At 45.2% G+C, this 57,671-nt stretch carries 56 protein-coding genes, 1 tRNA gene and 1 pseudogene (2 of these 58 running past the window's edge); 33 read left to right on the top strand and 25 right to left on the bottom strand.

The window, feature by feature from the left end:
- The 4 genes from QUD86_RS07345 to QUD86_RS07330 all read left to right on the top strand — a co-directional run.
- Nucleotides 1-1,283, top strand: partial view of a sensor histidine kinase gene (locus QUD86_RS07345; protein ID WP_286296304.1) — the 3' portion only. Its footprint begins 163 nt before the window's first position; the window shows 1,283 of its 1,446 coding nt (coding positions 164-1,446); its start codon lies off the left edge, out of view; it ends in the stop codon at nucleotides 1,281-1,283.
- Nucleotides 1,284-1,489: 206 nt separating this feature from the next.
- Nucleotides 1,490-2,601 (top strand): IS3 family transposase gene (locus QUD86_RS07340; protein WP_286296203.1). Its coding sequence is split into 2 segments (ribosomal slippage): nucleotides 1,490-1,739 and nucleotides 1,739-2,601, totalling 1,113 coding nucleotides; the frame shifts between segments, so codons are not numbered across the junction.
- A gap of 174 nt (nucleotides 2,602-2,775) precedes the next feature.
- Complete coding sequence (locus tag QUD86_RS07335; RefSeq protein ID WP_286296303.1) at nucleotides 2,776-8,838, top strand: beta strand repeat-containing protein; 6,063 nt, start codon at nucleotides 2,776-2,778, stop codon at nucleotides 8,836-8,838.
- Nucleotides 8,839-8,961: 123 nt separating this feature from the next.
- The gene (locus tag QUD86_RS07330) at nucleotides 8,962-10,749 is read left to right on the top strand and encodes an ABC transporter transmembrane domain-containing protein (RefSeq protein ID WP_286296302.1); all 1,788 of its coding nucleotides are present in this window, start codon (nucleotides 8,962-8,964) and stop codon (nucleotides 10,747-10,749) included.
- Between the two features lie 12 nt (nucleotides 10,750-10,761).
- On the opposite strand, the gene htpX is transcribed toward QUD86_RS07330, so the two are convergent.
- The 5 genes from htpX to mdoH form a co-directional block, all read right to left on the bottom strand.
- Nucleotides 10,762-11,646, bottom strand: a complete 885-nt coding sequence (gene htpX / locus QUD86_RS07325; RefSeq protein ID WP_286296301.1) for a protease HtpX — start codon at nucleotides 11,644-11,646, stop codon at nucleotides 10,762-10,764.
- A 130-nt stretch (nucleotides 11,647-11,776) separates the two neighbouring features.
- Nucleotides 11,777-12,790 (bottom strand): alpha/beta hydrolase family protein, encoded by a 1,014-nt coding sequence (locus tag QUD86_RS07320; RefSeq protein ID WP_286296300.1) that lies wholly within the window; start codon nucleotides 12,788-12,790, stop codon nucleotides 11,777-11,779.
- Nucleotides 12,791-12,889: 99 nt separating this feature from the next.
- Complete coding sequence (locus QUD86_RS07315) at nucleotides 12,890-13,774, bottom strand: class I SAM-dependent methyltransferase (RefSeq protein ID WP_286296299.1); 885 nt, start codon at nucleotides 13,772-13,774, stop codon at nucleotides 12,890-12,892.
- A gap of 65 nt (nucleotides 13,775-13,839) precedes the next feature.
- Nucleotides 13,840-15,603, bottom strand: a complete 1,764-nt coding sequence (locus QUD86_RS07310) for a glucan ABC transporter ATP-binding protein/ permease (RefSeq protein WP_286296298.1) — start codon at nucleotides 15,601-15,603, stop codon at nucleotides 13,840-13,842.
- A 33-nt stretch (nucleotides 15,604-15,636) separates the two neighbouring features.
- Nucleotides 15,637-17,421: a glucans biosynthesis glucosyltransferase MdoH gene (mdoH, locus tag QUD86_RS07305; RefSeq protein WP_286296297.1), complete on the bottom strand. Its 1,785-nt coding sequence runs from the start codon at nucleotides 17,419-17,421 to the stop codon at nucleotides 15,637-15,639.
- Nucleotides 17,422-17,576: 155 nt separating this feature from the next.
- Here mdoH and QUD86_RS07300 point away from each other — a divergent pair, with 155 nt between their 5' ends.
- Genes QUD86_RS07300 through QUD86_RS07290 form a run of 3 tightly spaced genes read left to right on the top strand, consistent with a single transcriptional unit; the run spans nucleotide 17,577 to nucleotide 20,083 of the window.
- A complete protein-coding gene (locus tag QUD86_RS07300; protein ID WP_286296296.1) occupies nucleotides 17,577-18,578 on the top strand; it encodes a zinc-dependent alcohol dehydrogenase in 1,002 nt (333 codons plus the stop codon).
- 9 nt (nucleotides 18,579-18,587) lie between these two features.
- A complete protein-coding gene (locus tag QUD86_RS07295; protein ID WP_286296295.1) occupies nucleotides 18,588-18,989 on the top strand; it encodes a 6-pyruvoyl trahydropterin synthase family protein in 402 nt (133 codons plus the stop codon).
- 2 nt (nucleotides 18,990-18,991) lie between these two features.
- Entirely contained in the window at nucleotides 18,992-20,083 is a 1,092-nt protein-coding gene (locus tag QUD86_RS07290; RefSeq protein WP_286296293.1) for a glycosyltransferase family 4 protein, read from the top strand.
- 3 nt (nucleotides 20,084-20,086) lie between these two features.
- Here QUD86_RS07290 and QUD86_RS07285 read toward each other — a convergent pair whose 3' ends face one another.
- Entirely contained in the window at nucleotides 20,087-20,899 is an 813-nt protein-coding gene (locus tag QUD86_RS07285) for a RibD family protein (protein WP_286296290.1), read from the bottom strand.
- Between the two features lie 128 nt (nucleotides 20,900-21,027).
- Between QUD86_RS07285 and ribA the strand changes: the two genes are divergently transcribed.
- The gene (ribA, locus tag QUD86_RS07280) at nucleotides 21,028-22,104 is read left to right on the top strand and encodes a GTP cyclohydrolase II (RefSeq protein WP_286296288.1); all 1,077 of its coding nucleotides are present in this window, start codon (nucleotides 21,028-21,030) and stop codon (nucleotides 22,102-22,104) included.
- Between the two features lie 22 nt (nucleotides 22,105-22,126).
- On the opposite strand, the gene QUD86_RS07275 is transcribed toward ribA, so the two are convergent.
- The 3 genes from QUD86_RS07275 to QUD86_RS07265 form a co-directional block, all read right to left on the bottom strand.
- The gene (locus tag QUD86_RS07275) at nucleotides 22,127-22,672 is read right to left on the bottom strand and encodes a cytochrome b (RefSeq protein WP_286296286.1); all 546 of its coding nucleotides are present in this window, start codon (nucleotides 22,670-22,672) and stop codon (nucleotides 22,127-22,129) included.
- Nucleotides 22,673-22,734: 62 nt separating this feature from the next.
- The gene (gene gorA / locus QUD86_RS07270) at nucleotides 22,735-24,099 is read right to left on the bottom strand and encodes a glutathione-disulfide reductase (RefSeq protein WP_286296285.1); all 1,365 of its coding nucleotides are present in this window, start codon (nucleotides 24,097-24,099) and stop codon (nucleotides 22,735-22,737) included.
- 39 nt (nucleotides 24,100-24,138) lie between these two features.
- Nucleotides 24,139-24,777, bottom strand: a complete 639-nt coding sequence (locus QUD86_RS07265) for a class II aldolase/adducin family protein (protein WP_286296284.1) — start codon at nucleotides 24,775-24,777, stop codon at nucleotides 24,139-24,141.
- A 270-nt stretch (nucleotides 24,778-25,047) separates the two neighbouring features.
- Between QUD86_RS07265 and QUD86_RS07260 the strand changes: the two genes are divergently transcribed.
- The 3 genes from QUD86_RS07260 (at nucleotide 25,048) to QUD86_RS07250 (ending at nucleotide 26,357) form a co-directional block, all read left to right on the top strand.
- Nucleotides 25,048-25,689 carry a hypothetical protein gene (locus QUD86_RS07260; protein WP_286296282.1) on the top strand — a complete coding sequence of 214 codons (642 nt, stop codon included), beginning with the start codon at nucleotides 25,048-25,050 and terminating at the stop codon, nucleotides 25,687-25,689.
- A 32-nt stretch (nucleotides 25,690-25,721) separates the two neighbouring features.
- Nucleotides 25,722-25,910, top strand: a complete 189-nt coding sequence (locus tag QUD86_RS07255) for a hypothetical protein (RefSeq protein ID WP_286296280.1) — start codon at nucleotides 25,722-25,724, stop codon at nucleotides 25,908-25,910.
- 66 nt (nucleotides 25,911-25,976) lie between these two features.
- Nucleotides 25,977-26,357, top strand: coding sequence for a VOC family protein (locus QUD86_RS07250; RefSeq protein WP_286296279.1), 381 nt, complete (start codon nucleotides 25,977-25,979; stop codon nucleotides 26,355-26,357).
- A 95-nt stretch (nucleotides 26,358-26,452) separates the two neighbouring features.
- Here the strand turns inward: QUD86_RS07250 and QUD86_RS07245 are convergent, their stop codons facing one another.
- Nucleotides 26,453-26,848 carry a dihydroneopterin aldolase gene (locus tag QUD86_RS07245; RefSeq protein WP_286296278.1) on the bottom strand — a complete coding sequence of 132 codons (396 nt, stop codon included), beginning with the start codon at nucleotides 26,846-26,848 and terminating at the stop codon, nucleotides 26,453-26,455.
- Nucleotides 26,849-26,934: 86 nt separating this feature from the next.
- On the opposite strand from QUD86_RS07245, the gene QUD86_RS07240 reads away from it, so the two are divergent.
- A tRNA-Cys gene (locus QUD86_RS07240) sits at nucleotides 26,935-27,009 on the top strand.
- Nucleotides 27,010-27,153: 144 nt separating this feature from the next.
- Here the strand turns inward: QUD86_RS07240 and QUD86_RS07235 are convergent.
- Nucleotides 27,154-27,774, bottom strand: coding sequence for a DsbA family oxidoreductase (locus QUD86_RS07235; RefSeq protein WP_286296277.1), 621 nt, complete (start codon nucleotides 27,772-27,774; stop codon nucleotides 27,154-27,156).
- Nucleotides 27,775-27,896: 122 nt separating this feature from the next.
- Here QUD86_RS07235 and QUD86_RS07230 point away from each other — a divergent pair, with 122 nt between their 5' ends.
- Complete coding sequence (locus QUD86_RS07230) at nucleotides 27,897-28,241, top strand: HNH endonuclease (protein ID WP_286296276.1); 345 nt, start codon at nucleotides 27,897-27,899, stop codon at nucleotides 28,239-28,241.
- Nucleotides 28,242-28,285: 44 nt separating this feature from the next.
- Nucleotides 28,286-28,867, top strand: coding sequence for a pyridoxamine 5'-phosphate oxidase family protein (locus tag QUD86_RS07225; RefSeq protein WP_286296275.1), 582 nt, complete (start codon nucleotides 28,286-28,288; stop codon nucleotides 28,865-28,867).
- Between the two features lie 9 nt (nucleotides 28,868-28,876).
- On the opposite strand, the gene QUD86_RS07220 is transcribed toward QUD86_RS07225, so the two are convergent.
- From QUD86_RS07220 to QUD86_RS07210, 3 genes are read right to left on the bottom strand one after another with little or no spacing between them, the layout of a single operon-like run.
- Nucleotides 28,877-29,293 carry a Rap1a/Tai family immunity protein gene (locus QUD86_RS07220; protein WP_286296274.1) on the bottom strand — a complete coding sequence of 139 codons (417 nt, stop codon included), beginning with the start codon at nucleotides 29,291-29,293 and terminating at the stop codon, nucleotides 28,877-28,879.
- A gap of 11 nt (nucleotides 29,294-29,304) precedes the next feature.
- Nucleotides 29,305-30,861: an ABC transporter permease/substrate-binding protein gene (locus tag QUD86_RS07215; RefSeq protein ID WP_286296272.1), complete on the bottom strand. Its 1,557-nt coding sequence runs from the start codon at nucleotides 30,859-30,861 to the stop codon at nucleotides 29,305-29,307.
- On the bottom strand, nucleotides 30,854-31,624 hold the full coding sequence (locus QUD86_RS07210) for an ATP-binding cassette domain-containing protein (RefSeq protein ID WP_286296269.1): 771 nt from the start codon (nucleotides 31,622-31,624) through the stop codon (nucleotides 30,854-30,856). Before QUD86_RS07210 ends, QUD86_RS07215 begins: the two co-directional genes overlap by 8 nt.
- Nucleotides 31,625-31,876: 252 nt before the next feature.
- Between QUD86_RS07210 and QUD86_RS07205 the strand changes: the two genes are divergently transcribed.
- From QUD86_RS07205 to QUD86_RS07165, 9 genes are all read left to right on the top strand, one after another.
- Entirely contained in the window at nucleotides 31,877-32,479 is a 603-nt protein-coding gene (locus QUD86_RS07205) for an alternative oxidase (RefSeq protein WP_286296268.1), read from the top strand.
- Between the two features lie 26 nt (nucleotides 32,480-32,505).
- Complete coding sequence (locus QUD86_RS07200; protein ID WP_286296267.1) at nucleotides 32,506-34,032, top strand: cryptochrome/deoxyribodipyrimidine photo-lyase family protein; 1,527 nt, start codon at nucleotides 32,506-32,508, stop codon at nucleotides 34,030-34,032.
- 222 nt (nucleotides 34,033-34,254) lie between these two features.
- Nucleotides 34,255-34,485 carry a hypothetical protein gene (locus QUD86_RS07195; protein WP_286296266.1) on the top strand — a complete coding sequence of 77 codons (231 nt, stop codon included), beginning with the start codon at nucleotides 34,255-34,257 and terminating at the stop codon, nucleotides 34,483-34,485.
- Between the two features lie 9 nt (nucleotides 34,486-34,494).
- Nucleotides 34,495-34,677: a hypothetical protein gene (locus QUD86_RS07190; protein WP_100379071.1), complete on the top strand. Its 183-nt coding sequence runs from the start codon at nucleotides 34,495-34,497 to the stop codon at nucleotides 34,675-34,677.
- 177 nt (nucleotides 34,678-34,854) lie between these two features.
- Entirely contained in the window at nucleotides 34,855-35,193 is a 339-nt protein-coding gene (locus QUD86_RS07185) for a hypothetical protein (RefSeq protein ID WP_286296263.1), read from the top strand.
- A 68-nt stretch (nucleotides 35,194-35,261) separates the two neighbouring features.
- Nucleotides 35,262-35,543: a copper-binding protein gene (locus QUD86_RS07180; protein ID WP_286296261.1), complete on the top strand. Its 282-nt coding sequence runs from the start codon at nucleotides 35,262-35,264 to the stop codon at nucleotides 35,541-35,543.
- Nucleotides 35,540-36,178 (top strand): hypothetical protein, encoded by a 639-nt coding sequence (locus QUD86_RS07175; RefSeq protein ID WP_286296260.1) that lies wholly within the window; start codon nucleotides 35,540-35,542, stop codon nucleotides 36,176-36,178. The genes QUD86_RS07180 and QUD86_RS07175 overlap by 4 nt, the downstream gene beginning before the upstream one ends.
- A 19-nt stretch (nucleotides 36,179-36,197) precedes the next feature.
- Entirely contained in the window at nucleotides 36,198-36,506 is a 309-nt protein-coding gene (locus tag QUD86_RS07170) for a heavy-metal-associated domain-containing protein (protein ID WP_286296257.1), read from the top strand.
- Between the two features lie 20 nt (nucleotides 36,507-36,526).
- Complete coding sequence (locus QUD86_RS07165; RefSeq protein WP_286296253.1) at nucleotides 36,527-36,868, top strand: hypothetical protein; 342 nt, start codon at nucleotides 36,527-36,529, stop codon at nucleotides 36,866-36,868.
- Between the two features lie 81 nt (nucleotides 36,869-36,949).
- Here QUD86_RS07165 and yghU read toward each other — a convergent pair whose 3' ends face one another.
- A complete protein-coding gene (gene yghU / locus QUD86_RS07160) occupies nucleotides 36,950-37,804 on the bottom strand; it encodes a glutathione-dependent disulfide-bond oxidoreductase (protein ID WP_286296251.1) in 855 nt (284 codons plus the stop codon).
- 177 nt (nucleotides 37,805-37,981) lie between these two features.
- Here yghU and QUD86_RS07155 point away from each other — a divergent pair, with 177 nt between their 5' ends.
- A complete protein-coding gene (locus QUD86_RS07155; RefSeq protein WP_286296248.1) occupies nucleotides 37,982-38,668 on the top strand; it encodes a glutathione S-transferase family protein in 687 nt (228 codons plus the stop codon).
- 51 nt (nucleotides 38,669-38,719) lie between these two features.
- Here the strand turns inward: QUD86_RS07155 and QUD86_RS07150 are convergent, their stop codons facing one another.
- Nucleotides 38,720-40,204 (bottom strand): RNB domain-containing ribonuclease, encoded by a 1,485-nt coding sequence (locus tag QUD86_RS07150; protein WP_286296247.1) that lies wholly within the window; start codon nucleotides 40,202-40,204, stop codon nucleotides 38,720-38,722.
- A gap of 204 nt (nucleotides 40,205-40,408) precedes the next feature.
- Between QUD86_RS07150 and QUD86_RS07145 the strand changes: the two genes are divergently transcribed.
- Nucleotides 40,409-40,837 (top strand): BLUF domain-containing protein, encoded by a 429-nt coding sequence (locus QUD86_RS07145; protein ID WP_286296245.1) that lies wholly within the window; start codon nucleotides 40,409-40,411, stop codon nucleotides 40,835-40,837.
- Between the two features lie 61 nt (nucleotides 40,838-40,898).
- Here the strand turns inward: QUD86_RS07145 and QUD86_RS07140 are convergent, their stop codons facing one another.
- Nucleotides 40,899-42,251, bottom strand: a complete 1,353-nt coding sequence (locus QUD86_RS07140; RefSeq protein WP_286296244.1) for a peroxidase family protein — start codon at nucleotides 42,249-42,251, stop codon at nucleotides 40,899-40,901.
- Nucleotides 42,252-42,257: 6 nt separating this feature from the next.
- On the opposite strand from QUD86_RS07140, the gene QUD86_RS07135 reads away from it, so the two are divergent.
- A complete protein-coding gene (locus QUD86_RS07135; protein WP_286295794.1) occupies nucleotides 42,258-43,541 on the top strand; it encodes a DDE-type integrase/transposase/recombinase in 1,284 nt (427 codons plus the stop codon).
- Between the two features lie 217 nt (nucleotides 43,542-43,758).
- Here QUD86_RS07135 and QUD86_RS07130 read toward each other — a convergent pair.
- From QUD86_RS07130 to QUD86_RS07105, 6 genes and pseudogenes are all read right to left on the bottom strand, one after another.
- A pseudogene (locus QUD86_RS07130) lies at nucleotides 43,759-44,598 on the bottom strand (peroxidase family protein); the annotation flags it as partial.
- Between the two features lie 17 nt (nucleotides 44,599-44,615).
- A protein-coding gene (locus QUD86_RS07125; protein WP_286296203.1) for an IS3 family transposase occupies nucleotides 44,616-45,727 on the bottom strand; the annotation gives its coding sequence in 2 pieces (ribosomal slippage) (nucleotides 44,616-45,478 and nucleotides 45,478-45,727; 1,113 coding nt in all).
- A 352-nt stretch (nucleotides 45,728-46,079) separates the two neighbouring features.
- Nucleotides 46,080-46,616 (bottom strand): TIGR00645 family protein, encoded by a 537-nt coding sequence (locus QUD86_RS07120; protein WP_286296242.1) that lies wholly within the window; start codon nucleotides 46,614-46,616, stop codon nucleotides 46,080-46,082.
- Nucleotides 46,617-46,840: 224 nt separating this feature from the next.
- Nucleotides 46,841-47,500 (bottom strand): peroxiredoxin, encoded by a 660-nt coding sequence (locus tag QUD86_RS07115; RefSeq protein WP_286296240.1) that lies wholly within the window; start codon nucleotides 47,498-47,500, stop codon nucleotides 46,841-46,843.
- 202 nt (nucleotides 47,501-47,702) lie between these two features.
- A complete protein-coding gene (locus QUD86_RS07110; RefSeq protein WP_286296239.1) occupies nucleotides 47,703-47,981 on the bottom strand; it encodes a SemiSWEET transporter in 279 nt (92 codons plus the stop codon).
- The gene (locus QUD86_RS07105) at nucleotides 47,981-48,625 is read right to left on the bottom strand and encodes an LON peptidase substrate-binding domain-containing protein (protein WP_286296237.1); all 645 of its coding nucleotides are present in this window, start codon (nucleotides 48,623-48,625) and stop codon (nucleotides 47,981-47,983) included. Before QUD86_RS07105 ends, QUD86_RS07110 begins: the two co-directional genes overlap by 1 nt.
- Before the next feature lie 56 nt (nucleotides 48,626-48,681).
- Between QUD86_RS07105 and QUD86_RS07100 the strand changes: the two genes are divergently transcribed.
- The 7 genes from QUD86_RS07100 to egtD are packed head-to-tail and all read left to right on the top strand — an operon-like array spanning nucleotide 48,682 to nucleotide 55,297.
- Nucleotides 48,682-49,851 carry an SUMF1/EgtB/PvdO family nonheme iron enzyme gene (locus QUD86_RS07100; protein ID WP_286296236.1) on the top strand — a complete coding sequence of 390 codons (1,170 nt, stop codon included), beginning with the start codon at nucleotides 48,682-48,684 and terminating at the stop codon, nucleotides 49,849-49,851.
- A gap of 48 nt (nucleotides 49,852-49,899) precedes the next feature.
- Nucleotides 49,900-50,940 carry a selenide, water dikinase SelD gene (selD, locus tag QUD86_RS07095; RefSeq protein WP_286296235.1) on the top strand — a complete coding sequence of 347 codons (1,041 nt, stop codon included), beginning with the start codon at nucleotides 49,900-49,902 and terminating at the stop codon, nucleotides 50,938-50,940.
- A 50-nt stretch (nucleotides 50,941-50,990) separates the two neighbouring features.
- Complete coding sequence (locus QUD86_RS07090) at nucleotides 50,991-51,848, top strand: putative selenate ABC transporter substrate-binding protein (RefSeq protein WP_286296234.1); 858 nt, start codon at nucleotides 50,991-50,993, stop codon at nucleotides 51,846-51,848.
- Nucleotides 51,849-51,893: 45 nt separating this feature from the next.
- Nucleotides 51,894-52,673, top strand: coding sequence for a phosphonate ABC transporter ATP-binding protein (locus tag QUD86_RS07085; RefSeq protein ID WP_286296233.1), 780 nt, complete (start codon nucleotides 51,894-51,896; stop codon nucleotides 52,671-52,673).
- Between the two features lie 12 nt (nucleotides 52,674-52,685).
- Entirely contained in the window at nucleotides 52,686-53,528 is an 843-nt protein-coding gene (locus QUD86_RS07080; protein WP_286296232.1) for a PhnE/PtxC family ABC transporter permease, read from the top strand.
- A 23-nt stretch (nucleotides 53,529-53,551) separates the two neighbouring features.
- Entirely contained in the window at nucleotides 53,552-54,367 is an 816-nt protein-coding gene (gene phnE, locus QUD86_RS07075) for a phosphonate ABC transporter, permease protein PhnE (RefSeq protein ID WP_286296231.1), read from the top strand.
- A gap of 6 nt (nucleotides 54,368-54,373) precedes the next feature.
- Nucleotides 54,374-55,297 (top strand): L-histidine N(alpha)-methyltransferase, encoded by a 924-nt coding sequence (gene egtD / locus QUD86_RS07070; protein WP_286296229.1) that lies wholly within the window; start codon nucleotides 54,374-54,376, stop codon nucleotides 55,295-55,297.
- Here egtD and senB read toward each other — a convergent pair.
- Both senB and QUD86_RS07060 read right to left on the bottom strand, forming a co-directional pair.
- The gene (gene senB, locus QUD86_RS07065) at nucleotides 55,262-56,290 is read right to left on the bottom strand and encodes a selenoneine biosynthesis selenosugar synthase SenB (RefSeq protein ID WP_286296227.1); all 1,029 of its coding nucleotides are present in this window, start codon (nucleotides 56,288-56,290) and stop codon (nucleotides 55,262-55,264) included. The two genes, egtD and senB, sit on opposite strands and share 36 nt — an antisense overlap.
- A 20-nt stretch (nucleotides 56,291-56,310) precedes the next feature.
- Nucleotides 56,311-57,671, bottom strand: the 3' portion of a protein-coding gene (locus tag QUD86_RS07060) for an exonuclease domain-containing protein (protein WP_286296224.1). The gene runs 61 nt beyond the window's last position; 1,361 of the gene's 1,422 nt are visible here — the last part of the coding sequence; its start codon lies beyond the right edge, outside the window — the gene reads right to left on this strand; its stop codon occupies nucleotides 56,311-56,313.

The following is a 57,671-nucleotide window of genomic DNA, read 5'->3' as shown; positions in this document are numbered from 1 at the left end:
TCGGCATATTAGCCAATCAATCGGGTGCAGTTAAACCGGAATTTAACTTTACTATCGCAAACAGCCTTTTTTATATTAGCGGAACCCTGCAGTTGCTTTTTTGCTGGTCGCTGAATACGCCTATTTCAAGAAACATCAAAACTACCGCTATCTCGTCGACTGTGGTTTTCATCATCATCTTTGAGTGGATGCGCATCAGCAGTAGTTTTGAATTGCGCACTACTTTCCTGTGCGTCATAGCGGCATTGTTTTATGCATTGCAAATTTTTCAGTTAAAACTAAAGAGAAATTCAGCGCCTTATCTACAGCTTACTTATTTGCAATATGTGACTGGTGCGGAGTTATTTTTTTCAATCGGGCGAATCGTAATACTCTCCATGAACTCATATTCAATTCAGACTATAGGTGAGGTGCCGCAGATATTAGTATTTTTTACGATCGCACAATTGGTCATGAATACCCTAGCGTATATTGCTATAGGAGCCTACTGGACTGAGCTTATGGTTTTATCAAATGTAAAAATTTTGGATGAAAACCAAGAAATCAAAGCACTTTTATTAGAGCGTGAATGCCTTATTCGGTCACTTCTAAAATTGAATAAAACGGCATCTACTGGAGCTTTGTCTGCCTCTATTGCCCATGAGCTCAATCAACCTTTAGGGGCCTCTCAGCTCAATATTCAATTTTTGCAAAAGAAATTAATGGAGAGGTCTTTAACGCCAGAGCAGAATCAAGAAATACTTGCTGCGCTTTTAGCAGACAATCAGCGTGCTGCCAATATTATTCAATCACTTAAATCGATCTTTTCTGAGAGCAAAATCAGAGTTGAAAAAAGTGATATTAATGAGTTAATCGAATCGGTCTTAAGGATTACCAGACCAGAAATGCAGGAAAAAAATATACAAGTGATTTTGAAGCTGGATTCAAGCAATAGAGTGAATATAAATCGCAGTGAAGTCTTACAAGTACTTTTAAACCTCATTAATAATGCGATACAGGGTCTTTCAGGATCGACTAGCTCGTCTAAGACGATCCAAATTCAAAGCCTTAACGTAAACAACGGGGTGGAGTTACTGGTTGCTGATAATGGTCCGGGGATTGATGCTCAAAAAAGCTCGCAGCTATTCGAGTTATTGGGTGAAAGTAATAAGCCAAGCGGTATGGGTCTAGGTCTGTGGCTTTGTAGGTACATAGTGTCTCGCCATGGCGGACATATTAACTATGCGGAGGCGCCTGGCGGTGGCGCTCTATTTCGACTCACTCTACCTTTTGTCCAAGATTGATTGATTAGCCCTAGGGCTAGTTTCCCAAAGAGCTGACATTCTTTACATTATTAGCATTACTTTTAATAAATTAACTACCTCACTACAGACTGATGATGACAGCTAAATCGACTTTAATTTCCCTAACAATTGCTTTGGTAATCATCCCCTAGCTTAACTTGATTTAAAAGTAGAATTTCTATGTAGTTTGATTTAAAGGAAATTCTATGAAGACCTCCCGATTTACCGATAGCCAAATCATGGCCATCCTCAAACAAGCCGAATCTGGCGTGCCAGCCCCAGAACTGTGCCGTGAGCACAATATTAGCGTTGCTAGCTTCTATAAGTGGCGCTCTAAATACGGCGGTATGGATGCTTCTATGATGTCCCGCGTTAAAGAGTTAGAGCTTGAAAATGCCCGCCTAAAGAAGATGTACGCCGAAGTCCAACTCCAGGCGGATGTCTTAAAGGAAGTTCTGCAAAAAAAGTAACTCGGCCATCTCGCCGCCGCGAGATGGCCAGCCAAGAAGTAAAAAAGGGTCGTATGAGCATCCGCTTAGCGTGCGACACCTTTGTCATTAGCCAGACCTGCTATCACTATAGCCCCAAGCTGTCGACTGACAATGCCCTCATTGCCGATTGGCTGGTTCGTCTTACTCACAATCAACGTAACTGGGGCTTTGGTCTTTGCTACCTGTTCTTGCGTAACGTGAAGGGATTTAAATGGAATCACAAACGGGTTTATCGGATCTATAAGGAACTAGAGCTCAATTTACGCATCAAACCCCATAAACGCTTGGTTCGGGAAAAGCCTTTACCACTAGCTGTACCCCAAGGCATTAATGACACTTGGTCGATTGATTTTATGCATGATCAGTTGCACGACGGCAGAACCATCCGCCTTTTTAATGTGATCGATGACTTTAATCGAGAGGCCTTGGCCATTGATATTGATTTTTCCATGCCCGCAGTACGAGTGATCCGGTCACTCGATCAAATCATTGAATGGCGTGGCAAGCCCTTAAAAATACGTTGTGACAATGGCCCCGAACTCGTAGGAAACATCCTGACTGTATGGGCTGCTAAACATCAGATAGAGATGAGTTACATCCAACCAGGTAAGCCACAACAAAATGCCTATATTGAACGCTATAACCGTACGGTGAGATATGACTGGCTTAATCAATACCTCTTTGAATCGATTGATGAAGTACAAGATTTTGCAACCCACTGGATGTGGACCTACAATCACGAAAGACCCAATATGGGTTTAGGAGGAATTACTCCTAAACAAAAACTAGCAATTGCAGTACCAGCCTCTACTTTTAGCTTAGGTTAAAAAGGGGATGATTACCCTGGCACAAGCGGTTCTTTAAGTGGCCCTAACGTAGGCTCTGCTACCTTAGTTGGTCTTAATGCCGCTACCCTGGCAAATGGCAATGGCATAGCATCGAACTACACCATAGCTAATCCGAGCTTTGGTGTAGTCACTATTACGCCTGCAGCAATTACGGTGAGTTCTACTGCTATTAGTAAGGTTTACGATACAACGACTTCTACCGCTTCTGCATTAACAGCACCGACTTTAACTAAAACTAGTGGTAGCTTGTTTACTAACTCAGCAACTGGACTACAAGATAGCTTGTCTGGTGGTGCATTTGTTTATAGCGACGCTAACTTTGGTATCAATAACAGAGTAGTAACCGTATCTAATGCAAGTGTAATTAGTGGTACAGCAACAGTAACTGGTAATTACGCTATTACTTACCTAGCCAACACAAGTAGCACTATTACTGCAGCACCAATTACTATCAGTGGCTTAGTAGCTAGCAATAAGGTTTATGACGCAACTCATGGTGCAGTGATTAGTGGAACACCTGTAATTGCCTCCGGTGTATTGGGTGGTGAATCCGTGAATTTATCCGGTACCGCTACATCGGGAAGCTTTGCAAGCGTCAATGTCTTTAATGGCATTGCAGTCATACCAACACTGAGTGGCTTGGCGCTAGATAGTGTCAACTACTATGTCGCTGGTGTCGCTAATGCACTGACAGCGGATATTAATCCACGTCCTGTAACCGTCACAGCTACTAGTGGTCAAACGAAGATCTACGGCAACGTAGACCCAACTACCTTTACTTCCACTGTTCAAGCTCAGGGTACTAATGTTGGGCTACTAACAGGAGCCACCTTAAGTGGTAGCTTGGCCCGTGATGCTGGTGAGAACGTCAATAGCTATGCCATTAACGCTGGCACATTAGCCAGTGCTAATCCGAACTACAGCATTACCTTTACCGGCGCTGATTTTGCAATCACACCACGTCCGATTACGCTGAGCGCTAATGCAGTAAGTAAGGTTTACGGCAACGTAGATCCTACTTTAGGAGTTGCGGTTACAGCAGGAACTCTAGCCACGTTCAATACTGTGTCGGACACCTTAGCTTCAGTAGCGGGCACTTTGAGTCGCTCAGCAGGTGAGAACGTTGGCACTTACAACGTACTGTTGGGATCAGGTTCTGCTGTAGGTACTAAGGCCTCTAATTACAGTATTACTTATGTAACGGCCAATCAAGCTTTTGCTATTACTCCTGCGCAGCTAGTAGTGACAGCAGAGAACAGCGTCATGGTTTACGGCTCTACTGTTCCGAGCTTAAGTTATACCTATACCGGCTTAGTCAGCGGTGATACTTCTGCAACATTTACCGGAGCGATAACTTCTACTGCTTCTTCTATTGCATCCATTGGTAGTTATTCCATTACTCAAGGTAATTTGTTGGCAGCTGGAAACTATCAGATGGGTACATTTAATAATGCTACTGTCACCATTAATCCACGTCCTGTAACCGTCACAGCTACTAGTGGGCAAACGAAGATCTATGGCAACGTAGACCCAACTATCTTTACTTCCACTGTTCAAGCTCAGGGTACTAATGTTGGTCTGCTAACGGGAACCACCTTAAGTGGTAGCTTGGCCCGTGATGCTGGTGAGAACGTCAATAGCTACGCGATTAACGCTGGCACATTAGCCAGTGCTAATCCGAACTACAGCATTACCTTTATTGGAGCTGATTTTGCGATTACACCACGTCCTGTAACGGTCACAGCTACCAGCGGTCAAACGAAGATCTATGGCAACGTAGACCCAACTATCTTTACTTCCACTGTTCAAGCTCAGGGTACTAATGTTGGTCTGCTAACGGGAACCACCTTAAGTGGTAGCTTGGCCCGTGATGCTGGTGAGAACGTCAATAGCTACGCGATTAACGCTGGCACATTAGCCAGTGCTAATCCAAACTACAGCATTACCTTTACCGGTGCTGACTTTGCAATCACACCACGTCCGATTACGCTGAGCGCTAATGCGGTAAGTAAGGTTTACGGTAACGTTGATCCTACTTTAGGTATGACAGTTGCAGTAGGAACTTTAGCAACATTTAATACTGTGTCGGATACCTTAGCTTCAGTAACGGGTACTTTGAGTCGCTCAGTAGGTGAGAACGTTGGTAGTTACAACGTACTGTTGGGTTCAGGTTCTGCTGTAGGTACTAAGGCTTCTAATTACAGTATTACATTTAATAGCACGAATGCTGCATTGAGTATTACCAAAAGAAATGTGACTTTGCAAGTCCCTGAAATCAATAAAACCTATGATGGTGGCTATACCTATGACCTGAAGCCAGATGAGCTTGCTGCGTTGAAAAGTCAGCTAATCCGCTCTGATGAAGTCATCGCAGCAAAAGCAGTTTTCGCTGGTAACGATCCAAGCGTTGGTAATAACAAGGTAGTGACGATTGACTCAGGCTCGGTAGTTATTAGTGATGGAAACTCTGGCGGTAATTACACAGTTATTGCCATCAACTCAACCGGAAGAATTACACCAGCCAATCTAACTATTACCGCTGCTAATGATGCTAGGTTCTTCAATCAGAATGATGAGCCTAGGTATGCCGGAGCCCTTTATAACGGATTTGTGAATGGTGAAAGTGTTGTTAACTTACCTCAGCCAAACCGAGCATTAGTAATTACTCGAAGTGATACAAGCAATAATGTCGGCACCTATAGCCTGACTGCAAGTGGTCATGGGGATGCGGGCACAGTTATAGGCAATTACCTAATTAACTATACCGCTGGTAGTTATAGAATTTTGGCCGCCAAAGACCTTTTGATTAGAGTGACCGCAGTATCGACCTATGGAGAAAAGTCTACCTCTGGTGCAACGCCTACTTATAGTTATACAGCCCAGTATTTAGCTGCTGATGGCACGACTTTGTCTTATATTGGCAACAATAGTTTAAGTGTCAATTCTGTAGCCCTCTCAGCACCTGGTTCCACTTTATCTAGTTCATTACTGGCCGATTCAACACCATTCTCAGTGGGTTATGTTGCTAATTCTGTAACTCATTCTGTAACTGCTGGATTCGTACCAACTGACTTCACTAGAAGTGCTTCGAGCAATATTAATGTCGGTCAATATAACGTCTCGGCAATGGATAACCTTACAAAGACTGGTACTAGCTTTGAGAATTTAGTTGTTGTCGGAAAGTTAACTGTTTTACCTAAACTTATTACTACCCCGGCACTAACTAGTAATTCAATTTCTAAGGTGTACGACGGCTCAGCTGTAGTTAGCTCTGGGGTAAGCAACGTTGCCACCGGTACATCGCAAATCGTTTCCAATGACAGTGCGACTTTATCCGCCATTGGTTTTTATAATAATAAGAACGTCGGAACAGCGAAGTCGGTTACTGTGAATTTTGCGATTAGTGGTGTTGATGCCGCTAACTACAGACTATCCTCTAACCAGATATCAGGAAACTACGGCACCATTACCCAACTAGAGTCAGTAACTTATGTAGGACCTGTTGGCGGCGACTGGTCAGTAGCTAATAACTGGGCAGGTGGGGCAATACCTGACTTATCAAACGTAGCGAATGTCATTATTCCGGTTGGATCATCGGTTTCTTATGGTCCGGGCATAGCTGGGCCGGTAACTAGTCAAGTAGTTGCTAATGGCGCACTCACTTTGGCAAATGCTGGTGGTCCAGTATCTCTAGGCGGAATTTCTGGAGCCGGATCGCTTGCCTTAGGCGCTAACTCACTTTCACTAAATGCTACGGGTGGCAATTTTTCAGGCGCCATTAGTGGGGCAGGAGGGCTTTCAGTTGTCACTGGAACTCAAACTCTATCGGGTGCTAACACCTATACCGGTAACACGGCCATTAATTCTGGGGCAAGTCTGATTATTGCTGGATCAGGTGTCTTAGGTGGCGGCAATTACGCTGGAACAATTACCAATAACGGCGCATTTACCTACGAATCAACTGCTACGCAAACCATCAGCGGCACCATCTCTGGCGCTGGCACTCTGACTAAAACAGGCACCGGCACCTTAGTCCTGACAACAGCCAATACCTACACTGGCGCGACCACCGTTAATGGCGGAACGCTAGCGATTACCAATGCAGCTGCTTTAGGCGCCTCTAGCGCCGGTACTACTGTTAATACTGGTGCTACCTTAGATCTACAAAATATTGCAGCACTTGCAGAACCGATTACCTTAAATGGCGGCACACTGTCTGCAAGTACTGGCACTAGTAGCGTAGCAGCGCCCGTTGCCATTACCGGTAACAGCACCATGGCAGTAGCAGGTACTTCCTTGACTGTTGATGGCACCATCTCTGGCGCTGGCACTCTGACTAAAACAGGCACCGGCACCTTAGTCCTCACAACAGCCAATACCTACACTGGCGCGACCACCGTTAATGGCGGAACGCTTAAATTAGGCACCAACGCATCTATTGCTCAATCTGATAAGGTCACAGTTAATGGCAATCTAGATCTCACTGACATTACGGGCAATGTGTTTATTCAGAGCTTGGCAGGCTCAAGCTCTGGTTCTGTTGTTTTGGGATCGATTGCGCCTAATGGACTGGTGATTACAGATGGACAAGCAGCAGACAGCTTTGCTGGTGTTATCAGTGGAACCGGTGGCCTAACGATTGCCAGCGGTACCCAGACTCTGACCGGCATTAATACCTATACCGGACCGACGATTGTTAATCCAGGGGCAAACTTAATCGCTGGCGTTCAGTCTATTCCGGGTGACATTGTTAATAATGGCAGCTTTGGGTTTAACCAAGCAAACCCTGGTACCTTCAGTCACGATATGACAGGAACTGGCACGATGATTATTGCTGGTAGCGGAGTGATTACGCTGACTGGAGATAACACTCAGGCTGGCGGTACAACCATTCAGTCTGGAGCATCACTCATCATCGCCTCTACGACTGCACTCAGCGGTAATCAACTGGTTTCTAATAACGGTTCATTTGGTATTGCTGATGGAATCACCCTATCTAGCCTAGCCATTACCGGCACTGTGACGTTAACGAGCGATATCTACACTACTGGTGCCCAGTCTTATGACAATGTCAGATTAGCGCCATCCTCAGATAACGTCACTACCTTGCAGACAGTCAATAGTGATATTTTAATTAAAGGGACTCTGGATGCTACGGTAGGCAAGATTCAGTCGATATACATTGATGCAGGTCTTGGAAGAGTCACCTTTGGCGACAGTATCGGTTCGATTGCAAGACCTAATAGGCTCACAGCGATTGGTGCTCGCATCTTTATTCTGGCGGACATTTTGACCGGTGATACCCAGGAGTACAGAGGGGCAACATCGATTGGTGATGGCACTTATATCGGTAAGGCACTGGTCAAAGGATTCTTATACGACTCGCATTATCAGTATTTTGAATATGATAAGAATGGCACTACCAGCAAGATCAGTGCATTACAAAACAACCCAGTTTATGTCAGAACCTTAGTATCGAAGGATCCGACGATTACTTTTAATGGCACAGTCGATGACGTTGCGGACTATACCCACACCTTGCTAGTAGCAGCCATTGCTGAGAATTCCACTACGGGAAGAGCAACTTCAACAATGCCGATTATTAATTTCAATGATTCAGTGAGTCAGTCTATTCCGCTGTATAGCTTAAATGCCCAAACAGTAGCAGCAGTTAATCTGACTAATGTGCCTGACCCAAGTGCTTATGTTGGACAAATTAATATTGTCGGAAACGTCACAACCTATTCAGATCAAGTATTCCACTCTTATAGCATTCCTGCATTTAGTGGTGATGGACCTCATATTTTCTCAGTAGTGGATCCAAACGCATCAATCTCATTCTTGTTGCCGCCGCCTTCAGGAAGCCTCCCATCCAATGTAAACCTAATATTTAATGGTCAGACTAATGCAAGTAGCTTCGTTTCAGGAATCACCCAAAATGCTGCGCTGGGTTATGTCCCACCAACATCGGCAGGCCTGAGCAATGCTAGTAGTAGATCTAGTATTGATGGTGGCGCCCTTAAAAATACACTGGCTTTCCAAGCAAATGAATCGCAAATGAGCATTACTCCTGAGTCTGTTTCTGGAGTGACAGTAAGCTCCCCAGAAAGTGTAGAGATCATTTCTGGCAAAGAGAAGAAGTCAAAATCACAGTCACAAACTACTGATAGTTGTGTAACAGATAAAGATGGAAATACGAAGTGTGAAGATATTTAATTCAATTACGCAATATCATATTAAAAGACTCTAGGCTCCGATTAGGAGTTCCTATAAGGTAGCTTGGGCTCACAAAAAACGGCATAACCAATCCCTACGGCAAGCTTCACGTACACTCCAGGCATGACATCTAAACTCAATAGCCTCACCGGCTGGCTTCGCGATTACCACGTCCTTGCACGCTACAGAACGCAGTGGATCTTAGCGGCGGTATTTTTATTATTAGCAGCAGCAGCGACTTTAGCGGTGCCTCTAGCATTTCGGGGGATAGTTGATACTGGCCTCACCAGTGCTGCCATTGATCGCCAGTTTATCTATTTACTGCTATTGGCAGTCGTATTAGCCCTAATGACGGCTAGTCGCTTTTACATGATGTCCTGGTTAGGCGAACGTGTGGTGGCTGATATTCGTCAACGCGTATTTGAAAACGTGTTGCGTCAGAGCCCAAGCTACTTTGAGACTCTACAAACAGGGGAGGTATTGTCGCGTTTGACTAGTGACACGACCGTAGTACAAACTTTAGTAGGGTCTAGCATCTCTATTGCACTACGCAGTTTAGTGATGCTAGTAGGTGGGATGACCATGATGCTAGTTACCAGTGCATGGTTGGCTGGAGTGATGATTGTTCTGCTGGCATTGATCGTTCTGCCACTTTGGGCATTAGGTCGCCGTGTACGAAAAATGTCGCGTGCAAGCCAAGATAAAGTAGCCGATACCAGCGCGATGGCTGGGGAAGTCTTAAATGCGATCACAACAGTACAAGCATTTGCCCGTGAACCCCATGAGCAACAGCGCTTTAATACCGCTGTAGAAGTAGCCTTTCGTGAAGCAAGAAAACGCATTACTATGCGATCCATACTGACCGCAATGGCGATCGTCATGTCGTTTGGAGTGATCGTTTTTGTATTGTGGATTGGGGCACAGCAAGTAAGCGCGGGAATAATAACCTTAGGCGAGCTTACCCAATTTGTACTCTATGCCGTGTTAATTGCCGGATCCATTGGTGCGCTTTCTGAAACTTGGGGCGACTTACAAAGGGCCGCCGGAGCGATGGAACGTTTGGTGGAATTAATGCAAGCAACGCCTGCCTTGCTCGGTGTTGATCTCGACCAGAATACTAGTCAATCGATGAGCTCAAACCTAAACCTAAACCTAAACTCAGGCACGACAAATACTCAAGTCAATGCAATTGAACTGAATGACGTATCGTTTCATTATTCATCACGTCCAGATGCTCTGGCGATCAATCATCTATCCTTTGCCGTTCCAAAGGGCACTCGATATGCCGTGGTTGGTCCCTCAGGCGCGGGTAAAAGTACTTTGTTTGCGATGCTATTACGGTTTTACGAGCCAAGCTCAGGCCAAATACGAATCTTTGGTCAAGATATTACGCAATGGCCCGTAAATGAATTACGTAATCTGATTGGGATCGTTCCGCAAGAGCCGACTATTTTTGCATCTACTGCTATGGAAAATATTCGCTATGGCAAATTAGATGCAAGCGATGAGGAGGTGATTGCAGCTGCGAAGACCGCCCATGCCCACGAATTTATTATGGCCTTACCGCAAGGTTACGGTAGTTTTTTGGGTGAGCGAGGCGTGCGCTTGTCGGGTGGCCAAAAGCAAAGAATTTCGATTGCTCGTGCGATCATTAAGAATCCACCCATCTTGTTACTAGATGAAGCTACTAGTGCTCTGGATGCAGAATCCGAGCGTGAGGTGCAATTGGCACTAGATGCGGTCTTACCAGGAAAAACATCCTTAACGATTGCCCATCGTTTGGCTACGGTGCTTCGAGCAGACTGTATTCTTGTTCTCGAAGACGGTCAGATTGTGGAGCAGGGCAATCATGCTGATTTAATCAAGCAGGGCGGCCTATATGCACGTTTAGCCCAACTACAGTTTGCTTAAATGCAGTGTGTTTTAAGCTGCACGGCGTAAAGCTTCAATACGATCACTCAGTGGTGGATGGCTCATGAATAAATGCTTCAGTCCGCTAGCCATGCCACCAGAGATACCGAATGCTTCTAACTGTTCTGGCAAATGTGCTTGATTGGATGATTTCTGTAAACGCTCTAGTGCGCTAATCATTTTTTGCTTACCTTCTAGAGAAGCAGCTCCGGCATCAGCCCGGTATTCTCGTTGGCGACTGAACCACATGACGATGGCGCTTGCCAAAATGCCAAGTACTAATTGTGCAATGATCGTAGTTACCCAATAAGCTGGGCCATGTCCACGCTCTGTTTTAAAGACAGTGCGATCGATAATGTGGCCAATGACTCTGGATAAGAAGAATACGAAGGTATTAATAACGCCCTGTATTAAGGCTAAAGTCACCATGTCACCATTGGCAACGTGACTGACTTCATGCGCTAACACCGCCTCTACTTCCTCTTTTGTCATTCCGTTTAGCAAGCCTGTACTAACAGCAACCAAAGCATGATTGCGGAACATACCTGTTGCGAATGCATTAATGTCCGGCGCGTCATAAATGGCGACCTCTGGCGTGCCGATACCGGCAGCCGCCGCCTGTCTTTGAACTGCGCCAACCAGCCATTGTTCTAGCTCATTACGCGGTTGTTCAATGACGCGTGCTCCCGTACTGTGTTTGGCCATGGTTTTCGACATTGCCAAAGAAATAAAAGATCCCGTCATACCTACTACTGCGGAAAGCATTAACAATGCAGGCAAATCAATACCAATGCCCTCTTGATCCAGAATGCGGCCAAGACCAAAGACGCTAATGATGACCGTGATGACCAACATAATGGCAATGTTCGTCACTAGAAATAGAAAAATGCGCTTCATACCAACGGGCTCCTAAGCTTGTAATGTAAGCTGATACTTCATCCTACGCTATTCATAAAGCCCCCATTATTTCTAGGTATATAGCCTAATAATGGTAAGCGAAATGACTGTATCAGTAATGTGGGGTGTGTTATCTCACTACTTTAAATAAGATTGACTGATGACGTTCAGACCAGGCCTGTATTTGAGATGGATGCTGACCAGTCAGCTGCCTTAAGAAATCAATGCTGAGCTCTTGGGTCGCCTCTTTAATTTGTTGATTCAGAATAGCGCCACCTGTATTGGTGCGGTCAGTAAAAATACTATGGGTTCCACCCTCGTACACGACTAAAGACTTATTCTTGCTGCCAATAGCGTTAAAAATATCCAGACGATCTTCATATCCACTGTAATACCCAGGAATACGAATCGTGTCTTCAGTAGCAGTGATATGCAATGTTGGGATCTCAATTGGCCCCAGAATATCTTGTAATGCTGTTTGCCCATAAAAAGGAGGGGTAGAAATCAGAATGGCAGCAGTGATGCGTGGGTCACGGAAATTCATGGGGATGCCGTTACGACTGACGCGGGCACCGGAGGCTAGTAAGGCAGTATTAGATCCATACGAGTGCCCAGCAACAATAATATTTTTTGTATCAATCTTAGCGCCCGACGGACTTTCCAGTAAGCGTGTGAGAGCAAATTGAAGGTCGCCCGTTCGTGCAATTGCTTCCTGATCTTGGGCTGCCTCTTGTAGTCTGGAGATTAGGCTAAATGGGTTGCCAAACCAAATAGAGCGATCACTACCAGTATGTTGAACATGCATGCTGGCAAAACCACGACTGGCCCAGTATTGGCCTAAATAGGTATACCCAAAGCGAGAGCCACCAATACCATGCGAAAAAATCACTAAAGGCACGAGCCCATTTGCTTGAATAGTTTGTGGCATATATAGCCGAATAGGGACCAGGCGATCTCGCGCAGTATCGACCCAGTCTTGATCGTCAATATTGAATAGCTCGCTTGATTTAGAGTCATCAGTAGAGTTATCACTAAAGCTATTACCAAGGCTATCACTTGGTTGCAGCGCAAGTGTAGGGAGAGCGAGGCAGAGTGAAGCAGATGTTGCCCGCCTTAAGAACTGTCTTCTACTATCGCTGATCATCGTTGTATTTTATCTTTAGAGGCCCGAATATACTTGGAGTGACTATTTGAAGTAATTGCTTCAAATAACTGCTTCAAGTAATCACTTAAAGTAGCTGCTTCAAGATACTTCTGGCATAGCCAAAAAATCCGTATGACCAATTTGGCACTCAGTAGCGAGAGCGCGACTGATTCCCCACTGATTGACGGTAGACTGATTAACAAGCTTGGTTTCTAGTGCTGCTGCTGCGCTGCCACTGGCTAAGCTTTGGATTAAAGATCGATCCTGCTCTGTCAGTAACCAAGGGCTCGAGGCAGTGTGTGTTTTAAATTCTCTTTGCTGCAGTAACGACTCCATGATGGCGATTGCATGCGGGCCCGCAGCAGCGCCAAAGCCTTTATCCGTTTGTTGGTGGTGATGAAAAGCTTTTAAGACTTGGGCATCACTAGCCTCTGGTGGGCTCCAGCTTTCGAGGCCGTTATAGGTCAAGACGGTATACAGCGGTTTTAATAATGTATTGCAAAAGCGGTGCAACCATTGTTCTGCAACGAGATCAAAAAAAGCGGCAGCAGTAATCACGTCAGCTGGTAGGGCTAATACAGATTCGATATTCTTGGCTAAATCATCACAACGAAATTCAACTGTGATGTGCTGATCTTGCTTTACGATCGTGAGCGGTTCTACTGCGTTAATAGAGGCCTTGCCTTGATCGGCGTTTTTTTCTAGTGATTCATCGGCCCAATCCATCAAGACGCTACGTGCCTTTTGAAGTAATGCTGGATCGTTATCTACCAGGGTCCAGTGTTGATCCTGAGGTAAAAAAGGAGCTAATGCCCGTAAGTTAGAGCCTGTTCCAGAACCCAGATCAATCAGGCGTATTGCTCCCATGCGGGTTGATGCAATATTTTCCAAGTAGTGGACTAACGTTGCTTGTAGTGCTTGGTCACGTGCCCGGTGATCGGCAGGCTCTCGTAAGGCCAGCCATTGTGAAGAAAATTCAGTCATAGTAGTTTGCGATATTGGGTTTAATTCGGTTTGGTTTTATTCGGCTTAGTTTAATTTTGCTTAGTTCAATTTGGCTTAGAGGTCAGCTGGTATTGCTGGTTTACGATCTCTGTAAACCGCCCCCCTTTTTCATAGAGGATTTCAAAGGTACCAGATTCAAGAACCTTACCAGCATCCATGACTAAAATCTGATCTGCTTGACGGATCGTACTCAGGCGGTGAGCAATGACGAGTGTGGTACGGGTTTGAATGAGTTCATGCAATGCCTTGAGTACACTATTTTCTGTTGTGCTATCTAGTGCACTCGTCGCCTCATCCAGTATTAAGATGGGGGGATCTTTTAATAGTACACGTGCGATCGCCAGTCGTTGCCGCTCTCCACCAGAGAGATTGCGACCTCGCTCTCCAATGATCGTATCGAAGCCTTCGGCTTGACGCTCAATAAAATCCAGTGCTTGTGCACGTAAACAGGCCGCTCGCGTTTCATCTTCAGTGGCCTGGGGTGAACCAATGCGAAGGTTTTCTGCAATAGATCGATTAAACAAGAGCGGTTCCTGAAAAACCACCCCAATATTACGGCGTAATGCCGTTAGTTGAAGGTTCCGAATATGACCCCCATCAATCGTAATCTGACCGGACTGTGGATCAAAAGCTCGGTAGAGCAGACTCAGTGCAGTTGATTTTCCGGCGCCCGACGTTCCCACCAGGGCTAGCATTTGTCCAGGCTTGACCGTAAAACTGACATTGTTCACGGCTTGATGTTGCTTGTTATAAGAAAAGTGAACGTGGTGAAATTCAATAAGCCCGGTGCATCGCCCTGGATCGATCGCCCCTGGCAGATCTTGAATTTCTGGATCGGTATCTAGTACTGAAAAAAACTCTTGTAGGCGAGGGGTGTCCATAGCCAATTTATTCGCAAAGGTCACCACCTGCTCTAGTCGTCCAATCACAATTCCAGCAAACGCAATAAAGGTCACAATTTCACCAACAGTAATCAGCGATTGGGTATACAGCCATACACCTAAAATGATGATGCATAAAATGCTTAGTGTGGTTGCCGAACGTGTGAGTACTGTCACAATCGCCCACCAAGAGAGGACTGGCAGTTGCGCCCCTAGTACCCGCTGGCTGATGTGATGCAAAGCTTTTACTTCTGTCTGTATTCGGGCAAAGCTTTGCACCAAGGCGATATTACTTAAGGTATCTGATGCCAGTTCCGCTAAATCAGAATGGTGACTTTCAATTTGCTGTTGTAGCTTTTGTGTTTTACGCAAAATGAAATGGGTCAAAATTCCGAACAACATACACAAGACGATTAATACAATCGCTAGGCGCCAATTAATGTACAGCGCCAAGGGAATAAGCACCGTAAGGGATACTATCGCGGCTAAATGTTCCCGGAAAAAACTCAGCCAAAGCCACCAAAGGGTATCGGTTCCGGCCAGCATGATTTTCATAAGGCGTCCGGAGTGCAGGCGCGATTGTTGGGCTAGCGGCAAATGTAATACGTGCTCAAAGTATTCACTAAATACGGCATGACGACGGCGATGAGCCAGTCTATCTGCAAATAAAGCGACTAGGGTTGAACAAATAATGGTGAATAAGCCAAAACCAATCCACAGAAGCAGTAGTGGCCAAACACCGTTCCAAATAACATCTCCTGCCGTTCTTGGTGCGTTGGAAAGCTGATCAATCACATGTCCAAATAGCACTGGCTCTGCAAATAGAGCGATTGCTAAGACAACATTTGCCAATGCCAAAATCCAGCCTAGTCGACGATCCGATCCTAGCTTTTCGAGTACGCGTAGATATAGGTGTAAAAAGTTCATGGATTGTTGTATGAGTTCGCTAATATGAGTTCACTATACCGTTTTGAGTACTGGTAGATCTAAGGCAAGCAATGCCGTAGGTGGCATGATTTCTTCAGGTAGAGAGAGCAAATGGCGACGGAGCATAAAACGACCAAGCCATGGTTGAGAGCTCAGAACCGCTAATGGAATAGCCAGAATCAGGCCACTAAAAAAGAGCATGCCGTAAGCCAATGTTTGCGGGTGCGTAAGATAAAGCATGGCTGAGAGAGTGACACCTAATAATGTATGTGGCCAAAATTGCCTGATTGCTTCTGTTAATTGGACGCTGTGATCATCTCGTGACTGAGACATCCATCCCTGTTTTTTACCAAAAATAAGCCCTGTCATAAAAATACTATGATTAAGCCAAGTAATTGGGGTCATGAGTAAGGCAAATAGCACTTCAAGGGTAAGGCTCAAACTAAAGTGAACCCCTCCACCAAAACGCTGCCGCTCTTGTTTGCGCAACAAGACATCCAATGCTCCCGCTATTTTGGGTAAGTACCACATCACTAAGGCGATGCTTAGTAGGGCTGAGAGTGGGCCAGCATTAATAAAAGTCGATGGTGTGGTGCTGATACTCATTGCAATAGTGCAGATGACCATTAAGGCAATCCAAGCTGGTGAGCCCAAAAACATAAATATGGCAAGCAGCAGTTGTAAGCGACTCAATAATTTAAGCTTAGGCAAGGTGAGTAAGTGGACATACTGTAAATTGCCTTCGCACCAACGTAAATCACGACGAATGTACTCGCTTAATGTGGGCGGATTTTCTTCCCAGCTTTCATCTTCTTGCGGATAGATTCGCACTTCAAAGCCTGCTCTGCGCATCAGTACGGCTTCGATTAAATCATGACTCAAGATGGGGCGGCCAGTGCCAGCGCCAGAGCCAGAGCGTGACGGTAGTTGAGGTAAATCACAGTGCGCTATAAACGGGGCTAGTCGTATCAAGGCGTTATGCCCCCAATAGGGTCCGCAGTCCGCTTGCCACCATGCTGAGCCCATAGTGTATGAGCGCATGCCTAGGCGCATGCCAAACTGGAAGAGGCGGGTAAAGGCGCTAGTTGAAGGAAGGCCCACCACTAAGCCTTGCAAAATTCCTAAGCGAGGGTTCGATTGCATCATGCGAACTAGACGCACAATTGCGCTAGCGGTCATAAAGCTATCGGCATCTAAGGTGAGGGCAAATTCGTGTTGATCGCCCCAGCGTTTACAGAAATCGGCAATATTGCCAGCTTTATATGCAGTGTTATCTGTGCGACAGCGATAGATTACCGAAAATTGTTTTTCCCAGCGTTGCGCTATAGCTAAAAAGCATGCTCTTTCTTGCGCTGCAATACTAGGATCATCCGTATCACTCAGAATATAAATATGGAAATGCTTGCCCACGGCATTTTCTGTATTGAATTCTGAGGCAGAAAGCCCTTGCAGCATGGTATCGAGATTGCGTACTAGTCGCTCGGGTGTCTCGTTGCGGATGCAGAGCAAAATAGCGGTTGATGCTGTGACTACCTGATCATTTTGCTTAAGCATCTCTGCTGGCAAAATGTGGGCGACAGGATCGGATGACAGCTGGCATAGCAGCAGACCAATAATGGCATTCCAAAAACCGATCACCATCCAAGGCAAGGTAAGGCCAAATAGGACGAGAAGCGCAATATGCAATATCAATGGAGTTTGGGGTGTTAGCGCCTGATAAATGAGCCAAAGCATCAAAATGCAAGTGCATAAGGTCAGCCCCGCAAAAATAGAGCGGCGTATTCTGACATTATGTTTAGTGGGGATGTTTATCGACATATTCAATAGGGTATTTAAGGCAACTTTGAGGCGCAATTCAAATGGCAGGCGCTTGCTCACTTATACTGTAAAAATTGCATATGCAGTATAGGTTAGTGCCCGTCATTGCGCCTGAAGCACACGCTATATTTGATTAAAACATCTGGGATTCATTCGTGGCATCTACTTCAAATCATTCTCCTGCTGCGCTGGTCAGTCGATCACTTTGGTACACAGGCCCCGAGCGTGCTGAGATTCGTACAGAAGAGCTCAAACCATTGCCCGCTGGTGCGGTACAAGTGCGGTCGCTGTTTGGGGCGCTCAGTCGTGGTACTGAGTCCTTGGTTTATAGGGGATTGGTTCCAGAGGGAGAGTTTGAACGTATGCGAGCTCCCTTTATGGAGGGCATTTTTCCATACCCAGTCAAATATGGTTATTCCACCGTAGGCCGCGTGGAAGAGGGTCCGTCTTCTTTGTTGGGTAAATTCGTTTTTAGCCTAACTCCGCATCAAACGCTTTATCAGATGGATAGCAACGATGTAGTGTTTATTCCCGGCGAGATCAAGCCGGAGAGAGCGGTATTGGCTGCCAATATGGAAACGGCGCTTAATGCAGTTTGGGATGCAGCGCCTGGGCCAGGCGACAAAATAGCCATCATTGGCGCAGGAGTAGTAGGGTGCTTAGTTGCCTATTTATGTGCGCATTTACCAGGTACTGAAGTAACGCTAGTGGATATCAAATCTGAACGTGCAGCAATTGCACAAGCTCTTGGTGTGCGGTTTTCTTTACCGGAATGTGCTCCGGTCGATTGCGATATTGTTATTCATTGCAGTGCCAGTGCGTCTGGCTTGGCAACAGCGCTGGCATGTGCGGGAGACGAAGCGACTGTGCTTGAGCTTAGTTGGTACGGCGCGACTTCCATTAGCGCTCCGCTAGGGGGTGCGTTTCATAGCCGTCAGATTCGCCTACAGTCGAGTCAGGTAGGGCATATTTCTACATCAAGACGTCCACGCTGGACGTATCGCCGTCGGCTGAGTGCGGCGATTGGGATGCTCAACGATGTGCGCCTAGATGTACTGCTGACACCCGCGGTAGAATTCGATGAGCTACCAGCACGCTTACCAGAAATTCTTGGACAACAGAGTGATGCACTTTGTTGTCTCATTCGCTACCCTTAAGGAGTTACCGTGTTTACAGTTGAAGTACGAGACCACATCATGATCGCCCATTCTTTTCGTGGAGCGCTTTTTGGACCTGCCCAGGCTTTGCACGGAGCAACCTTTGTTGTTGATGCCGCTTTTATCTCAAAAGAATTAGACGCCAATGGCGTTGTAGTAGATATTGGTCGGGCACTAGATGTACTGAAGGCGACCCTCAAGCCTCTAAATTACTCAAATTTAGATGAGCGTCCAGAGTTTAAGAATACCAACACCACTACCGAATTTCTAACGAAATATATCTTTGACCACTTAGCCAATGCAGCGCGTAGTGGGGGTTTAGGTCGTGATGGTAGTCAATTGCATGCCATTCGAGTCACCATCTCTGAATCTCATGTGGCGCGCGCTTGGTACGAAGCGGCTATTCATTAAGATTGGATTCAGGCGTTAAAACACAACAGCTAATCTTTGTATATCCAGGGGACTTAGCCACACCCACTGGTGGCTATGCCTATGATCGACGCATCATTGATGGACTAACGCAATTAGGTTGGCAAGTAGAGCTTCTGAGTTTAGGGAGCAACTTCCCTTATCCTGGCCAAGAGACTATTGCTTCAGCTCGCCAACTATTGCTCCATCTCAAACCTGGCATCCCGATCGTAATGGACGGCCTAGCTTTGGGAGTCTTGCCTGAGATCGTTGCTGAGCTTGCGATGTCACACGATGTCATTGCACTCATCCACCATCCCTTAGCTTTTGAGACGGGTATCAGCGCTGATCAAGCGGCAGTATTTAAAGCGAGTGAGGCGCTAGCCCTAAGCTATGTCAAACGGGTAGTTGTCAATAGTCCCAGCACTGCGAAACAGGTATCGCAATTCTTAGGTGTGCAGTCTGACAAAATTGAGGTGATTCTTCCGGGCACAGATCGCCAGGCAATAGAAAAACGCAGCAAAGAAGCATCCAAGCAATCCAATGGGAAGCTCCAGCTACTATCGGTTGGCTCCGTCATCCATCGCAAAGGCTTTGATATTTTATTAGAGGCTTTATACCCATTAATAGCGCTACCCTGGACGCTGTCTATTGCGGGGGATATAACCCGCGATGATGTGGCTTACAAACAGCTTCAGAAAGATATTGTCCGCTTTGGTTTCCAAGATCGCATACACGTATTAGGAGCTGTGACTGAAGAGCATCTCGAGAATCTATACCGCCAAGCAGATATCTTTGTTCTTGCTTCCCGCTTTGAGGGTTTTGGCATGGCCTATGCAGAGGCTATTGCCCGTGGCATACCTGTGATTGGTACTAACGCTGGGGCAATTGCGGATACGGTACCGGCTACAGCGGGCCTATTAGTTCCTCCAGATGATGTGCAGAGTTTGACGATCGCGTTACGAAAAATGATTCAAGACGAGGAATACCGCTTAACCTTGTCGCAGGGAGCGTCTGAAGTGGCGGCCCTGCAAACTACTTGGGAAGATTCATCAAAGCGTTTCTCTGAAGTGCTGTCATGCTGTGTGGGGTGTTGATTACTAAGTTAAGCGCTGATCGCTCAAGTCACAATCTAAGAGGATGTCGTTGCCCAGCAGATGCGTTTGTACTTTGAGGCGTGTAGCTTGATCCATGTGTTCAATAGCAGGAAGCTGAAAGCTGGGTCGTCCTGATCCCATAATGATCGGGGCAGTGATGATATGAAGACGATCTAAGCAACCGGCCTGCATAAAATGCGATAAGGTCAGAGCGCCTCCTTCAATTAGGGTTCGGTGAAGACCTTGCTGACTTAAGCTATTCAAAATAGTCTTTGCCTGAATACGTCCCTCAATCATTGGCAGGGTCAGCACTTCAACTCCAAGAGGAGGGGTAACTTTGGTGCCTTGTGCAACGATCCATATTCTTCTGGCCCCATCTGAGCACCACACTCGAGATTGCGTACCTAGCCTGCCTTGAGGATCGATAACTACGCGTGCTGGACTTCTGCCTTGTACTAATCTGACATTTAACTGTGGGTCATCCGCGATTGCTGTACCTACCCCAATAACAACAGCATCTACTAAGGCGCGTAGTCGATGTAGATGAAGGAGGCCAGAAGGGCCGTTGACATACTTAGATTGACCTGTGACTGTAGCGATACGACCATCCATCGTTTGTCCAATTTGCCCAACCACCATCATAGAGTCGACTGTCGCTGTTCTGATGGGCTCAAAAAGCACCTGGAATTCTGAGGAAGGTAATGTATCGGCGCTAAAAAAGAGGGATAAAAATTCTTCCCAGCGATCATCTATCCCTTGAGATTCAGGGGTTTGAGGGCTAATTGTCTGTGAAGGGTAAGGTTTGGATGAGGCCAAAGTGTAAAGCTCTCATAGAAGGTTATGAAGCAAATGTCTCTTCTGAATAATTTACCATATGGTGTCATAATTGGCTTTCAGCTAGTACATTTGACACATTTTTGACAGTTTTCTTGGCTTAATTATTTATGGCAATACCCGATCCCCTCGTTCATGTCGACCGCGCTATTTCTGAGTTACGCAGGGGCGCTGCTGTAAGCGTGATTGGTGAACAAAAGCACCTTTTAATGGTTGCTGCAGAAGCCTTGACTCCTGAGCAGTTAGAAATGCTGAGACATCATCAAGCTGGCGCAGCTGCATTAGTGATCACAGGTACCCGTGCAAATGTATTGGGTATCGATACAACTGATCGTGCAGTTAGTAGGGTCTCTCATCCCCAAGGCCTGACACTCGATGTTATTGAGTGCTTAGCAAATCCACTTGCAGCCTTAATGAATCATCCAAACTTGGATGGTCTTGTAGTGAGCGATGCCGATGACTTAGCGCAGGCTGCTATTACGCTATGTAAGTTATCCCGCCTTCTTCCTGCAGCTCTCATTATTGAGGGTTCGCAAGCTGCTCCTGATACCCTGGTAGTGAAGGCCAGCGAGATTCAATCCTATATAAGTAATGCCGCTGAATCACTAATGCAGGTGAGTGAAGCGCAAGTACCATTAGAAAATGCAGAAAATGCACGGGTAGTTGCCTTTCGTCCTCGCGATGGTGGCATTGAGCATTTAGCAATTGTTGTAGGGGATATCGATCCTGCAGAACCCATTTTAGTTAGACTCCACTCCGAATGTTTTACCGGTGATCTTGTTGGCTCTTTGCGTTGTGATTGCGGTAATCAGCTAAGAGGCGCTATTACTGAAATGTCACGTGTTGGCAGTGGAATTCTGCTGTACCTTGCTCAAGAGGGGCGCGGTATTGGACTGGTCAATAAGCTGCGAGCATATCAATTGCAAGATGCCGGATTTGATACGGTGGATGCCAATTTACAGCTAGGCTTTGATGCAGATGAGCGTAACTATTTACCTGCTGCTCAGATGTTGCGCAAGCTCGGCGTGCACCGCATTAAGTTATTAACGAATAACCCTCTGAAGGTAGCGGCTTTAGCTCGACATGATATTGAAGTGGTGGAGCGGATATCCCACACCTATCCTGCGAATAAGCACAACGAAGAGTATCTCCAGACCAAAGCCATTAAAAGCGGACACCTCTTTTAATTACTGCGCTTTCTGATAGGGCTTAGCGCCCAATCCACATCCGCTGGAACACGCCATCCTTTTTAATCAACAGATGGGCCAGCGCTGCAGCAATATGGGCACAGGCAATTCCGACTAGCAGTAGTGCGAGGTAGCCATGTATTTGAAACAGCTGTTTGGCAAACGCTTCATCCTTAGCGATACCAGGCATGGCTGGCAGATCAAAGCCACCGACAGTAATTAATGCTGGATAAGCGGTTACACCGGCCCAACCCAATAGCGGCACCACTAGCAATAAGAGGTACAGCAAGCTATGAACCGCAGCAGCTAATTTTATATTTACAGCGGAAACGCTTGAAGGATAAGGGGGGCGCTGAGAGCTCAGCTTAACTAGTAATCTTAAAACCATCATTAGCAAGACAGTAAAGCCAATCAGCTTATGCCATGCATATAGGGTGTCTGTAAGGGCATCCCAAAGATTAGCCCCAGATCTTGCGATCATCCAAACGCCCAATACGAGCTGGATGAGGACTAAGCAAGCGATGAGCCAATGGAGTAAACGCGCTACTAAAGAGTAAGTTGATCGCATCAATATTCCCCCTATTTATGGCTAGTCTAAACCACCTTACCCGGTAGTCCTCCTCTTTTGAATTACAAATTATGCTGCGTAGTAGGCGCTCTAAAGGTGACCCATTCTTCTGCAGCGGTTGGGTGCACTGCAAGCGTAGCATCCAAGTCTTTTTTAGTCGCTTTCATTTGCAAAGCGACCCCCAGTAGTTGAATCATTTCTCCGGTATCGTGGCCGATAGAATGGAAACCCAGCACTCTATCAGTGACTCGGTCAACGAGCAGTTTAAATAAAACCTTGCTTTCTGAGCCTGATAATGTGGCCTTCATTGGTCGGAAAGCCGTACTATAAACATCCAGTTTTGGACATTGCTTCAATGCCTGCTCTTCTGTTAATCCCACAACCCCTACTTCTGGAGTGGTGAAAACAGCGGTTGGCACTAAATCATGATTCACCGCCCTTGGCGTTTTTCCAAATACCGTATCTGCAAAGGCATGCCCCTCACGAATAGCCATGGGGGTCAGATTCACTCTATTGGTGACATCGCCGACAGCATAAATACCGGCAACAGTGGTCTCAGAAAAGGGATTGACTACGATAGCCCCTTGCTTATTTAATTCAATACCAATCTTCTCTAGGCCTAAGGAAGTGGTGTTGGGAACCCGTCCAATAGCGCGTAAAACACAGTCTGAGTCCAGCAGGGCGCCATCATTTAATTCCACCGTAAACGATCCGCCTTCGCTTTTGATAGCCTTGATATTGTTAGAAAAATGAAGATTGATTCCGGACATGAGTAGCTCATTTGTCAGTTGCGATTGAATATCCTTATCAAATCCCCTAAGGATGTTTTCACCCCGAATAACAACATCCACTTCAGATCCAAGTAAGCGAAAAATACAGGCAAACTCTAAAGCAATGTATCCAGCCCCATGGATGACTACTTTTTTCGGTTGCTTCTCTAGGTCAAAAAATGCATTCGAATCAATTGTGTATTGAGCACCTTCATAGCTATCAGTCTGTACTGGAACGCCACCAGTGGCTATTAAAATAGTGTTACCGGTAAGCATTTCTTTATCTGAAAGTTGAATCGTTTTTGAGTCTACGAAACTTGCATGACCTTCATAAATAACGACACCAGCAGCAAGAAGATTTTTCCGATAGATTGCTTCTAGTCGGGTGACCTCCTGATCTCTTCTCAGTTTTAATGTCGACCAATCAAAGCGCGCGTTATCAAAGTCCCAACCATAGCCTTTTGCCTCTTCAAAATCATGGGCAAAGCGACTGGCGTAAACCATCAGTTTTTTTGGAACGCAGCCTCGAATGACGCAGGTGCCACCGAGCCTACATTCCTCAACTAATGCAACTGAGGCCCCATGATTGGCGGCGATACGTGCTGCCCGCACACCACCGGATCCCCCACCAATAACAATTAAGTCAAAATTTTTCATAGCTACCTAAACAAAGAAGTGTTCAATGGAAACCCATTGTTAAAAGTTTTTACTTGCCAATACTATCTTGCAGATATGCTCAAGTCGCTCGATATGCTCGTAGGCACTCCACGGGCTAGAGTCAATAGCAACAACCCCATGACCTTTAATGCCGACGATGTCGTATTTGAGGTTTCCTTGCGTATCTAGTTCTAGCTTAGTAAAGCACTCATCCGCGAGTTTCTGGCTCGTTGGTGGAACATCTCCCACGTTTGCGGCTACCTTGGTATAGCGATTTAATTCTGGAAAGTCAGTACTGATAGTGGAGAGATCAATGCCGGCATGCATTGCTGCAATACAGTAGGTAGGGTGTACATGGACAACTACCCGAACCTCATCTTGATGTTGTCCCATCATTTTTTGAAGACCAAAATGTAGGGGAATTTCCCCGGAAGGTGTTAATCGGCTACTAATGGCGGTATGCTCCATTTCTTCCCATGCATACTCATTTAGCCCGGAACCGCTGATGATTTTGATTTTCTTAAATTGATCGGGCTGCAAGGTCTGCTTACGAATACCACTGGGGGTAATATAAAAATGATCTCTATCGTGATGTCGAATACTGACGTTTCCATCACGACTGGTAATCCAGTTCCGCTTATAGGCATCCAACATTACATCGCAAATGGTTTCTAACATATACTTTTTCCTCTATTTATAAAATATGGTGATGATTTTTATCAGTTAAGAAAACGAGGAATTAACCTTTTAAATATAGAGCAGAAATGAGTATTGCGCTTAAGCCGCGCCCACTATGGACTTTAGCCGCTAATCTATTGAGTGAGCCTTTTATAAAGGGCTTCAATGACGAAGTTTTAAGCCCTTGTTGATCAATCAAACAAGCTCTTTATAAAGTGCGTATTATGAAATGATCATTAATAAAATTAAAAAATGTAGGTCTACAGGCAAATGCCCATATCAAAGAACTTAGCTCCTATCGCTGTATTAATCTGTCTATTCAGCATTAGTTTTTCTAGCTTGGCATTAGAAATAAGTGATCTTGCCTTAGAGGGCGAGATTAAGTATTTGAAGGTAAGGCCTGATCCTGGAGCGTATTCTTATGAGTCTCGGGTGAAAATTACTCCCCAAAGCCTAGAGACGGGGAGTGTAGAAATTGCTACTTGCCACTATCAATTAGATCCAATCGCTAAGGTAGTCATTGTTTTCAATCCTGAGCGCATACAGGCTATTGCTATTCAAAGCTTGGACAAAATGACATCGGCTGTGATTAAAGACAATGAAGTAGTTTTGACGGATGTCGAGCGGGGCGCTTCAATCTGTATTGGTTTGAAGTCTAGGGCGCTGGATCAATTGGGGGATGGTCGTTTTAAGCTGAATGCAGGTCCACTCATGCGTCGTTATTTTGACGGCTACTTGCCCATGGCTGCTAAATTAAGAGTAGATTGGCCCGCTAATATGTTCATTCTAGAAAAAACAACACCCGCTGAGAAGGATGGTGTCGGGGTGGTGAAGGGCAATGATGGTGTGCAGTTAGACATGATCTTTGCGGGGAAAATGACGGCGCAAATTTTTCTAAAGAAAGCTGATTAAACTTTCAGTTCCTTGAGGTTTTGACATACTTTATGGCTCTTCGTAATTCTCCCAATCAGATACAAGATCTCGATGACCTGAGTCAACTTGGAAATATCGTTTGTGACAAGCGAAGAGGGCAACGTTCACTAGCTAAGAAGTCTAGACGTAATCGTCACTATGAAAAGCAATTTATTCGCAATACTCTGTTGCGGGCAACCCTACCTGAGCCCTTAAATTAGGTCATTAGTACTAGTTCACCATTAAAATTGCATTAATTAATTAATATTTAACAAATAGGAAAGAACATGTTTAGTCATATTATGTTGGGCGCAAACGACCTAGAAGTTTCTAGAAATTTTTATGATGCTGCTTTAGGGGCTATTGGAGTAAAGCCAGGCACCTTTAGCCATGACAAATATTTTTATCGTGGACCAGGTGGCGTATTTGCGATTACAAAGCCGATTGATGGCAACCAGGCTACCCATGCTAACGGCGGCACCATTGGCTTCGCTGCGAAGTCTTTGGCGGATGTGGATGCTTTTCATGCCATTGGTGTTGCCCACGGCGGAACTTCATGTGAGGGCGACCCTGGTTATCGTGAGGGTGCAGCGGGCACAATTTATATCGCCTGGCTAAGAGATCCAGCTGGCAATAAAATTTGTGCAATGCATAGACCCCCTAAATAAGAGCATCCAATAGGTCAGGAATGCTGGAAAATAATTTCAATTGAAATCCATTGCTCCGAAGTGATGGGTCATGGATTTCTTTGGTCATTCCAGTCCTAGCCTGTTTTTCCCCTCAATTGGCCTAAGGTAGTGCTGTCTACTTTTAATCGAATACCTAGTTCACCAGAATCTAAGCTGACCGGTAACTTTCTGAGGCTGATCTCCAATGACTCTATGGCGAGATAGCCAGCACAGGCTTGAATTATTTTCGTTAGTAGCCGCTCTTGAGTTTCGTAATGGCACTCTTTTGCTAATAGTTCTATATTGCTAATGAGTGGATCGTAATCAAAGACATGCTCCATCTTATCCTCGGAAATCATGATGAGCTGAGGATTAATCCATAAGGTCATATCTAAAAGGTGTTTTTTAGGTATCGTCGCATGAGGAGCGCAGCTTCCAATCTGCGTGTTTAATTCAAGATTTCTTAATTCTATAGTTGCTATGGAGTTCATATTATTCTTTGGATGGTTTAACACTTATTTGACATCAATTCGATATACTGCTCACACAGTAAAAAAGCAACTGGTTCTTCAAAAATGGCGGAATGGCAGAGTGGTTATGCTGCAGCTTGCAAAGCTGTATACCCTGGTTCGATTCCAGGCTTCCGCCTCCACAAATTACTATAAATTCTTTATCGTAAATTGGCTTTAATAAAGCTCTGAATGTCATCAAAAGTTTGCTCAATGCTTCTTTTGATTGAAATGAGCTTTTTATATAAATTCATTTGTCAATTTTTGATTGATTTTTGATTTTATGCTTACTTAGTGCCACTCAATGAGTTTGCTGGGATTAGTTCGACAAGCTCCTCAAATGTTGTATAGCCGGTAATCGGACTAAAACTTCTTGGTGAAAAGTTCTTCTCACCAATGAGCATGGCCGGAACACCTTGGAAGCCATATGTCTTAAATTCATCAGCATCTAATAAGGTTTTCTTGGTTAAAACGCCGCTATTGAGGTCATCGCGTAAGCGCTCGGCATTCATATCTACCTGTGCAGCGATTTGTAGTATTTCTTCTTCAATACTAATATCGACTGATTTTGAAAATACGGCCTCAAACACAGCAAGTGCGAAGGGTAAAGATAGCCCCTGCTGATTTGCATAACAAGCACTTTCTTGGGCTAACCAAGTATCCTTTAGTAGTGCTGGAGCATTTAATGTGAGTAAATTTTCTTGGGCAATAGGCTCAGCCAAAGCAATGGTTAAATTTTCAACATAGCTTTTGCTTGGCGCAGCGTTCTCGCGCGAAGTATTCAACTCGGGCGCCCTCCATAAAACCTCGATCTGATTGGGATAGTGTTTCGTCAACTTCATCAGCGCTAAGGTTTGTAGATAGGAGTAAGGGCACTCAAAGTTACCCCAAATTTGTATTTGAATCATTGAATTAGCTTATTTTTAAAAAATCATTGTTTGATTGTTGCATATATTCCCCTTCATTAACCCCTAGATTGCCCATTTTTCGCTCGGGCAAACTAAGATAAGTCGGTTTAGAATTTACTCTTATGATTGGACGCATTAAGAGAAATCAAGCCGTAGTACAAGAGCCTTTTTGCTTGCCGGCTGAGGTAGTCTGCCCCTTATGCTCGAGATTGATTCCAAAATCGCAGCAAGATGCACATCATTTGGTTCCAAAATGTCGGGGTGGCGCTGCTACGGTGTTGTTGCATCGTTTGTGCCACAGACAGATCCATGCGCTCCTAACGGAAACGCAATTAGCACGTCATTACCCCAGCATTGAAGCGTTAAGCGCTCATCCAGAAATCATTAAATTTATTGACTGGGTTAAAGATAAGCCCGCTGATCTCAATACAACCATACGACGTAGTCGTGATAAAGGTCGCTTGTAAGAGGGCACTCAATTGCTAGTCACCATTAGAGAACCATTATTCCTATGCCCCCAGAAAACTTAGTAGAGCGTATTTGGCAAGAGCTGACAAGATCTACATATGATCGTCATCATGACTGGAAGACGCCGGCTTTAGCAACTACGGGAGTAGATGGCACACCCCAGGTTCGTACCGTAGTTTTACGAAATGCAGATCCAGTCTCTTGGGCATTAACCGTATATACCGATGCACGAAGCCCCAAATGCGCAGAGTTAATGAAATCAGATACCGCTCAATTTGTTTTTTGGAGTGCCAGATTGCATTGGCAGTTACGCATATCTACACAGGCGAAGGTGCATACCTCAGGCGCATTAGTGGATATCGCTTGGCTTAAGGTGAGCCAGTCGAGGGCCTCAAAAGATTATTTGAGTCGATTAGCGCCGGGAAGCCTGTTTTTAAATGATGTAGAAGTAGACCAAAGTAGCCAAGATAGCCAAAATATGCAAGATAGCCAGAAGGGTAAAGACCATCATTTAACTGTGCTGACTTTTGCTGTTCAGTCTATGGATTGGTTATCTCTTGGTCGTGATGGCCATATTCGCGCACGAGTCACACCTGATGGCCGAGTTGCCCATCTGCAGCCTTAGGACACCAAATTACTTTGTAGCGCATGGCCATTGGGGGCTGAGAGCATCGTAGACATTGGATGCAAAGCTTGCATTCATAAGCGATGGGTTATTTTGGATGAATGTCAAAACTGTCTCTACTTTTTGACGCATAACAGTTTCTGTTGGAATGCAGATTTTCTTGTCGTAGCTTGCATTATCTTCAACGCCAATAATGATGCCTAGGCAAAGTCCCGTATCAAAATCTTTTGTGTTCTCATCTTTAAGAAATAATTGGCAAGCTTGAATCATTCTGGGCATTGTCGTCATCGTTGACATTGATGATTTTGTAACAGGAGTTGAAGAATTGCTAGTTTCCATAGTATTTCCAGTATTGAAGTAAGCCAGCAAAAAAATGACAGCGCCTGTTTTAATTGTTGCTCTCTTTAAATAACGTAATAGATTCATTGGATTTTTCTCTATTTTTCAGGTATGGCTAGTTGCTTTTGTAAGAACTCGGCTGCTTGACTAATCGTAGCCTTATTTTTCTCCCGATCGACCATATAGTTCGCTTCTTGCATCAGTGTCACATCAATAGCAGAGAGCAGTGGGCTGATGGCTTTACGTAAGAAGCCATCATTAGCGCGCTTTGGCGCTATCAGAACGACTGCGTCATATGAGGGAGCTGCATTTAATGAGTCAGTTAGAATGCGTAACTGTTGCGCTTTTATGCGACCGTCACTTGAAAATGCAGAGATGACATCTACCCCATCACTTTCTAAGGCACGGTACATTAGGGTCGGAGTGAAAGACTTTTCACTTTTAAATGACAACTTGTATGCTGACTTTAATAGTGTCCAGTCGGGCCTGCTTAAGAATTCAAGATCTGAGCCCAGTCTGAGATTAGATGCTTTTTCAGAGAGGTTGTTGATGGTGGTGATGTTGCTAATTTGTGCTTGCTGCTCTTTCATGGCCAATACATAGGCATTCTCAAACCCGAGACTGCCCAGCAAAGTGACGCCGTATTGAGTATCTAGCTCTTGACGGAGTTTCGCCATAAGCTCTGCACGGGGTGGCCTTGTGGTGTGACCCAATACATTACTCCAGAGTGTTCCAGAGTAATCCACGTAAACATCAATTTCATTATTGGCAAGTGCTTTAAATGCTACCGCTGATCCAAGACTTGTACTCTGTTGAACACTAGCCCCCATAGATTGCAGGCGATCATCAATGAGTTGAGCAAGAATAAATTGTTCACTGAAATTTTTAGCTCCTACAACATAGTCATGTTTTGGCCTACTAAGGGCTGGAACTATTGCTGACAAGACGCCAACTACTAATATCAATACTCCTAAAGAGAGTTTTTTTCGTTGTCGAAGTGCTAGACCAGTTTCGACTAAGCTCAGTGCAAAATCAGCCAGTAGAGCCAGTATTGAGGCAGCAAGACAGCCAAACAACACTGAAACCCAATTTTCAGTTTGCAGGCCAGAGAAGATGTAGTTGCCCAGACTAACTTGCCCTACTGAAGTTGCCAGAGTAGCTGCTCCTATAGTCCACACCGTTGCTATGCGAATACCAGACATGAGCACTGGTGCACCTAGTGGTAATTCAACCTGCCATAATTTTTGCTGGGTAGTCATACCAACGCCATCCGCGGCTTCAATGACTAAAGGATCTATCCCAGATAGGGCGGCGACTCCATTACGCAATATTGGTAGTAGGGCATATAAGGCAAGCGCCAATAGCGACGGTAAAAAACCAAATGCTGGCAATGTAAGGTTAAACAACGCATCCGTTATTTTGGATAAGCCAAGCAATAGTGGGTAAAACAGTGCCAGTAAGGCTAAGCCCGGAATTGTTTGAATTACACCAGCGCTACTGAGTAATAGATTTCGCCAATAGGTACTTTTAGCGCAAATAATCATTAACGGAAAACCGATTGCTAGTGCAAGCAGGATTGCTGATGCTGATAGCAAAATATGCTGCGTCAAGTAAAGCGGTAGTTGAGTCCAGGCTAATAGGATTTGCTCATTCATGGGTTTTAGCCTTGAGCATTTCTTGTAATTGCTTTGCTTGGCGTAGGGGAACATCCATCATTGCTTGGACATCAGCATTTGTTTGCTCTAGCGCTAAATGAGATGGAAAGTCCGCCATGATTTGACCTGCTTTAATGATGACGATTCTGTCGGCCAGTAGCAGTGCCTCTTGGATATCATGCGTCACCATTACTGTTGTCAGCTTAAGTCTCTCGTGGAGTGCGCGGCACTCTCTTCCTAAAGAATCGCGTGTGATGGGGTCTAGTGCGCCAAAAGGCTCATCCATTAATAGAATAGGAGGGGAGGCAGCTAAAGCACGGGCAATGGCAACTCTTTGCTGCTGACCACCAGACAATTGGTGCGGTAGCCTGCTTTCAAAATGCTGCGGTAGTTCCACCATTTTAAGTAGCCCCTCTATTTGCTGCTTAATTTTGTGTTGTGACCAACCTAAGAGGGTTGGCGTGATGCCAATATTTTCAGAAATACTTAAATGCGGAAATAAACCTGAACCCTGAAATACGTAACCAATTCCCCTGCGTAAAATAGGCGGGCTCAGCGAGCTTGTGGGTACTCCATTAATTCTGATTTCTCCGCTACTAGGCTGAATGAGCTGATTAATCGTTTTCAGTATCGTCGTTTTGCCCGAACCGGAAGCCCCCAATAAAGCTACAAATGATCCAGTGGCAATGCTGAGTGAAACGTCATTAATAACGGGATCGATTGAGTTTGGATACCGCTTACTAATATGGTCCAGCTCAATCAAAAGAATCCTCGCTTTGAAATTAGGCCTAACAAGATAAAGAATGTTTTCCAGTCTTACCTGTGGGGTCAGAAGTCATTAATAGCAATAATGCTACTAAAACTATTAAAACTAGATTCTAAATGTGGAAGCCTGAATTCGCAATTGACTCATCTAATCGCTCTACAGGACTAATTTACCCGCATACCCGCCTAGCCCTGCAAAGTCCAGCGATTAAGAAGATAATTTAAGTGTAATGCTCATTGGGGAAAAATAATGAAAAAACAACTAGATACTGTTAGCGATCGTATTGCCTATGGCATTACGCGATCATTACGTTTTTTGGCGGACACTTTCTTTTCTAAGCGTTACGGGCATCGCGCAGTTGTGCTTGAGACAGTAGCAGCGGTACCGGGAATGGTTTCTGGTATGTGGATACATCTTAAAAGCTTGCGACAAGCGAAAACAGGTTATGGGCCAAAGATTCGAACTTTATTAGGTGAGGCTGAAAATGAGCGCATGCACCTGATGACGTTTATAGAAATTGCACAACCTACTAAATTAGAGAGAAATCTAATTTTATTTGCACAGTTTCTTTTTTGGCATTTTTACTTCGTGCTTTTTGTCTTCGCACCAAGAACGGCCCACAGAATGATTGGTTATTTTGAGGAGGAGGCGATTATTAGCTACACGCAATATTTAGAGCAGGTTGATGCAAATCCTCAGTTAAATATTGCCGCACCCAAAATTGCGATTGATTATTGGAATTTACCAGCAGACGCTAGACTGCGTGATGTGATTATTGCAGTACGGGCTGATGAGCAGGGGCATAGCGAAGTAAATCATGCGTATGCTGATGAGTTTGATGCCCTGGCATAAGTGATCATCGTTACTGCGCACCTTTGATGAGTTACGAGCTGGTTTGGTTTAAGAGGGACTTGCGCTGTCAGGATCACGCTGCACTGGCGCAAGCTGCACGTCTGGGTGCTGTGCGTTGTATCTATGTTGTTGAGCCTGAGCTTTGGCTGCAGCCAGACATGGCTTTGCAACATTTTGAGTTTGTACATGAGTCATTGAAGGTGCTCGACGCAGACCTTCGCCTTCAAGGTGGCTATGTAGAGATTCATCAGGGTGAGCTAACCGAGGTATTACAGCGCCTGTGGCAAGAGGCTCCTTTTCACCGCCTGCATTCACACGAAGAAACTGGGAACGGCTTTACTTATTCGCGTGATTTAAAAGTGGCCGCATGGTGTCAAGCACATCAAGTACATTGGGCTGAGTATCCACAGTTTGGCGTTGTGCGAGGCTTAAAAAACCGCAATTTATGGCAGGGGGCATGGGAAAAGCACATGGCAGCTCCTATGCAACATCCAGTGGGCCTCACTTTTTGGAAGTGTCCTGGGTTAGATCTTTTGCGGATGCAGGCTCCAAATCACCTGCAGCACAACCCTTCACAACGATTAAGAGGTGGAAGGGCGCTTGCCCTTGCAACGCTACATAGCTTTTTAAATGCCCGCAGCCTAGGTTATCGAGGGGGTATCTCTTCGCCGCTGTCGGCTCCCAATGCTTGTTCGCGCATATCCGTATATTTAGCTTGGGGGTGCATCAGCATGCGCGAAGTTGTGCAGCAAACCTATGAATATATGGAACAGTTACCACCACAAGCTAGCAGACATCGAGCAGGCTTATCTGCTTTTGTCAGTCGTCTTTATTGGCATTGTCACTTTATTCAAAAGCTAGAAAGCGAGCCTGCGATTGAGTGGCGAAACATGCACTCTGGTTACGATGGGCTTCGTGAGCATGATTTTAATCAAGCGCATTTTGAGGCCCTCAAGGCAGGTAGAACCGGTTGGCCGATGGTGGATGCCTGCGTTGTCATGTTACGAGAAACGGGGTGGTTAAATTTTCGGATGCGGGCGATGTTGGTTTCTGTTGCCGCCTATCCTTTATGGCTTCATTGGCGCCCGGTAGGGGAGTGGTTAGCCACGCAGTTTCTAGACTATGAGCCAGGTATTCATTGGAGCCAACTGCAAATGCAGTCGGGTACGACGGGGATTAATACCGCCCGGGTTTACAACCCCATTAAACAAGCTCAAGATCACGACCCTCATGGCCGTTTTGTGCGGCAGTGGTTGCCGCATATGCGCACAGTGCCTAATACCTGGTTGTTTGAGCCTTGGCTAATGACGCCACAGCTTCAGGCAGATGCTGGCGTTCAAGTTGGGGTTGAGATAGCGGCGCCAATAGTGGATCTCAGCTTGGCTACAAAAGAGTCTAAGAACCGGCTTCACAGTAGGCGTCAACAGCCAGAAGTAAGGGCTGGCAAGCAAGGCGTTGTTGAAAGGCATGCTTCACGTAAGAAGCCAATTAAACGTAAGAGCCCCTTATTAAAAAAATCGGACTCTAAAGAGCAACTAGGCTTTGATTTTTAACGCCGACATTAACTGCTTTCTGGGTCGTATGAGGCGGCAGGTTATCCCTAAACTGTACTACTAGGGTGTCATAACGTTAAGCGGATAGCGGATATGGGTGTTTTTGTGCCATGTTCATTTGCTTGACACCCTCTTTCTCGGTTTTCAGATAGTATTATCGTAATATCGAATTCAAGTACTAAATTAGCGAAGTTCAGATCGCCCCCAACCTTAAACTTTTATATGCAAACCAGCAAAACAACTCCTTACAAAGCAGCCATTCTGATTGGTTATGCACTAACGCTGATTGGTTGTTTGATGTTGTTGTTGGGCTTGATTGGAGCCTATGATTTTGAAATATTCTCATTCGGAATTTCATCTGGAATAAGGATTGTTGCTTCAATTGCTATATCTGGTTGCTTAATTAGTGCTGCTACGCATTTCTTTTTTGACTCACAAGAACAACAGATTTAAGGAAAAAATATGTTCAAACCATCAGACTTTTTTATTATTTTGGCAGTAATGCTCTCATTTGTTGTTTCAGCTTATATGTGGTTTGTGCTGAAAGACCAGATGCAAGCAATCTTCACAGCGATTTGGATTCCAGCAATATTCACATTTGGAATCTACTTTAAGTTGTGCGCACTGATGAGGAAGAAATCATGATATTGAACGATCTTCTTTACCCGGCAGTCTTTATCTTTTTGCTATTGGTTATTGGCCTTGTCCTAACAGTAAGAGAGTTTAAGGACAAAGACTGATTGAAAAAGCATGCTTTTAAAGTTTGCTTGTGAGAATGCCGCTTATTAAGCACAATCTATCAAAAGGGCTTACCATCTAAATATGCGTCGTATTTGTTTACTTATCTGTCTAAGCTTATTTTCTAGCCTCATTCATGCGGCTGGCATGCCGATTACTGGCTTGAGTAACCGTGTTGTTCAAGAGGCGGCGGTGGAGCTCTCAGCTTCTGATATCGGACATACTTCCCACCATGCTGGCCAGCATGAGCAATCTAAACACTCCGACAAAGATCATCCTGGTTGTGATTTATGTATAGCGGCCATTCCCCATCAAGACGCTTCTCATAGCCTTAGTGATATTCCAAATGGCGCCCCCCTAGGAAATACTTTCTTAAAGGATTCCGCGCCAACCCAGTTACTCGCAAAACCACCCATTTCTTAAGTTCAATCTCGTAGTCCGTCCAAAATTTGGGCGCTTTGAACTTACTTACAGAAAATCAGGAGTTTTGTATGAAAAAAATCATATTTGCAGCATTGTTTGCAGTCGCTACTATAGTTAACGCTTCAGGCGAATGGACTAATGCACAGGTCATTCGGGTTGATGCCAGCAAAAGCCGTTTATTTTTAAAGCATGATGAAATTAAATCGATTGGTATGCCTTCGATGAGCATGTCTTTTGATATCAGTAAAAGCGTTGATCTCTCTAAATACCAACCCAATGACCAAATTCGCTTTCAGCTTAAGCAAGTTAACGGCTATATGGAAATTAGTCAGATAGAGAGGGTCAAGTGATTAAGCAATCCTTGCTGGCTATTTCGATATTAGGCTCTTTACATGTCATGGCGGCACCATTGGCCTATAAGGACGGCATGATGGGAATGGCTGATTATTCAAAAACGAGTACAGATTTAGGGTTTAACTACTCCGTTACCGCAAAAGATGCCATCGGTATTACCAGCGTGTATCAGCAAACAGATAACAGCTCAAGAACATCTTTTACCAATGAGCTTGCCTATACTCGCCTTGCGCATCGCTGGAACTTATCTGATGCACAAGCTAACGTTTGGTTATTTTTAGGCGCTGGAGAAATGAAGACCAATCAATCGCCTACTACAAAGCCGACTGTATCTCCTGGCATTCAGGTGGATTATGAGACCACCAGAATCTATGGTGCTGCAACGGTTAAGTCATCATTTGCTAATGACGCCAGTAGCATTAATACCTCATTTAGAACGGGCTTTTCGTTTTATGAAACCAACTACGATGAAGCCCAGCCATGGCTCATTATTGAAGCAAGGCGCATGTCTTTTGTATCGCCAAAATATGAGTACACCCCCATGCTACGCATTATTGACAAAAGCTACTTTTTAGAACTAGGGGCAAACCTACAAGGCCAGCCCCGTGTTAACTTTATGTATACCTACTAACTTTTTAGGAAAAATGATCATGAAAAAAATGATATTCGCTCTAGCCCTTTCAGCTATCTCCATTCAAGCGTTTGCAACTACCACGATGAGTTTGACTGTCAATGGCCTAGTCTGCGCTTTCTGTGCTCAAGGTATTGAAAAGCGCATGAAGGCACTGCCCGAAACTGCCGCTGTGACTGTTGATTTGAAAAAGAAATTGGTTCTAGTGCAGGCTAAAGAAGGTAAAACCTTAAATGAGAAACTCATTAAAGAAGAAATCGTTGATTCTGGATTTGAGGTGGTCAGTGCTAGCCTGATTCAGAAGTCGATTGCAGAGATCAATAAATGAACAAGGGATATTTTGCTAATTTGATCACTTTATTATCGAGTTCTTCGACTCTGATTTGCTGCGCTCTTCCTGCTCTACTCGTATCTATTGGTGCTGGCGCCACTTTATCTGCTGCGGTCACCATTTTTCCTAAGATCGTTTGGGTGAGTGAGAATAAAGAGCTGATTTTTGGATTTGCTGGTGCAATGCTATTTATTAGCGGCGTATTGCAATATCGAGCAAGAAACATGGCCTGTCCAATTGATCAGCGAGAGGCCTGTAGCGCAACAAGAACAAGCTCTAAGTGGATCTACCTATTTAGTTTGGGGCTTTATCTCATTGGTGGATTTTTCGCCTTTATTGCACCGATTATTTTTAATTAGTGAAGCTTGGGCAGTTGATGCAAAGTAAAAACATAGTGTCATTCCATGGCTAGATATTTAACTAGCCATGGATTTGATGTGTTAAAGCGATTTACTATCAAAGTCGCTGGAGTCATGGCGCTCCAGTAGTTGCTGTACGGGTTCACCCCAAGTGCGGTTCACAATACGACCCCGCTTTACCGCTGGGCGTGACAGTATCGTATCGGCCCAGCGCTGAACATTGACATATTCATGAACACTCAAAAATTCCCCAGCACCATAGAGCAATCCTTTGGCGAGTGCGCCATACCAAGGAAAGCTTGCGATATCCGCAATGGTGTAAGTGTCACCGGCTAGATATTCACTGACAGCTAGGCGTTGATCTAAAACATCCAATTGCCGCTTTACTTCCATCGCGAATCGATCAATCGGGTACTCCATCTTAAAGGGGGCGTATGAATAAAAATGACCAAAGCCTCCCCCTAAGTACGGAGCGCTACCCATTTGCCAAAATAACCAATTCATTGTTTCGGTTCTCGTGGCAAGATCTTTTGGAAGAAAGGCGTCAAATTTTTCTGCCAAGTAGAGCAGAATAGATCCAGACTCAAATACTCTGATAGGTGTTGATAGACTACGATCAAGTAGAGCGGGAATTTTTGAATTGGGATTAATTTTGACAAAATCAGAGCCAAATTGATCGGCGTCCCCAATCTTAATAAGCCACGCATCGTACTCTGCACCCTGATGACCGAGAGCAAGAAGCTCCTCAAGCATGATGGTTACTTTGACTCCATTAGGAGTGCCCATGGAATATAGTTGTAAAGGATGTCGCCCAATAGGCAACCCTTTTTCTTCTCTTGCCCCAGCGGTCGGCCGATTAATACTTGCGAACTCACCACCATTCGGTTTCTCCCAAGTCCAGACTTGAGGCGGAATATATTGTGTGGAATCTGTCATTTTTCTCTTAGTAAGCGATGAAGGTGGGATAGTTTTTTATTAGGCGAATTAGCTAGCATCATAGGGTAATTGCCGATGGAGTGTTTGCTTTTCTATTTTTTAGTTTGAGGGTTTTAGTTTATTCAATTCCATAAAGGGGGATAATCAAAAAAATCATTTATCCCCAAGGAAAAGTCAATGATTCAGCTATTTTTTCACCCCTCACCAAACCCATTAAAAGTTGCGCTATTTTTAGAAGAGGCGCACATTCCATATGAGATAGTGACTGTTGATACACGTAAGGGTGAACAACATTTACCTGATTTTATACAGATCAACCCAAATGCAAAAACGCCGGCTATTTTAGATGGTGACATTCCGGTTTTTGACAGCAACGCCATCCTAATTTACCTAGCAGAAAAATATCAGCAATTTTTACCCGGTAATACTGACCAAACTAAAGCAGAAATGCTGTCATGGCTGATGTTTGTGGCTACTGGCATTGGCCCATACTGCGGACAAGCTGTGCATTTCAAACACTTCGCACCTGAGCCAAAAGAATATGCTGTGAATCGCTATGACTTTGAAGCTTGGCGTCATTGGAAGATCATTAATGAGCATCTGGCAACTAGACGATATATGGTGGCCGATACCTACTCCATAGTGGACATGTCGGTATGGGGTTGGGCTAGGGTGATTCCGTTTGTGTTGGGTGCCGACGCATTCGAGCAGCTCCCCAATGTCAAACGCTTGTTAGATGAAATTAATGCTAGGCCTGCAGCCCAAAAGGCTGAAGCAATCAAGACTCAGCATACTTTTAAAACGGAGATGGATAAAGATGTATTACAAAATCTCTTTCCGGCTAATGAGCGCCTAAAGAAATAATGCGTTTTTAAGTGACTGTTTTAAGTGACTATTGCTGACTTTGGCAAAGCACTAGATTAGCGCGAAGTTAATAAACCCCAGCTCTACGTTGGTAGATACGAGTTGCACATGTACTTTTCTACCGATGTCAGCAAGTTGAGTTCGACTCATTAACATTCCCTCTGCTGGGGGGTTGAAGATTCGGACCCAGCCATTGTTTGGAGCTATTCCGGTGATGATGCCATCGAAGGTTTTGCCAATGTAAGGCTCTAAGAAGAGTGCTGCTTCTGATTTACGCACTCTTCGCTCTACCTTCCGAATGGCATCTTCCTGTTTGGTGCAGTGCTCTGCCAGTATTAGTAATTCTGTAGCGTCATAAGCGAGGGGCTGTTTTTGCAGAATGGCTTTAATCATTCTGAGCGTAATGAGGTCTGGATAGCGTCTATTAGGAGCGGTAGAGTGGGTGTAGTCTTGCACTGCTAGGCCAAAGTGCCCAATGGCTTCCGCTCCTGGCCTCTCCAGTACATATTCTCCTGGACCCATGAGCTTGACGACTACCAAAGAGAGATCCGGAAATCGAATAGGGTCTAGTTTTAAGCGTCTTGCCAGAAATTCAGATAAAGCTTTGGAGTCAGGATCAGCAGGAAGAACGTCGCCATACTGCCTTGCTAGTTCGACGATTCTGAGCCAGCGATCTGGGCTACGAACCACTCTACGTAGGGATGGCACTCGGTGCTTTAGTAAAAAGTGAGCGGTGCTTTCATTTACCGCAATCATGAACTCTTCAATTAATTGACGACCACGATTCTGCACTTGCTCCTGAATGCCAACAATGGCTTCATTCTTAAAAATGGCCTTTGGTTGAAAAACTTCTAAATGAAGAGAGCCTGCATCGTGCCGACGCTTACGGAGTACTTGCGCAACTTGATCTTGGGTATGCAGCTGTTCTTCCATGCCTTTAACCGAGCACAATGCAGTAGGTGCAGAGCCAACACCCTCAATCCAGGCGGAGATAGCGTCATAAGCTAGCTTAGCCTTATTGATCACTCGGGCGCGATATATTTGGGAATCCTCGACCAAACCTTCTTTAGAAATAGTCATTTCTGTGACCAAGGCCAAACGGATTTCATCTGGATTTAAAGAGGTGAGGTTAGTGGAGAGTTTTTCTGGAAGCATTGGAAAAATGCGTGCAGAGGTATAAATCGATGCGGTATTAAGCTTTGCATGCTCATCAATCGGGGAGTGCTTTTTAATAACAGCGTCTACATCGGCAATAGCTACAAAAATTTTGGTAGAGCCATTTTCGAGTGCGATAGATGCTGTTAATTGATCTAAATCGCGAGAGTCATCGTTGTCTAACGAGCACCATAACAAGCCAGAAAGGTCTACGATTGCCGGATCCTGATCCTGCCCTGGTGCATTAATTAAATCCAGTTGATTGTGTACTTCCGGTGAAAATTCAGGCTCAAGACCCCGTTCTTGCATTGCAATACTCGCAATGTGTGCCAGGTCAGAGCGCGTAAAACGGTGGTGCACTCGAGAATATTTTTTGCCCATACTTTAGGATAGCCCCTTTTTTGGGGTTAATGACTTACTCTGACCCAGAATACTAATTAGGAGGGTAAAGATTACTGCAAGCCTTAATTAACCTTATTTAGGGTGCAATCTAAGCCCTAAGGGTAATCCTTCTAGTTTTCAGATGCATAAACGAATAAAATTTTTTGAGAGTCAGTGAGTTTGTGCAGTGCATCAAGGAGTAATGTGGATTTAGAAAACCCAGATCAATTAATAGAATTAAGTTACATCAGCAAGGCAACCCAAGATATGGGTTTGTCCAGTTTGATTCATCTATTTGATGTCTCCCTAAAGTGGAACGATGACCATGGCCTTACTGGCGTCCTCTTTTATGAAAACCAATTTTTCTCTCAAATTATTGAGGGTAGAAGATCTGACGTTCAGATGATATGGGAAAAAATTCAGAAAGATTACCGACATCATGTTGTCCGTCAGCTTGCTTTTAACGGCATTCAAGAGCGAGCCTTTCCGAATTGGGGTATTCGATTCTATGGCGGTGATTTGATCGCTAAAGATGTTCCCCATCTGACGGGCCTACTTGACGGTATTCCTGATCATGATGTTGAGCTATTGGCAGCGATGCGCTCCGTATCAGATGGAGCAAAAAAGCAATAAAAAAGGGAGCAGCAATCTGCCCCCTCTCTTTACTGCCCAACGCATGCTTTACTAATGCAATTTATAGACTCAGATCTGCATTCATTACTTTTGTCCATGCTGCAACAAAATCATCGACAAACTTTTTCAGATTGTCGTCCTGTGCATAGACCTCAGCATAGGATCTCAGTACCGAGTTAGACCCCAAAACAAGATCTACTCGCGTTGCTGTCCACTTGGCTTTTTCTGTCTTACGATCAACCAAGTCGTAACTATTTCGACCAGTCGGCTTCCACGTGTAGCCCATATCAGTCAGATTGACGAAAAAGTCATTGCTTAGAACGCCTTCCCGATCTGTGAGTACACCCTGTTTCGTGCCACCGTAGTTGGTGCCAAGGACCCGCATACCGCCGATCAAGACAACCATCTCTACCGCACTCAGACCCATCAATTGCGTACGATCGAGCAGTAACTCTTCGGGCGTAACAATATAGTGTTGCTTAAGCCAGTTGCGGTAACCATCTGCTAAGGGCTCTAACACTTCAAATGACTCAATGTCGGTCATTTCTGGTGTGGCATCCCCCCGTCCAGCTGTAAAGGGAATCTGCACAGAAAAGCCACCTGCTTTAGCGGCTTGCTCAATACTGATATTGCCCGCTAGAACAATGATGTCCGCAATACTTGCGCCAGTTTCTTTGGCGATAGTTTCATATACAGCTAAGACAGTAAAGAGTCGTTTAGGCTCATTGCCTTCCCAATCTTTTTGTGGCGCAAGACGAATGCGAGAGCCATTTGCTCCGCCACGCTTATCTGAATCTCGATAAGTACGAGCACTGTCCCAAGCAGTATTAATCATATCGACACTAGATAGACCTGCAGCCAAGATTTTGGTCTTCGTTGCTTGGATATCGTAGTGTGTATTTCCTGCGGGTACTGGATCCTGCCAAATTAAATCTTCCTGAGGAACATCTGGCCCAAAATACCTTGCCTTTGGACCCATATCACGATGAGTTAACTTAAACCAAGCCCGTGCAAAGGTCTCAGAGAAGTAGGCTTGGTCTTGGTAAAACCGTTCCGAGATCTTGCGATACTCCGGATCCATTTTCATGGCCATATCGGCATCGGTCATCATTGGGTTGCAACGAATCGTTGCATCCTCAACATCAACTGGCTTATCTTCTTCTTTGATGTTGATAGGCGTATATTGCCAAGCTCCCGCAGGACTCTTGGTGAGCTCCCACTCATAGTTAAGTAGTAAATGGAAGTAGCCGTTATCCCACTGTGTAGGGTGGGTTGTCCAGGCACCTTCGATGCCGCTAGAGACGGTGTCCCAGCCTTGTCCAATGAGGTATGAGCCTGAACGGCGCACGTATTTCCAACCAGAAATGAGCCTGAAGGGGTAGGTTTCAGGCCCAACTGCCATTGGCTTGATCATCCAAGGATGGTGATCAACATGGACGAGACAAAGCTGCGCACGATTGCGCAACTGCAGGAATTTCTGGATGCAACCCCAGAAGTCAAATTCACGCTCGCCGCAGGCGTTGGTGACGCCCAGCGCTACGAACACATCAGCCGCGTTCTCAAGCGCTTTGAGTACCGCCAGTGCGGCAAACATGATCGCGGCGTGGTACTGGCCTACCTGCGCCACACCAGCGGCTACAGTCGCCCTCAGATCACCCGCCTGGTAGCGCGCTGGCAGGAGAACCGCCTGGCACCTGTGCCCCTGGCCAAACGCTACCGCGCCCCTGCTGCCCCCTTCACCCGCAAGTACACAGCTGTCGATGTCGCACTGCTCGTGGAGGTAGATCGCGCCAATGAAGATGTCTGTGGCCCGGCCATCGCCCACCTATTGCGCCGGGCCTACACGGTATACGGCGACAAGGACTACGAGCGCCTGGCCGGTCTGTCGGTCGCGCACCTGTACAACCTGCGCAAAAGTGCTGGCTACCAAAAACTTCGCGTCAGCTTCACCAAGACCCGATCGGTGTGCAACTCCATTGGCGTGCGCAAGGCACCCAGGCCCAATGGACGTGCGGGCTGGGTACGCATTGACAGCGTCCACCAAGGTGATTTGGATGGCCTCAAAGGGGTCTACCACATCACCTGCGTGGACAGCGTCAGCCAGTGGCAAGTAGAGGCTTGTGTAGAGGGCATCAGTGAGGCATATTTACTGCCGATTCTGCAGGCGGTGATTGCGCAGTTCCCGTTTGAGATTGAAGGGTTCCACTCTGACAACGGCTCGGAGTACATCAACCACAAGGTGGCCAAAATGCTAGAAAAGTTGCGTATCGAGCAGACCAAATCACGTGCCCGTCAAAGTAACGACAACGCCTTGGCAGAGAGCAAGAATGCCAGTGTGGTCAGGAAGCATATGGGCTACAGCCACATTCCAAAGAAGTACGCAAAACCCATCAATGCGTTCTATGAAGGTGTGTTCAATTCGTGGCTCAATTTGCACCGTCCTTGCTTGTTTGCCACCGAGGTGGTGTGTGACAAAGGGAAGGTTAAAAAGGTCTACAAGAACAAAGATGCGAAGACGCCGCTGGAGCGATTGGTGCAACTAAACGACAGGGGTTTGGTCAAGTTCAAAGCGGGCATCACGCTTGAAGATTTGCTGGCTCGGGCCAAAGAAAGAACCGATCTGCAAGCGGCCCATGAGATGCAAAAGGCCAAGGCCGATTTGTTTGAGTTATTCAACAAGCCAAAGCGCAAACTGCAGACTTGAATCGACGCCGAGTCGACACAGATTCGACGCAAAGAAAAACAAGAACGAGTGTGAAAAAACATGCGCGGGGGGGGCCTCCGGCGGCCTGGCAGGGGCCTGCATGAATGCAAATTAGAAGACAAAACCAAGTCCCTTAAACTTCCAGTTTTAACCCGGTCAGGTCAAGAAGCAAAGGTCACCAACTCAAACCCGCTTCAGGCTCATACCTGGATTGGAAAATACTGTCCCTGCCAATGCCTCTAGTCTGATGATTCATCCAGCCAAGGCCTTGTTCATCAATATCAGCAGCCTCCGGTACAGGGCCTAAATTAGCAGTATCACCATTGCCATGTGATTTGCCGACAGTATGACCACCTGCAGTCAGGGCAACGGTTTCTTCATCATTCATTGCCATACGTAAGAAAGTAGTGCGGATATCTTGAGCCGTTTTTAAGGGGTCAGGGTTGCCATCAACACCTTCTGGGTTGACATAAATCAACCCCATCATAACTGCGGCTAATGGGTTTTCTAGATCGCGCTCGCCGCTATAGCGACTACCTGCACCACCACTTTTTTGTAACCATTCTTTTTCAGATCCCCAATAGACTTCTTTTTGTGGATGCCAAATATCCTCACGGCCAAATGAAAATCCGAATGTTTTCAGTCCCATAGATTCATAGGCAATGGTGCCAGCCAGAATCATTAAGTCTGCCCAACTAATGTGATTGCCATACTTCTTTTTGATAGGCCACAGCAGGCGACGGGCTTTATCTAGGTTGACGTTATCGGGCCAGGAGTTCAGTGGGGCAAAGCGTTGATTGCCTGTGCCTGCACCCCCGCGACCATCTGCAATGCGGTAGGTTCCAGCTGAATGCCATGCCATCCGGATCATGAGGCCTCCATAGTGACCCCAGTCTGCTGGCCACCAATCCTGGCTATCCAATAGCAATGCCTTCATATCCTTCTTGAGGGCATCGACATCTAATGTTTTTAACGCATCCCGATAGTCAAAAGAAGATCCCATGGGATTGGTTTTGGCATCTTGTTGATGCAATATATCCAAATTGAGTGACTTGGGCGGTAATCATCCCCTTTTTAACCTAAGCTAAAAGTAGAGGCTGGTACTGCAATTGCTAGTTTTTGTTTAGGAGTAATTCCTCCTAAACCCATATTGGGTCTTTCGTGATTGTAGGTCCACATCCAGTGGGTTGCAAAATCTTGTACTTCATCAATCGATTCAAAGAGGTATTGATTAAGCCAGTCATATCTCACCGTACGGTTATAGCGTTCAATATAGGCATTTTGTTGTGGCTTACCTGGTTGGATGTAACTCATCTCTATCTGATGTTTAGCAGCCCATACAGTCAGGATGTTTCCTACGAGTTCGGGGCCATTGTCACAACGTATTTTTAAGGGCTTGCCACGCCATTCAATGATTTGATCGAGTGACCGGATCACTCGTACTGCGGGCATGGAAAAATCAATATCAATGGCCAAGGCCTCTCGATTAAAGTCATCGATCACATTAAAAAGGCGGATGGTTCTGCCGTCGTGCAACTGATCATGCATAAAATCAATCGACCAAGTGTCATTAATGCCTTGGGGTACAGCTAGTGGTAAAGGCTTTTCCCGAACCAAGCGTTTATGGGGTTTGATGCGTAAATTGAGCTCTAGTTCCTTATAGATCCGATAAACCCGTTTGTGATTCCATTTAAATCCCTTCACGTTACGCAAGAACAGGTAGCAAAGACCAAAGCCCCAGTTACGTTGATTGTGAGTAAGACGAACCAGCCAATCGGCAATGAGGGCATTGTCAGTCGACAGCTTGGGGCTATAGTGATAGCAGGTCTGGCTAATGACAAAGGTGTCGCACGCTAAGCGGATGCTCATACGACCCTTTTTTACTTCTTGGCTGGCCATCTCGCGGCGGCGAGATGGCCGAGTTACTTTTTTTGCAGAACTTCCTTTAAGACATCCGCCTGGAGTTGGACTTCGGCGTACATCTTCTTTAGGCGGGCATTTTCAAGCTCTAACTCTTTAACGCGGGACATCATAGAAGCATCCATACCGCCGTATTTAGAGCGCCACTTATAGAAGCTAGCAACGCTAATATTGTGCTCACGGCACAGTTCTGGGGCTGGCACGCCAGATTCGGCTTGTTTGAGGATGGCCATGATTTGGCTATCGGTAAATCGGGAGGTCTTCATAGAATTTCCTTTAAATCAAACTACATAGAAATTCTACTTTTAAATCAAGTTAAGCTAGGGGATGATTACCGGGCCACCAGACGGGACTATCCCCTTGTTCGGTATTGGCCCCATGAGCGACTGGACACATTCCTTGTGACGACATATGAATCTCCTATTGATTGAACTGCTGTAGATTCATCATGCGCTTTAAGTGAACATAAGACTAACGATTTAAACAAATATCGGTTATCTAATAAAGCGATAGTGCTGATGCTGGTTCCATTGCTGGAGCCAGAGCTGCTATCTGTAGGCTAGCCATGGCATATTTAGTATTAAACGGTAGTTAATTTAATAAATGAAGTCAATAAGGTTAATGTGATTTAGCAGAAGCTGTAATTTTTTCAGTGTAAGCAATTGCTAGTGCTGAAAAAACAAACGTTAAGTGAATTAAAGTCTGCCACATTAAGGTTTTTTCATTATAGCTTGATGCGTTTATAAAAGTTTTCAATAAGTGAATAGATGAAATACCAATAATTGCAGTTGCCAACTTCACTTTTAGTACGCCAGCATTAACATGAGACAACCACTCTGGTTGATCGGGGTGATTTTCAAGCTCCAGGCGAGAGACAAACGTTTCCCATCCACCTACGATGACCATGACTAGTAAATTAGAAATCATGACTACATCAATTAATCCTAGTACCACCAACATAATTTCAGTTTCAGATGGCATCCTCTGAACCAAGAGTGAAATGAGGTGCACTAGCTCCACCCAAAACTGCCAAACATAGACTGCTTGAGCCACTACTAGCCCAATATATAGGGGGGCCTGTAACCAACGCGTCATGAAGATCCATTTTGGTAATGGTCTTAATTTTTTCTCTAAATTAGAAATGTCGACTGGCATAGCGTATTTATCCTAGAGGTAAATTTTTAGTATGAAGAAATATGTAATATATGAGTAATCTATGTCTACAAATATAAGTGGAATAGTAACCCAGCAGCATGACTCGGGTGCTCTATCTATCCTCATTGGCCAAAAGGTTGGCTGAGCTAGCTTTAAAGCGAGTCTTGAATAAAGAAAAAACCTCTTCTGTATTTCATCAGAAGAGGTTTTTGATTAAGTACAGTTTATTTTTTAGTAGGTGCTTTGGCAAAGCGTAAGTAAGGAAGCTTGATATCCAGCGCTCCAAATTGCTCTTTAGCTGCATCATCAGATAAGGCCAGGCCCACAATAACATCCTGGCCTACTTGCCAATTGGCTGGGGTGGCAATTGGTGCACCATCGGTAATTTGAATGGCATCTAAAGCGCGTAAGATTTCAGCAAAGTTACGACCTACTGCCATTGGATAAGAAATGGTGAGACGAATCTTTTTATCAGGCCCAATGATGAATACCGTTCGTACGGTCGCTGTGTGAGCTGGAGTTCTGCCGTCTGGGAGATAAGCTTCTGCTGGCAACATGTTGTACAGTTTGGCAACCTCTAGTGAGCGATCATCAATAATTGGAAAGTTGGCTGGTACACCAGCAGTGGCTTCAATATCTTTTTTCCATTTAAGGTGCTCTTCAACACTATCAACAGAAACACCCATCACCTTAGTGTTTCGTTTTTCAAATTCAGGGGAAAGCTGAGCTACAGCACTAAATTCTGTGGTGCATACGGGTGTGAAATCTTTGGGATGGGAAAATAAAATAGCGTAATGATTGCCAATCCATTCATGAAGACTTAACTTACCAGTTGTAGAGTCGGCAGTAAAGTCGGGTGCAACGTCGTTTATTCTCAGTGACATAATTTATTTTCCTAATGATGAATTGGTCATACTGTTATTGGGCTGCTCTTTTAATCGCATTCATTACTTTAGTCTTGATACGCTGATTGCAAACGACTTAAAAGTGATTCGCTTATATTCATTAGTAATATGAGTTTGTATAAGCCTGCATAAGTCATTACTGGCACCATGACCGTTACCGTAGGCCAGCAGATCTCTTTATTCAGCGAGACCGGTGACCAGAGCTACGTAAATGCTGAATTTTGAGGTACAAGATAGTGGCAGATAGCCCAAAGGTAATGATGTTAGCGACCAGGATTGGGCCACTGCCGATTCGAATGCCGTAAATAATCCACAAAATGATCCCGAATGTAAAAGCGGCATACATGCCAAGTGAGATGCCCGATAGATCACGGGTGGTAATTGAGCGATAAGTCTGCGGTATAAAGGCTGCGGTCGTAATGGTAGCCGCGATGAAGCCTAGGATGTTATCGAAATCCATTAGTGAACAATCACATTCTTGAGTTGGTCATCCTCAATAATTTCAGTGACCAGATCGAGTCGAATTCTGGGATTGCTTTGGGAGAGCAAATGATTTTTTTGGGCTAATGAGATTGGTAAGAGTTCCGCGAGCCGATTCGAGACCCAGCCGCAGTCATCCATCTTATAGGGCTCTTTAAAGGGGGTATCACCTAATAAATCCTCTTTCTTGATAACCGATATGATTTCTTCTAAGAGGGTGGCTACTTTCTGATGCTCTGGTGGTATTGCCATGAGGGGATCGTTATCCATCATCTCTACCTCGCCCATCCATAGACCATCTGCCTCTTGTTTGGCACTAATAAGCTTAAAGCGTTTGGTGCCAAAGGACTTGGTCATATACAAAGCGGGCTGAATGGGGTCAAAGTCTTCAATTTGAGCGAGGGTACCCATTTGAGAGAAGGCTGCTAACACGTTATCTGAGCTCAAATCATCTTCATTTACGATACTGATGACACCAAATTCTGTTTTTTCGCGAAGACAGCGTTTCATCATATCGAGATAGCGGGCTTCAAAAATTTTCAAGGCAATGATGCCATCTGGAAAGAGAATGGTACCCAGGGGGAATAGGGGAATTGTTTGCGTGTCAGCAATGGTATTAGTCATCGTTCAAATGTAACGGATTTAGGGGAGTTCTGCTGGCATAGCTCTAAAATAAGTGGATGTACGATTTTCCCTTGCCTGATCACCACTGCTACGGTCCTTCTCCAGATCCACTGCTTTTAGCTCAATGGCTGGAAGAATCCAATGCGCTGACATGTTCGATTCTGAAAAATCTGCAAGCCGGTCAAGAATTGGTCCCACAACTAGATATTGTGAATCCCCCCTATTGGGAATTTGGGCACCTTACCTGGTTCCATGAATTTTGGGTTCAGCGCAAGGGTAACGATCAATCCCCGTCTGCTTTGCAAAATGCTGATTATTGGTTTAATTCCTCAGATATTGCTCATGGCGATCGGTGGAGTATTGCAATGCCCTCTATTGATGCATTGCTGGAATTTAATGCGCAAGTCGTTTCGCGCACCCAATGCCTGTTGCAGCAGACCTTATCCGCAGAGGATCTGTACTTTATTCAGCTGGCAATCTTTCATCAAGATATGCACAATGAAGCATTCGCCTATATGTGGCAGACGCTAGGATATGCCGCTCCGTTTGAGTCCTTCAGTAAAAAAGAGGTCTCGCCATCCACATACAAATCCACACTCCCATCCAACACCTACATTACATTTGCAGAGACTACGGTCGTTGCAGGTTCAAGGCCGCATAGTGGCTTTATCTTTGATAATGAGAAGTGGGGGCATCCAGTAGTTGTACCTGCTTTTTCTATTGCACAGCAGGCCGTCAGTAATGCAGCTTACTTAGCGTTTCTTGAGTCAGATCAGAATCAATCAAAGATCAATCCCTCGATTCCCCTAGGGCATTGGAAAAAAGAAGGTGCAGTTTGGATGCAGCGTACTTTTAATCAGTGGAGTCCACTTAACCCTCATGAGCCAGTTCGCAACATCGCTTATGCCGATGCTGAGCAGTATTGTCAGTGGGCAGGTGTTCGTATGCCTACCGAGCATGAATTAAGCCTACTGCTGTCACAAGAGAGTCAGGCATGGCAGGCCTCTCATTTATGGGAATGGACTACCAGCGTATTTGCACCGTTTCCGGGCTTTACGGCAGATCCTTACGCGGATTATTCCCAGCCTTGGTTTGATGGTAGCTATCAAGTTCTTAAAGGCTGGAGTGCCTACACGCCTGAGCGTATGCGACGTCCAGCACTTCGTAATTTTTATAAACCTAGCCGCAGCGATCACTTTTGCGGCTTTCGTACGTGTTTGCTCTAAATTGAGTAAGCTACTTCCTTAATCAATCTCTCAATTAAATGAATATTTATGTCCTATAACGGTCGTCTTACCTCTTTATCTCACGGCGGTGGCTGTGGCTGCAAAATTGCGCCTGGCGTTCTCAGTGATATTCTGAAAGCTTCACCAATCCGCAATATCCCTGCTGCTTTACTAGCTGGTTCTGACAATAACGAAGATGCAGCTGTTTATCAGATTAATGAGAACCAGGCGATTGTGGCGACTACCGACTTTTTTATGCCAATCGTTGATGATCCGTTTGAGTTTGGTCGGATTGCAGCAACCAATGCCATTTCAGATATTTATGCCATGGGCGCTCAGCCCTTATTTGCGCTTGCCTTATTGGGCATGCCTATCAATGTTTTACCCCTTGAGGTAATTCAGCAGATTACGGCAGGCGGAGAGTCTGTGTGTAATGACGCCGGCATCATGATTGCGGGTGGTCACTCCATTGATACGGTCGAGCCTATTTATGGCTTAGTAGCGATTGGCGTGGTGGACCCCAAAAAACTCAAACGTAATAGCGGCGCCCAATTAGGTGACAGTATTATTTTGAGTAAGCCATTAGGGGTTGGCATTTTGTCTGCTGGATTAAAGCAAGAAAAACTTTCAGATGCCGGTTATCAAGAGATGATTGCGTTAACAACAAAGCTCAATAAACCAGGTGTGGCATTGGCTCAGCTCGATAGCGTGCATGCCTTAACGGATGTGACCGGCTTTGGCTTAGCTGGACACCTTCTCGAGCTAGCAAGAGGCGCTAAATTAGAGGCGCAGCTGGAATGGAATGCCATTCCGGTAGTGGCAGAGGCAGTCAAATTAGTTCAGGCAGATATTTATACAGGGGCGTCTACTCGTAATTGGATTGGATTTGGAGCTGAGGTGAAGCTAGCTCAGCATATCGCACTATGGCAACAGAACGTCTTGACGGATCCCCAGACCAGCGGTGGATTGTTGATTTCTTGTGCGCCAGAAGCAGAAGCAGAAGTGCTATCTATTTTGCAGGCTGGTGGATTTAATAGTGCGAAAAAGATTGGCCAGTTCATTTCGGGATCTGGGGTCTCGGTCGCGTAATTTTTTAGTTTTTTACTTTTATTTAAATTTTTTAGAAATTGGAAATTGATATGAAAACGATTCTTCGATGTGCTGCCGCTTGTTTTATTTTTGGTGTAATGGGTTTACAGGCAAACGCCCAAAATGTTTTGCGAATCTCTGCTATTCCGGATGAGGCGCCAACAGAACTACAGCGCAAATTTAAGCCTTTGGGTGATTATCTAGCAGCAGAGACTGGGATGAAGGTGGAGTTCACTCCTGTGACTGACTACGCCGCTGTTGTCGAGTCTTTGGCAACTAAAAAAATTGATATGGCTTGGCTTGGTGGCTTTACTTATGTTCAGACAAAAATCAGAACAAATGGAACAGCATTACCGATTATCCAACGCGTAGAAGATGAAAAATTCAGAAGTGTGTTCATCGTCCCAGCTGACAGCACTGTCAAGACTTTGCCTGAGCTTAAGGGAAGTACTATTGCTTTTGGTTCGCCATCATCGACCTCTGGCCACCTAATGCCACGCTATTTCCTAATGCAAGCTGGTGTTAACCCAGATAAAGATTTTAAGAATATTGCTTTCTCAGGTGCACACGATGCAACCGTAGCGTTTGTGGCTAGTGGCAAAGCAGATGTTGGCGCATTGAACATCTCTGTTTGGGATAAATTGCTAGAGTCAAAAAATCCCAATGCGTTGAAAGTAAAGGTGCTTTCTACAACGCCAACTTATTTTGATTACAACTGGACTGTTCGCGGAGATCTGGATCCTGCACTGGTCAAAAAAATTAGCAATGCATTCTTAAAATTAGAAGCCAGCAATCCTAGTTATAAAGAGTTAATGGACTTACAGCGTGCGACTAAGTATGTGACTACCAAGTCTTCAAACTATGACGATATTGAAAAAGCTGCGCGCTCTGCTGGTTTAATTAAATAACTCCAGTGAGCTTAGTAAGTAATTCAGAAAAAGTTAAATAAGCAAATGGATTTTTCAGTACAGCAACTCAGTTTTCAGCATACAAATGGCGTCCAGGCTCTCAAGAGCATCACTCTTTCGGCTAAAGCTGGGGAGTGCATTGCCGTTATTGGGGCATCGGGCTCGGGTAAGACATCTTTACTCAATATCTTAGCCACTGCTTTAAAGCCAACTGGGGGCTCTGTAGCGCTCGATGGGAAGAATCCATGGGGCTTGTCAATTGGTGAACTCAAGCGACTGCGTTCACGCATTGGCTTAGTTCATCAGGCTCCACCCATTCCATCACGTCAGCGTGTGATAACGGCGATTTTGGCGGGTCGTCTCGGTCAATGGCCGCTATGGAAATCCATCGTTTCCCTGATCTATCCCTTCGATATCGCTGGTGCCCGTGCGTGCCTAGAGCGATTAGATTTGTCGGATCGGTTATTTGAGCGGTGTGATTGTTTATCAGGCGGCCAATTGCAAAGGGTAGGGGTGGCAAGAGCCTTATATCAAGGACCTGATCTGCTCTTGGCGGATGAGCCAATATCCGCTATGGATCCTGTTCTATCGGATCTCATTATTAGTGAGCTGATGAATGAGGCCAAGGAGAGAAAGATTACTCTAGTGGCTAGTTTGCATGCTGTAGATATAGCACTGCGTTGGTTTCCTCGCATCATTGGTATCCGCAATGGTGAGATTGCCTTTGATCTTCCTGCTGAGAAAGTAACTCAAGACTTACTCAAAGAACTGTATTCCTCTGAAATGGGGATGCTTCCGATGCAAAATCACCCCGCCATTACTTAAAGAGCCCGCATTATGGCGATCACAGTAACTCGCTCTTTCCTGGGCACTCTAGATCCTGCTGCCCCCTATCGCTTTTTGGGCATAGCCGTAGGAATCTGCTTGCTGTGGCCCATGTTGCAGTTGGCGCAGTTCAATCCCTTGTTGCTACTGGACCCTAATAATATTCGCGTGTTCGGTGATTTTCTAATTCAATTCTTTCCACCCAATCTACGGGTAGATTTTTTAGAATTAGTGTTGACGGCAACGATCCAAACCTTAGCAATGGCGACAGCAGGTATCGCTTTAGCGTTAGTGATAGCGGCGCCTTTAGGATTGATTATTTCTTATAGCCTATCCATTTCTAGAATTGGCCCTGCCTCGCATCATCCTCTTGCGCAAGGTGTTCGCTGGTTTGCGCGCTTTTTGATGTTGGTGTTGCGGGGAATTCCGGAGATTGTTTGGGCTTTGTTGTTAGTGAGAATTTTTGGACTAGGCCCCATTGCTGGGGTATTAGCTATTGCGATTACTTATGGCGGTATGTTGGCTAAGGTCTATTCTGAGATTTTAGAGTCAGGCAATACTTTGCCAGCAAGGGCGATCTTATTGGCTGGTGGGGGTCGCTTAGTGGCGTTCTTTTATGGAATGTTGCCAGGCTGTGCGCAGGAATTAGCTTCTTACACAGTTTATCGTTGGGAGTGTGCCGTCAGGGCCTCTGTCATTATGGGTTTTGTAGGAGCAGGCGGTCTTGGGCAGTTGATGGATCAGTCGATGAAGATGCTGAACGGTGGCGAGGTCTCCACTATCCTGATAGTTTTTCTGGGTCTTGTCCTGTTGGCTGACTACATAAGCTTGTTTATTCGAAAGCAGCTCGAATGAAGATGCAGGTCAATAGTGAAACGATGAAAACAGCCATCCATTCAATTGGTGCTAAGCCTGCCCGTCAGTATTGCATCCGATGCCTGATTACCTTGGCTCTTATCTTGGGTTTAACGGTACTAAGTTTTATGTATCTCTCGCTTAATCCGGCTGCTTTATTTACCAGTGAAGCATTGAGTAGCCTATTTGAATTTGTAGGGCGTTTTTTCCCGCCAGACCTTAGTGATGATTTCTTAAAGAAGATTGGGGCGGGTTTTTTAGAAACGATTGCTATTTCTGCCTTAGCCACCCTGACCGCTGCTGTGCTCAGTATCGGCCTAGCATTGCCAGTGGCAGGGCGCTTTGGGTTGCCTGCTAAAGTTGTCGCTCGTTTTATGTGTAATTTCTTGCGCTCTGTACCGGAATTAGTTTGGGCAGTCTTGATGGTATTGGCAGTAGGACTTGGTCCATTTGCTGGAACACTTGCCCTGACTTTGCATACTACTGGGGTGCTTGGGCGTTTATTTGGTGAGACTTTAGAGAATTATCCGCCCGCTGCCAGTAATGCATTAACCCTTAGCGGCGCAGGACCCATAGATGCTTTCTTGTACGCTACTTTCCCGGGCATAGCACCACAACTACTGTCCTATAGTCTTTATCGTTGGGAAATGAATATCCGTATGGCGACGATTTTAGGGTTTGTTGGGGCGGGTGGTTTAGGGCAAATGCTGTTCTACGAATTATCTTTGCTACGTGAACCACAAGCCTCTACGGTAATTATTGCTATGTTGCTGCTAGTTTTTTTAGTGGACGCTATCAGCAATCGATTGCGCCGAATACAAATGCATAACTTAGGTTAATAAATCATGACTCTAGCTTCAGACACTACTCAAGAAATTATCTCCGGACTACAAGCAAGTACGCCATCGATTTCTCCTAAGTTTTTTTATGACGACATTGGCTCTCGGTTGTTTGAGGTGATTACCTTATTAGATGAGTATTACCCAAGCCGTACTGAGAAGTCCATTATGGAGGCCAATAGTCAGGCAATTGCGCTTGCCGTTGGTCGGTGCGACGTGCTGCTAGACCTCGGCGCAGGAAATTGCGCTAAAGCTAGCGCGTTATTTGATTCGATCAAGCCAAAACAGTATCGGGCGCTCGATATTTCTAAAGCGTTTTTAGAGTCTGCAGTAGCGGATTTGCAAAAACGGTTTCCAATGATTGAGATGCAGGCACAGGCCTTTGACTTAATTCAGCCTTTGGATTTTCCGGATCTCATCAATCAGCGTAAAACATTCTTTTATCCAGGGTCGTCTATTGGTAATTTTGACACTGAGGGCGCAAAACGATTTTTTGAGAATATCACTAAGGTATGTCAAGGTGCTGGCGGTCTATTAATTGGTGTAGATCTGATTAAAGATCGGGAGGTACTGCATCGCGCTTATAACGACTCTCTTGGGGTGACCTCAGCCTTTAATCTCAATGCGTTGCTTCACATTAATCGATTAATTAATACCAACTTTGATGTACGTGATTGGGAGCACCACGCTATCTTTAATGAATCTCTCTCGCGCATTGAGATGTACTTACGAGCCGTACGTGATGTCCAGGTATCTTGGCCTAGTGGGAAGCAGTTATTTCAGAAGGGCGAGCTGATTCATACGGAAAATAGCTATAAATATACGATTGCCGGTTTTACACAGATGCTCTTGGACGCAGGCTTTAAGACTGTGCAGACTTGGACTGATCCAAACTCACACTTTTTGGTGTGTTATGCCAGTGCCGAGTAAGACGGAATTGACCAAGGATTGGATAGAGCGCATCTCAAAAGCAGGCTTTATTAAGCTTTGGCGTGCATGAATTTGTTTTTCTAGAGATTGATAAAACCGAGGCTCAGTTTCAGCTCGATGAAGCAAGGCGGCCAAAGCTTTCTCATCACCCACACGGAAGTAAGCAGAATAAAAATCGCCTAGTAGCCCCCGATTTCCAGGAATGTCAGAGGCAATTACCGGCACCCCAATGGCAATCGCTTCGGATACAACATGAGCACCCCCCTCCATGAGGCTGGTAATTACCATGAGATGACTACGCGCTAGTTTTTGCAATGCTTGGGCATGACTCATTTCGTCTAACCATTCATAACGGGGGAGCTTGGCTTGATATCTGATTGCCATCTGACGCATATCCGAGCTCATCGCCTTACCTAAGTGCTGAACGCGGATAACACTCTCAGAGGGAAGCTCTACAAGACAGCGTGCGGTGCAAAAAGGATCCTTCTCTGGGCGAAGATGACCGATAACACTGACCAGAAAATGCCGCTTTAAGAGCGGCTTACGCGCAATTGCCTTCACTGATTGATAAATGACATGCACTTTTTGCTGCAATGCTTTGGGGATGATTTCCATAGCGGCTGATTGGAGTAATACGATCTTATCTGCTAGCTGCATCGAGAGTAGTACCTCAGGATGTTGTTTGATGTCTCGATAAAGGTCAGTCCCCGTCATCATCAAAATGACAGGCTTATGGGGGTAGATTTTCTTAAAGCGCAAAATGGAGTCATGGCTTCGATAAGCATGTAGTGCGATGAGAAGGTCGGTATCGCCTTGAGCCCACGACTCCGATATTCGTGATGAGTAGCCTAATTGCTTTAAAAATCTATCCCAGCGCTGGGCAGTAATGCGATTGCCATGTAGGCTGCCTACCGGAGCAGGAGTCACGATATTAATTTTGAACTTGATCTTAGCTTTAGTCTTGTTCCGGATAGAGGGGAGTTTGCTAGCCATTAATGCTATCTTACCTATCCCTAGCCAACTTGTCTTTGATGAAGTGTAGAAGTGAGCTCAAACACTCTAGATTTAGCAATGGTACGTAAGCTTTTCTGAATCAGCTTGTAGATATCCAGATCAAACTCAGGTTCACCAGATTCTAATAATTCTGCAATTTCTTCTTCATTCATGGCGGTACCTAAATAGCACCAGTGATCAATGATATGAACCACATTCCCCTCTTGGATGCCAATTGGTCCCTGATAAGTCCAGTGGGCTACCTTGAATTTCTCAAGAACCGTAGCAAGTTTAATGTTGTGTATTTCATATGATTCTTTGGCAATACAGGCACCTTGGCATTTTTTTACTTGATACCCAAAGCAGGGTTGATCTTTTGTAAGCTTTTCAAGGCCTAGCAGGCCAAGGCATAAGTGATTTCGCTCAGCTATCGAACTGAGCATTATTTTTGCCTCACGCCGACTGTAAAAAAGTCCAAAAAGGTTATCTTGTCTTCCGGGCTTCAGTTGATGGTGGGTTACCAACTCTGGAATGAGGACACCAGCAGAATTGGTAGTTAATTGCCAGGCACATAAATCCTTGGATCTTCTTAACTTGACATTCAGCGTGGGCAATCGCTCCTTGATGAGCTTGGATTCTAGTAACAGAGCACCAATTTCACCGGCTGTCTCGATCCAGTCAATGTCCCTTACTTGCATGGCTAAGTTCATTTCTTTTCGTTTAGAAAGGGCGCTTTGAAAATGGCTCAATACGCGGGTACGAATCGAAATACTTTTGCCAATATAGATTGGCATTTTATTTTCACCGTAAAAAATATAGACCCCAGGTTTTTCAGGTAATAGATTCATGAGATCTGGATCAATATGGCTAGGTAGGCTTGAGTTTCCCAATAAAGATTGAGCGGCACCGTAGAGCTCTTCTGAGCCTAGCTTGCTGATACAGCAATTCCAAAATTGCAGTAATAAATCAGCATCTCCTAGGGCGCGGTGACGACTGCTCACTTTCAGTTGATGAGCCTGGATTAAGGTATCTAGGTTATGTCTTACTTGATTTGGAAAAAGCTTACGTGACAGCTTGACGGTACACAGTACTTTGGGTTTGAAGTCAATCCCCACGCGCTTGAAGGATGCCTTTAAGAATCCATAATCAAAGCGGGCATTGTGAGCAACAAAAATCTTCCCCTCTAATTTTTTAGATAATGCGCGACTGATTTCTTCAAAGTTTGGAGCATTGGCCACCATATCAGGCCGGATACCGGTAAGCGCTTGAATATTGCTTGGAATAAATGTCTCTGGGTTTATGAGTTGCTCCCAAACATCTACTTCACCGTTGTGTAGTGTGACGATTCCAACTTCTGTGATGCGATCCCGCTCAAAATTAG

This window comes from Polynucleobacter sp. TUM22923 (assembly GCF_030295705.1).
Taxonomy (GTDB): Bacteria; Pseudomonadota; Gammaproteobacteria; order Burkholderiales; family Burkholderiaceae; genus Polynucleobacter.
This window is presented reverse-complemented; position numbering and strand designations above follow the sequence as displayed.

Coding starts and splice junctions, on each gene's coding strand:
- QUD86_RS07330 (WP_286296302.1), top strand. CDS start 8,962: ATGACATCTAAACTCAATAGCCTCACCGGCTGGCTTCGCGATTACCAC.
- htpX (WP_286296301.1), bottom strand. CDS start 11,646: ATGAAGCGCATTTTTCTATTTCTAGTGACGAACATTGCCATTATGTTG.
- QUD86_RS07320 (WP_286296300.1), bottom strand. CDS start 12,790: ATGATCAGCGATAGTAGAAGACAGTTCTTAAGGCGGGCAACATCTGCT.
- QUD86_RS07315 (WP_286296299.1), bottom strand. CDS start 13,774: ATGACTGAATTTTCTTCACAATGGCTGGCCTTACGAGAGCCTGCCGAT.
- QUD86_RS07310 (WP_286296298.1), bottom strand. CDS start 15,603: ATGAACTTTTTACACCTATATCTACGCGTACTCGAAAAGCTAGGATCG.
- mdoH (WP_286296297.1), bottom strand. CDS start 17,421: ATGTCGATAAACATCCCCACTAAACATAATGTCAGAATACGCCGCTCT.
- ribA (WP_286296288.1), top strand. CDS start 21,028: ATGGCAATACCCGATCCCCTCGTTCATGTCGACCGCGCTATTTCTGAG.
- QUD86_RS07275 (WP_286296286.1), bottom strand. CDS start 22,672: ATGCGATCAACTTACTCTTTAGTAGCGCGTTTACTCCATTGGCTCATC.
- gorA (WP_286296285.1), bottom strand. CDS start 24,099: ATGAAAAATTTTGACTTAATTGTTATTGGTGGGGGATCCGGTGGTGTG.
- QUD86_RS07265 (WP_286296284.1), bottom strand. CDS start 24,777: ATGTTAGAAACCATTTGCGATGTAATGTTGGATGCCTATAAGCGGAAC.
- QUD86_RS07260 (WP_286296282.1), top strand. CDS start 25,048: ATGCCCATATCAAAGAACTTAGCTCCTATCGCTGTATTAATCTGTCTA.
- QUD86_RS07255 (WP_286296280.1), top strand. CDS start 25,722: ATGGCTCTTCGTAATTCTCCCAATCAGATACAAGATCTCGATGACCTG.
- QUD86_RS07250 (WP_286296279.1), top strand. CDS start 25,977: ATGTTTAGTCATATTATGTTGGGCGCAAACGACCTAGAAGTTTCTAGA.
- QUD86_RS07245 (WP_286296278.1), bottom strand. CDS start 26,848: ATGAACTCCATAGCAACTATAGAATTAAGAAATCTTGAATTAAACACG.
- QUD86_RS07235 (WP_286296277.1), bottom strand. CDS start 27,774: ATGATTCAAATACAAATTTGGGGTAACTTTGAGTGCCCTTACTCCTAT.
- QUD86_RS07230 (WP_286296276.1), top strand. CDS start 27,897: ATGATTGGACGCATTAAGAGAAATCAAGCCGTAGTACAAGAGCCTTTT.
- QUD86_RS07225 (WP_286296275.1), top strand. CDS start 28,286: ATGCCCCCAGAAAACTTAGTAGAGCGTATTTGGCAAGAGCTGACAAGA.
- QUD86_RS07220 (WP_286296274.1), bottom strand. CDS start 29,293: ATGAATCTATTACGTTATTTAAAGAGAGCAACAATTAAAACAGGCGCT.
- QUD86_RS07215 (WP_286296272.1), bottom strand. CDS start 30,861: ATGAATGAGCAAATCCTATTAGCCTGGACTCAACTACCGCTTTACTTG.
- QUD86_RS07205 (WP_286296268.1), top strand. CDS start 31,877: ATGAAAAAACAACTAGATACTGTTAGCGATCGTATTGCCTATGGCATT.
- QUD86_RS07200 (WP_286296267.1), top strand. CDS start 32,506: ATGAGTTACGAGCTGGTTTGGTTTAAGAGGGACTTGCGCTGTCAGGAT.
- QUD86_RS07195 (WP_286296266.1), top strand. CDS start 34,255: ATGCAAACCAGCAAAACAACTCCTTACAAAGCAGCCATTCTGATTGGT.
- QUD86_RS07190 (WP_100379071.1), top strand. CDS start 34,495: ATGTTCAAACCATCAGACTTTTTTATTATTTTGGCAGTAATGCTCTCA.
- QUD86_RS07185 (WP_286296263.1), top strand. CDS start 34,855: ATGCGTCGTATTTGTTTACTTATCTGTCTAAGCTTATTTTCTAGCCTC.
- QUD86_RS07180 (WP_286296261.1), top strand. CDS start 35,262: ATGAAAAAAATCATATTTGCAGCATTGTTTGCAGTCGCTACTATAGTT.
- QUD86_RS07170 (WP_286296257.1), top strand. CDS start 36,198: ATGAAAAAAATGATATTCGCTCTAGCCCTTTCAGCTATCTCCATTCAA.
- yghU (WP_286296251.1), bottom strand. CDS start 37,804: ATGACAGATTCCACACAATATATTCCGCCTCAAGTCTGGACTTGGGAG.
- QUD86_RS07155 (WP_286296248.1), top strand. CDS start 37,982: ATGATTCAGCTATTTTTTCACCCCTCACCAAACCCATTAAAAGTTGCG.
- QUD86_RS07150 (WP_286296247.1), bottom strand. CDS start 40,204: ATGGGCAAAAAATATTCTCGAGTGCACCACCGTTTTACGCGCTCTGAC.
- QUD86_RS07140 (WP_286296244.1), bottom strand. CDS start 42,251: ATGATCAAGCCAATGGCAGTTGGGCCTGAAACCTACCCCTTCAGGCTC.
- QUD86_RS07135 (WP_286295794.1), top strand. CDS start 42,258: ATGGTGATCAACATGGACGAGACAAAGCTGCGCACGATTGCGCAACTG.
- QUD86_RS07120 (WP_286296242.1), bottom strand. CDS start 46,616: ATGCCAGTCGACATTTCTAATTTAGAGAAAAAATTAAGACCATTACCA.
- QUD86_RS07115 (WP_286296240.1), bottom strand. CDS start 47,500: ATGTCACTGAGAATAAACGACGTTGCACCCGACTTTACTGCCGACTCT.
- QUD86_RS07110 (WP_286296239.1), bottom strand. CDS start 47,981: ATGGATTTCGATAACATCCTAGGCTTCATCGCGGCTACCATTACGACC.
- QUD86_RS07105 (WP_286296237.1), bottom strand. CDS start 48,625: ATGACTAATACCATTGCTGACACGCAAACAATTCCCCTATTCCCCCTG.
- QUD86_RS07100 (WP_286296236.1), top strand. CDS start 48,682: ATGTACGATTTTCCCTTGCCTGATCACCACTGCTACGGTCCTTCTCCA.
- selD (WP_286296235.1), top strand. CDS start 49,900: ATGTCCTATAACGGTCGTCTTACCTCTTTATCTCACGGCGGTGGCTGT.
- QUD86_RS07090 (WP_286296234.1), top strand. CDS start 50,991: ATGAAAACGATTCTTCGATGTGCTGCCGCTTGTTTTATTTTTGGTGTA.
- QUD86_RS07085 (WP_286296233.1), top strand. CDS start 51,894: ATGGATTTTTCAGTACAGCAACTCAGTTTTCAGCATACAAATGGCGTC.
- QUD86_RS07080 (WP_286296232.1), top strand. CDS start 52,686: ATGGCGATCACAGTAACTCGCTCTTTCCTGGGCACTCTAGATCCTGCT.
- phnE (WP_286296231.1), top strand. CDS start 53,552: ATGAAAACAGCCATCCATTCAATTGGTGCTAAGCCTGCCCGTCAGTAT.
- egtD (WP_286296229.1), top strand. CDS start 54,374: ATGACTCTAGCTTCAGACACTACTCAAGAAATTATCTCCGGACTACAA.
- senB (WP_286296227.1), bottom strand. CDS start 56,290: ATGGCTAGCAAACTCCCCTCTATCCGGAACAAGACTAAAGCTAAGATC.